A 57,671-nucleotide genomic window follows, 5' to 3' on the forward strand; every position below is an offset into this window, starting at 1 on the left:
TCTACTAGTTCCAAATCATACTGTTCTAAGAGCCAAGTCACTACTTCTTCATTTTCCTCTGGTGACCAAGTGCAAGTAGAATAAATCAATTGACCATCTGGAGCCAACATGTTCAAGGCCGATTCTAAAATTTCACGCTGTAAGCTTGCACATTGTGCTGGATAATGTTTGGACCAATATTGAATCGCATCGGGGTCTTTTCGAAACATCCCTTCACCTGAACAGGGAGCATCTAGGACAATCATATCGAAATATCCTGGAAAGACCTTGGCCAAACAATCGGCAGATTCATTGGTCACGACTACATTTCTCGCCCCAAATCGTTCGATATTTTCAGCCAATATCCTTGCTCGTTTGTAGGAAATTTCATTACTAACCAAGAGCCCCGTATTTTCTAAGTATGAAAGCAAGTGAGTAGACTTTCCTCCTGGCGCTGCTGCCAAGTCCAATACTTTCATCCCTTTTTCCGGGGCTGCAATCTGACCGACAACCTGTGCAGCTGGCTCTTGTGAGTAGACTAAGCCAGTTACATGTTCTGGAGACTTTCCTGAGACCTTACCATAGTATGACCAAGTCATATTAGGGATTGATTGCTCAAAGTCCAATTGGCTTTCTTTAAGAGGATTTGTGCGAAATCCTGAGATTGGGTCTTGTTCAAAACTCTCAAAAAATGCTTGGGCCTCACTACCAAGCAAATGATTATATTTATCTATAAAATCCTGTGGTAATTGCATTAGAATATATACCCCTTCACTTCCTCAAGATGGGATTCTGATACTAGCATGACAAACTCTCGCTTATCATAGGCCAGACTCGGACCATCAAAACTTAACATGACTAAGCCTAAAGAGGAACCAATAATACTGGCTGCTGCGTAGTCCCATGGACACAGATAAGAAGCATAGGCAAATAATCTTCCTTCCAGAACGTGGGCGAAACCAATTCCAGCGCTTCCTACAGATCTTGTACCTAAACTTTGATTTGCTAATTCTGCCACTCCATGTGCATTGCCTGCGTACAACTTTGCATTTACACCTATCAAACTCTGACGAAGAGGGCGTAGCGCTGGTTTCTTTAAGCGTTCTTGATTACAATAAACAGGGAATGAATCTCCTCCATGGAAAAGTTTGTCTCGCATGACATCATAAATAATACCAAACTTTCCTACTCCATTTTCAAAATAGGCAATCATAATGGCAAAATCAGTTTTTTGAGCAATAAAATTTGTGGTGCCATCAATTGGATCAATAACCCAAACATTTCCCTCATGAATAGAAGAAACGTCTCCACCTTCCTCACCTAAAATCCCATCACCTTGATAGCGAGATTGAATCTGTTGAGTCAGCATTTCTTGCACTTGTTTATCAAGGTGCGTTACCAAGTCTGTAAAGTCACCTTTTTCTTCAATCTGAAGATCATCATGTAAATGCTGTCGGAGAAAATTTCCAGCCTCCAGGACAATCGTTTGGGCAAAGTGATACTTAGTTTCCAAGACGAATAACTCCTTTCCCCCTATCTCGAGCAGCCTTAACAACTCGATAGGTTGAATAACCAGAAACTGCTTCAAAGTCACGATCAATTTGACGTTCCTGTCCCTTACTTTTAACAACATCTTTGAAGCTTTTATAACTAGCTAATATAGCTACCGCATCTGCTCCTTTTTCATAAGCTGCCTCCACCTGATTCAAAAAAGAAAGCACGGAGGAAATCTCCTCTGTGCTCCACGAAAAATCAAGTGGATATGAATAATTTTTGTTCATATCTTTTATCCTATTTCTGCTCGTAATGTGGCATTTCTCAATTCTTGTTTGCGATACTTCCGCGGAAGAAATGCACGAATTTCATCTTCGTTAAAACCAATCTGCATCCGCTTCTCATCCAAAATAATCGGACGCCGTAAGAGACTCGGATAGGTTTCGATTAACCCAATAAGCTGCTTCACAGAAAGCTCATCAACATCAATATCTAGTTTCTGAAAAACTTTTGAACGGGTAGAAATCAAGTCATCTGTTCCATTTTCTGTCAATGCTAAAATGTTCTTTAATTCCTCAGCAGTTAGAGGGCTAGTCATAATATTGTGCTCAATAAAAGGGACTTCGTGACTTGTCAGCCAAGCACGAGCTTTACGACAACTGGTACAACTCGGTGACAAAAATAAAGTAATCATGTCTTCCATCCCCTCTAAAAACATTTTTCTTCTTATTATTATACTCTAACTTAAAAGAGTTTTCAATAGTAAATCTAATCTCTTCCCTGTAATTCACCTAATTTTTCTAAAGATTCTATTTTTTTCTCTAAGCGTAATAATGTTTCGTTTTGTTCATCAATTTTTGCCATCAAGATATCCAACTTCGTTTCTCGCTCTGTTTCAGAGAAAAAACGAGTTATTGTGGAGGTAACCATACCAAAAGTACAGATACCAACCAACATCAAGAGGATGGCTATAATTTTAGAAATCGTATCTTGGGGGACAATATCTCCATACCCTACAGTTGTCATCGTTACAATGGACCACCAAAGTGCATCGAAGAATGATTTTCCTTCAATTACTGATAATAAGACACTTGAAACTAGCACTGCTGAGATATTTAACATCAACACTTTGGATAAACTGTTGGTATGCAAAAGCTTGTTGATTGTATCCCAGAATCGATTAGACAGGGCAAATATTCTCGTTACTTTGACCAATCTGAAGAGTCGTGCAAGTCTTCCCAAGCGAAGAAAACTGAAGAATGAATCAAATGGAATAATGGCAATTAATTCCAAGATATGTCCCTGTACATATTCAAGTATGTCATCCGCATAATAAAGCTGAGCAAAATAATCGCAAACAAAAATAAACCATAAGAGCAAGTCTAGTACCCGATAGCCACTAGAATTGGCAATACTAGCATCCATTAATTCAAGTACGATAAGAAATACATAGACTACAGCTATGTAGGTCATAGCCTTCTCATAAAAAGGATGACGAATCAATCGTTTAAGCATATTTCCCCCATTGCAAGGCAAATTTCTCATCAGATTTCATCTGCTCCATCAATCCTTCAATTCCATCAAATTTGACCATATCTCGAATTTTTTCAAGCCAAAAAATAGTTATTTTTTCTCCGTAGATAAAGCGGTGAAACCCAAAAATATGGGCTTCTATCCGCATCTCCGTTCCATCAAAGGTCACATTTTTCCCAACGCTTGTCATAGCTCGATAGCGTTTTCCATCTACTTCGACATCAGCGACGTATACTCCCTCAGATGGTAAATGGACACGGTCAAAAGGAGCCAGATTTGCAGTTGGATAACCAATAGTGCGCCCTCTGGCATCTCCATGAACAACAATTCCCTCCGTCATAAATGGATAACCTAAAAGTTGATTAGCTAGAGAGACATCCCCTGACTGGATAGCCTGACGAATGCGAGTTGAAGAAACTTTCTCTCCGTCCAGGCTCACTTCACTTACAATTTCTACCTGACCATCAAATAGCTCTGTCAAGTCTGTCACATCTGCTCTGCAATTTCCAAAATGATAGTCGAAACCTGCGACTAAGACTTGTGCGTTCAACCCCTGGATGTAGCGTTCTAAAAACTGCTGAGGAGTATTGCTTGCAAACTCACTGGTAAAATCTGTCAAAACCAGCTGGTCTACACCGTATTGCTCCAACAAGTGGTAACGCTGATCTTGACTGGTCAAATGGAGTAAAAGTTCTGGTGAAAAACGCGCAAAAGCCAGACGAGGTGTTTCTGGAAAAGTAAGTACAGTTACTGACAATCCTTTTTCATCTGCAACTTGTCTAGCACGGTCTAAGAGGGCCTTATGCCCCAAATGAATCCCATCAAAATAGCCTAATACCAAAACAGTCGACTCCTCTTGATTCAATTCACTATAATGTTTAATTGTTCTAATGTTCATGTTTTCTATTTTATCACAGTTATCGAGAAATTTCTTAGACCAAAACCTTGCTCGGTTTATACAGCTGGTCGCGTTTTTCAAAAATAGCAATCAACTGACCATCATGAAAGCCTGCTAAGCGCTCTGCTTCTGCATTCAATTCTACAAATCGACCAAATGTAGCATCTTGCACCTGCTCTTCTTTCAATTCTACAACAGGTAAATCCCCGATACCACGTTCAATAGGTTGAAGAAATGAAAAATCATTTTCAGCTACCCGCGAAGAAATTTCTTCCAAAGTTAAGGCGTCCGCTAGGTCCATTCCTGCTGAACCAGTTCGTTCCAACTTAGACATGTGACTGGCGTAGCCTAACTTAGCCCCTAAGTCAACAGAAAGAGTACGGACATAGGTGCCCTTTCCACAACGAACTCGGAAGGTAAATCGTGCACAATCATCTGCCAATTCAATAGGACTTGTACGTTCAAAACTATATATGTCAATTTGGCGTTGGGGACGTTCGACTTCTTCACCCGCTCGTGCGTACTCATAGAGCTTGCGGCCATTTACTTTGACGGCGGAATACATAGGCGGAATCTGGGTAATAGTACCGACAAAACTAGCCATAGCCTCATCAACTACCTGCTCTGCTATGTCCAAAACCGGTGTCCGCTCAACAAGGTCGCCAGATGCATCTTCTGTCGTGGTCGAGTAGCCAATGGTAATCTCCCCCTCGTAGATTTTCCCCTCGTCCTGCATAAACTCAATCATACGTGTAGCCTTGCCGACTGCAATTGGCAGAACCCCTGTCACATCTGGATCTAGCGTCCCACCGTGTCCAATCTTCTTCTCCTGCAGAATCTTTCGGAGTTTAAAAACTGCATCATGCGAGGTCATCCCCGCCTCTTTTTTTAAATTAATAATTCCTGAAATCATGTTCTCATTATAACACAAAGGACCGCTCTTGTGGGCGGTCCGGTATCAATCACTCATCGTAAAAAATCAAAATAGTCTGTTTTTTGGTTCTTATCCTCGCTCCTAAGAACACCCTAAAATTGGTTATTTTCATTGGTATACCCTAACATAATTTTAGGATGTCTGGCACCGATAAATTCAAATAAATTTTCTATATTAGGATCTGCAACTCTGGAAGTACCTAAAATTGGTAAGCTCAACAAGGTATGGCGATCATTCAAAACTGTACCGACCATTAAAGTCTGAGAATAAATTGAGGCAAAGCCGCCCCTTAATATATGGAGGTAAAGCCATACAACTTCAGCGAGATGGAAAACCTTAATACCATCTTTGAGGCTAACAATGAGATGCTTATAAACGACTATCCCTATTGCAGAATCATAATAATCTGCCTTGTCAACTAATAATTGCAAATTATTCTGTAATTCTGGGTACCTGTCATACATTTTATTGTACATCTTAATTGTTGTTTCCCTACGATACTTGACATAGAAAAATCCAAGACCAGCTACGATTAAAGGCAGTACAGATAAAATAATATTCAGTCCACCTGCTGTTCCTGCAAACAGTAATAACGACACTCCCATTAACAAACTAAAACTGGCTATTCCAAGCGGAATAACTGTTCCTTGATTCTTTTTTTCTTTCAAATTTTTCATAAAAAATCCTCTATTTTCCTCTATCATCCACTGGGGACCTTTAAATTTCCCGATGAAAATCGCTGTCAATTTCAAAAAATGGTTGGATATTTTGGACGTATTCCAAGACGCCTTGAAACTCTCCCTGGTCATCACGCACGGCCTTATAGACCACATAGACAAACTTGCCCATGCTCTCGGACTTGAACCACATGGTCACCTGGTCTTTTTGCCCTGTGCGGAGCAGTTCAAAAATCTTCTTGACCTTGTCTAAGATTTTGGGCGGATGGCAGAGCTCCACATGACGTCCAATCTGGCTCGGAGTACGTTTGAAAATCATGTCTTCAACAGGGTGGCTGTCATTATAATATTGGAAAATGCCATCATGTTCATTGCTATCTTCCTAGTAATCCATCCAACATTTCAATCAATTTTTCTTTTTCCTGACTCTCATTTGTTTTAAACCTGATTAGGGGGATGTTGCATTTTTTCAAAATGTTATCCTTCATAATATCACGTTCAAACTGCTTAGAATTACCTTTGTGGAATGCATATCCATCTACTTCTACAGCTAGTACAGGTGCTTTGGTTAGTCTATTGATTATCAAAAAATCAAGGTGCGTATTTCCATGCCTTGCATACTTCGCTTCCGCTTCTGTTAGTCGAGTAAAATCCTTCACAAGATTATGCAGTTTATAGTCATGTATAACATCTAGACTATTATATTTTTCATCGCTCATAAATACTTCCTTAATCCGATGATACATTAAATTCTCAGAATCATATCGCGATATCCGTTTTCGTTTTCTAAAATATTCCTCCTTTTCTTGCTCATACTGTTTGTATAGGTAATCGAAGATGGAATATACAGGGCTCTCTCTTACTTCAAAATTATTATATTGTATATATCCCAATAAATCACTAATATTTTTATCTAACGATTGCTCATTCCCAGTCATGACAAGAAATAATTTATTTTTAGCTCTTGATATCGCTACATTTAGTAAGTACGGATCATCCGTAAAACGTGTTATGCTGTTATCAACCGTGGAGATGATTATCGTATCTTTTTCTTTTCCCTGAAACTTATGGACTGTATCGCTTTCCAAATCATCAAGTTGCTCTTGCAACTTCTCTTTCTGCTTTCGATAAGGCGTGACAACTCCTGTCCGCTCCCGATAGATTTCATAATTTGGAATAACATCTTTCAGAATTATATCAATCTCTCTCTGACTATAGTGATCACGAGCGTGATTTCCCTTAGGTGTTCTAATAGCCTGAAGAACATCTTTTTCCCCATTATCACCTGTCATAATCACTAAGTCACCATTATAAAACTTTTGATTGCAGAAATTGATAATTTTGGGATGACATCTATAATGCTCTCGTAATAGCGTTTCTGGAATATTCGGAATCACTTTTAGTACCGATTGAAGAAAACTGTTTGTGTATTCATAACCACTATGAACACCGTATTTATGGAAAAGCTGAGCACTACTTTCTTTGACATCTTTTGTGACAATATGCGGTAGCTGTTTACTATCTCCAACAACTACAACATTTTTAGCACAGGATAATGCTAGTGCCCCAGTTGTAATATCCACTTGTGAGGCTTCATCTATGATTAAATAATCATAGGTAATATTCTTTCCTAAACTTGTTGTTGATGAAAATGTTGTACTAAGAACAATGGGATATTCTAGAAGAACTCGTCTCGATTGTTTCCGTAAATCTTCCTTTGTAAACTGTACTCTTTTTCTTCCATTCCCATACTTACTAACTAGAAAATTTTTGAAAATCTTTAATGAATCACTGGTCAAATTGTTTAAAACTTCCGTACCATTTAAGTGAACCAATTCTTCTTGAAGAGTTTCTAATTTATTCCTTATTTCTGTTTGTTTATGCTGATAAAATAGGTTCTGAAATTGTATTGTCAAATCAGATAATTCTTGTTTATAAAGTTCCCAGTTTTTAACACCATATAATAAAAAGTTTTTTATCTTAAAAATTAAACCTAACCTTCTATTCTTTTTATAGAATTCCTCAAATTCATTCCAAAGCTTAAATAACTTCTTAGAAGAATAAAGTTTTAATTCTATAGGCGATATATCTATGTGCTCAAAAAAATCTTTGAAATGGCGAAATTCCGTTTCTAATTCTGAAAGTTCTTGTCTCAGATTAGCCACTTCTTCCTGAATTTCAAAAATACGAGGAAGCCTACGAATCTTTTTATTTAATTCCTTATCAAGGCTTTCCATACCATTATCTTTTAATCTCCAAGAAGAAAAATCAGGGTACATACTATACTGATTGAGAATAAAATTATTTTTATTTTTTTCACTTCCAAGATAAGCCACGGGAAAGTCAAGACCATAGTTCTTCAGTTTTTCGTAAATATTATCAATGGCTGCATTATTATTAGAAACAATTAGAACCGTCTTATTCTGTATCACTATATTAGCTATAATATTCAGAATCGTTTGTGTCTTACCAGTTCCAGGAGGTCCTTGAATGACACTAAATTGATTTATTAAGGCATTTTTTGTTGCTTTATATTGACTATTATTGCAACCAAAAGGAAAAATCAGTTCCCCATGAAACAGCAAGTTATTCTTCTTACTGGGACTTAGATAGCTCGCTAAAGCAACTGTTTTGTCTACATAATCCAATTCCTCATACCTTTTTAACAAGAGCAATTGATCGGTCTCAGAGTTTCTCAGAGGATTCAGCTTGGATAGTTCCGTCAAATAACTAAAAACATGACGACTATTCGAATGTGTCAACTCATTTTGCCGTATTTCTAGGTCTCTCCCCATATATAATTTTCCAGTGCCATTTTTGTAGCGGATGATATAAGCCCGTGAGTGCGTTCCATTGAATTCAACAATTGACTCAATATTATTTAATAAAACCCCATCTTGCCTTCTATAAACTCCTATCTCTGAAGGATTCAACTGTTTGGAAAACTTCAACACCTCAACTCTCTGCATATTGTAGCGATAAGGTTGGACATTATTTTTAAAATAAATCTCAAAGTAGAGTTTCCCTTTGTAACGAATCAATTGAAGCGATTCGATATTTTCTGACTTGTCCTCTCCATCAATCAAAATTATTTTTCTATCTTTCACCGATTTCCACTCTCACTTTCAATCTTAATCTTCCTCCTCCCTCAACGCCTCAAACTTGGCTTTCATGGTTGGGTTATTGCGGGTTAGTTTTTTGACGGAGACATCGTCTAGTTTATTATTAGCTAGGCGAAGCTGGTTTTCGCTGGTGGTCAGGGCTGCCTTGACAGCTTCCATTCGCTTGATTGCCTTGTCGATTTCATCAATAGCCTTTTGGAAATTGTTGCTGGCCGATTGATAGTTTTTTGCAAAAGCATTCTTGAAAATTTCCAAATCTTCTTCAAAATGAGTAATATCGATATTCTGCTCCTTAACCAAGGCTAACTCCTGCTTGTATTGCAGACTATTAAGCGCAGCATTTCGTAAAATTCCGATTAATTGGATAAAGAACTGTGGTCGGATAACATACATCTTCTCATATTCATGACTAACATCCACAATCCCTGTATTGTAATAGTCATTGTCCGCCTCTAGCATGCTAACTAATACAGCATATTCGCATTTTTTCTCCCGACGGTCCTTATCCAACTCCTTAAAGAAATCAGCATTTTTATGCTTGGTCTTGGTCGTATCTGCCTCGTTTTTCATTTCGAACATGATGGAAATAAATTCCAAGCCCGACTCGTCAAAATCACGGAAGATGAAGTCTCCTTTTGAACCGGAAGCTGATACTTCGTTGTCCTTCGCAAATTTGGCACGTGGAAAAGCATAGGAGCGAACCTTGTTAAACTCCGCCTCAGCAAATTGCTCCAAGCTCTCACCAATTGCCTTAGTAGACTGCTGGGCCTTAAAGTTCTTGTAAAATTCCACCTGCTCATCCGCCGCCTTGAGCCGTACTTCGTACTCCTGACGAGTGGTCGCCAACGCCAACTCCTGCTTCTGCTCCTGCAAAACCAAAGCATTTTGTGCCGCATCCCGCTCTTTTTCCACCTGAGCTACCGCCTGCTGCAACTCCAAATCCTTGGCAAGACCGATCTGCCCCAACTGAGCCTTAAGCTCTTGGATTTCTTGGTCTTTTTGGGAAATAGCAGAGCTGATTTCCAGTTCCGTCTGACTAGCAAATTTATCAAGTTTTGCGGTCAGTTCCAGAATCTCCTTATCCTTATCACTCAATCTAGCCTGCAAATCATTTTCAGCCTTCTGGCTTAATAATTCTCGTTCCCGCTCCAATCGTTCATGGATTTCCTTGTCAAACTCCGCACCACGCACCTGGGCTAAAAGCTGACTATATTCTGTTTCATTGACCTGAAAGGCCGTCCCACAATGGGGGCAAGTAATTTGATGCATATGCTCTCACTTTCTTCTTTTAAAATAAGATATTAATTTATGTAAAACCGTAGCTACTCCCAATGCCAATAAAAAATAAAAGAAACGAACCGCATTTCTAGCATCTGGAAGTGATAGAGCCCAAAGGACAAAAATCGTTATAGCAGTCGGCCATCTCCAGTCCCAGGTCATCTTCCGTTTGATAAACCATTCCATCCAATCTTCATTAGAATCAAATCGTGTTTCATAATATTCTTCTTTCAGTTGTTCCCACCACTTTTTCATAACAGCCTCCTTTCAGATCACAGACCTTCTAATTTAAGCTCCAGAAAAGTCTTCCACTTTTCCTGCAAGGGTTGATATACAGGTGGCTCCTGACCTTCTAAGACTTTTTTGATACATTCATTTTGCACCAACCATCCTGTCATGTCTTTTTGAGCATTCGCAAATTCATTACCAAAATCTTCTGGAATTCGTTCTTCAAAAGTAATCAAGGTCTGATTTTCTAGCTGAGACAGTGTAAATGAAACTGTTGCTGAATCCCACCTGTAGGCAATTTTCTCATTTTTTCGGTATTCCAGTAAATCCATAACTTCACGGAATCCTTCCATTTCAAATATCAACTTGTCACCTTCAACCCTCAACTGTGGAAACCAGCGAGCAAAACCACTATCTGTCGCCAACAAATCCCAGGACTCCGCCAAACTAGCCGACACAGAATAGCAAATGCTGAGCAGGTAGTGCCCCGCCTCTTTCTTCACACTAATCTTCATATCATGCTCCTATTCTATCCTTCTATTAATTATACCAAAAAACACCGGTCTATAACCGATATTTCCATTGTCTCTATTCTTTAAGCATAATCAAGCATGAGTGCTATTCGCTCCATTAGACACACTGTTTATCTGGCTCATACTCCATGTTTTGTATCCCCTAGCAATGTTAGACTTTCCTGCCACATAATGAACATTGTCATTTTTGAAACACTTCTATTTTTTACACTTTCATTTCATCTATCCGCCACCCAATTTATTTTACAATATAGAACAGAGTTTAGTATTTCAATCATTCCTTTCTCATTTTATGCTATACTAGATGTATTGAAAACAAGGAGGTTTATATGGTTAAACTAATCGCTCTTGATATGGACGGAACCCTTTTAAACGAGAAAAAAGAGCTGATGCAGCCACAGATTGATGCCATTCATCAGGCTGTTGAAGCGGGCGTCAAGATTGTTCTTTGTACCGGTCGGCCCTTGGCTGGTGTTAAACCTTTCGTAGAGCAGCTCGGCTTTGACACCGAGGAAGAATTTATCATTGTCAATAACGGCTGTTCAACGCATTCGACAAAGGATTGGAGCCTGATTGACTGGGAAGAACTATCTATCTCTGATATTGATTATCTTTCCACTTTTATTGAAAATGATGATGTGCAAATCTCTCTTTTTGATGAAGAAGACTACTTCGTTCTTGCAGAAAAAGCCAATGCACGCGTTAATTTAGACGCAGGTTTAGTAGGAATGACTCCTCAACCAATTGATTTAAAAGAAGCCAAGTCAGGTCAGCATCGCTTCTTTGAAGCCATGTTCGTCGGTGAAAAAGAGCATATTGATGCCTTTGAAAATCAACACAATCCTGTACTCAGCCGAGGCTATTCCACTGTTCGTTCACAGGACTATCTGTTGGAAATTTTACCAAACGGTGCAAGCAAGGCCACTGGTTTGAAAAAACTGGCAGACCGCCTCGGTATCCTTCCAGAAGAAATCATGGCTATGGGAGATGCCAACAACGACCTGGAAATGATTGAATTTGCTGGACTTGGTATTGCCATGGGAAACGCCAACGAGCAGGTCAAGGCTATCGCCCAGGACATCACAGACACCAATGAAAACAACGGCGTTGCCAAGGCCATTGAAAAACACATTTTGAACAAATAAGGAGATACTATGAAATACCCAACTCTCTTAGACCGCTTTTTAGTCTATGTCAAAGAAAACACTCGCTCAGATGAAAACTCGACCACCACACCTTCTACCCAAAACCAAGTCGAATTTGCACAGAATATCCTTCTGCCTGAAATGAAACGCATCGGCTTACAGAATGTCCACTACCTGCCAAACGGCTTTGCTGTGGGAACGCTGCCTGCCAACGACCCAAGTTTGACCCGTAAGATTGGCTTCATCGCCCACATGGATACGGCTGATTTCAACGCAGAAGGTGTGAATCCGCAAATCATCGAAAACTACGACGGCAACCCAATTGCCTTGGGAACTTCTGACTATGAATTGCATCCAAAAGACTTCCCACAACTTGCCAACTACCACGGTCAAACCCTGATTACCACAGACGGTACTACCTTGCTAGGCTCTGATGATAAGTCAGGAATTGCAGAAATCATGACAGCTATTGAATTCCTAGTCCAAAATCCTGACATCAAGCACTGCGAAATCCGTGTCGGCTTTGGTCCTGACGAAGAAATAGGTGTCGGAGCAGACAAGTTTGATGTGAAAGACTTCGATGTGGACTTTGCCTACACTATGGACGGTGGACCGCTGGGCGAACTCCAGTACGAAACCTTCTCAGCAGCAGGTGCCAAGATTGATTTCCTAGGACGCAATGTCCACCCAGGATCTGCTAAGGACCAGATGATCAATGCCTTCCAAATGGCTATTGATTTCCACAATGCTCTTCCTGAGGCAGACCGCCCTGAGAAAACAGAAGGCTATGAAGGCTTCTTCCACTTGATGAACATGGAAGGCAGTGTTGATACTGCTTCTACCACCTACATCATCCGTGACTTCGAGGAAGCAGATTTCCAAGCCCGCAAGCAACTCATGCTGGACATCGCTGAAAAGATGAATGCCAACTTTGACACTCCACGCGTCATTGTCAACCTGCACGACCAATACTACAACATGAAAAAAATCATCGAGAAAGATATGACTCCAATCAACATTGCTAAGGACGTCATGGAAAATCTAGGCATCAAGCCACTGATTGAGCCTGTTCGCGGAGGAACAGACGGCTCTAAGATTTCCTTCATGGGCATTCCAACACCAAATATCTTCGCAGGTGGCGAAAACATGCACGGTCGCTTCGAGTTCGTCAGCTTAGAAACCATGGAAAAAGCCGTCGATGTCATCCTTGGAATCGTCGCTTACAAATAAAATTTCAAACGGCTTTCAATAGAAAGTCGTTTTTTCTGAAAAAATTTCAAAAAAATGCAATTTTATATTGTGTTATTGAACTAATACTGATATAATAGAACTATAAAAAAGAAACGGAGTTTTATTATGACAGAAGAAACATTAGCACAGGGAATTCTCATTGGCATTTGGGGTACAACACTACTATTTTCATTTATTTGGTATATTCTTGTTGCTATTTCCAACTACATCCTCTTCAAAAAAGCAGGCTACGCTGGTTGGAAATCATTGATTCCAATCTACAATCTCTATATCCAACAATGCATCGCCTTTGGCTATGAAAAAAGATGGTTCATTCTATTCTTACTGATTCCACTAGCAGGACCATTATATGGCATCTATCTCGTTTACAATTTTGGTCGTAGCTTCGGTTTATCAGCTATACAAGCTATCTTCTACGTTCTTCTTACACCTATCTTTAACCTCTACATCGCTTTTAATGATGGAAGTCGTTACCAAGGTCCACAAGAATTTTTTATTGACTAGTATACAATCAAGCCCCCGCACACGCGGAGGCTTTTTTAAACGAATAGAAAAATAAGAAAAACCATCATGACTAGGCTGACCAAAATAGATAAGGAGTTAACATTGGCAGGTTCAGCTGAGCGACTACCTAACTTTAATGCATATATTGGGGACATGACCGAAATCGGAGAGACTAGACAGACCAGCAACATGATTTTCATCGTTTTATCAATAGGTAGAAGAAAATAAATGACTCCTGCTATTAGAATATTCGCACCCAGCCTCAAAGAGAGAAGATAGGCCAATCGACTAATTTCTTTCCAATTCAATTTTAAATCAAGCAAGATTCCCAACATGAGCATGGCTAAAAAAGGATTAGCGTTACTGGCTATCGTCAGCGCAGAGATAAGTTCGCGTGGAAGTTTGATAGAGCAGATTGCTAACGATAGGCTAACTAGATAGACTACTAGTGGAACTGAGCGTGAAAGACTCTTTATAAAAGTTGCAGCGGTCATTCTTTCCTGCTCTTCATCCACACCAGCTGCGATACTGTAATTCCCACCTAGAACCATGATTGCATTCCCCGCATCAAATACGATGACGCTTAGTAGACTAGAGAGCGGAAAAAAAGCTTGCACAAATGGGAGTGTAAAGGTTCCGATATTATAGCCTGATAACTGCATAAGACCGATGGAAGTCTGTTGACCAGACTTCTTTGCCTCCCAGTATCCCACCATATCCAAAAAAAGATTACAAAGAATCCCTAATATGAAGGGAACGTATAAATCTATAGATACTTGGGCTGTCGCTGAAGCTACAAGGAGAGAAGCTGGTAGCGTAATATTCATCACTAAGCTAGAAAAGATTGTCGCATCCTCCCTTCGAACAATCCCTTTAACTTTTAATGTATAACCTAAACCGATAACAAAGATAAAACCAAGAGCACGAGCTATTATAGTCATTTAGTTTGCTTTTAGTACAAGGCAACGAGCTGCAGGCTGTACTGAAGTACGGCAAAGCGAGTTAACGAAGTAATCAAAGATAAACTAGTGACTATAATTCAAGTTCATTCATGAAACTAGTACAGCACATAGAAAAGAATTTTGATGATATATAAAAATTTTATATAATCGCTTGATTTTGCTAAACAATAGGTATATAATTTATATATAAAATAATTATACATAGTCTTTCAGTTTGCTTTTAATACGAGGCAACTAGCTGTAGGCTGTACTAGCATACGGCAAAGCAAGTTGACGAAGTAGTAAAAGATAAACTGGATGGCTATAAAGATAAAGAGGTGAGTTTATGTACTACCCCGTATCCTCTATCTTGATAGAGTTTCTGGTCTTAGCCATCGTGGAAAAGCAGGATTCCTACGGCTACGAAATCAGTCAGACCATCAAGATAGTTGCTGATATAAAGGAATCCACGCTCTACCCTATCTTGAAAAAACTGGAAAAGGCTGGCTATGTCACCACCTACACCCAAGAATTTCAAGGGAGAAAGCGGAAATACTATACCATCACACTTGCTGGACGTGAGCATATACCCTTCCTGCAGGGTGAATGGAATAGCTACAAAGACCATATTGACGGAATCATAGAAGGGAGCCTAAGAAAATGACACGCGCAGAATATCTGAACCAACTAGAACAAGCACTAACTCAACTCCATCCAAGTGCCAGACAGGAAGCTTTAGACTACTTCAATGAATATTTTGACGAAAAGGATAACGACGAGGAAGCTATTATAGAGCTAGGAACACCTGATGAAGCTGCAAAAGAAATCATTGCCAATCTACCTGAAGATGCCCTAATCGCCCAGGTAGACCAAGGCACTTCACAATCAACTAAAGCATTTGATTTCGATTTTGACTTTGATTTTCAATTTGACTGGGATAGTTTTTTCAAACATTTCAAACATTCAGCTTTTCAAGCGAAGGAAAGGATTGAATTGACGGCAAAGATTGAAGAATTACCTGATTTTGCAAGTTTACAGATTATTCTCGAAGATCAGGCACTTAGCGTGCAAAGCTATGAAGGTGACAAGGTAGTATTGCACAATCCATTTTCTGAAGAAATGTCCTATCAGGCTTTTGACTATCACCTAGTCCAAGATAGTTTGTACCTATCTAGCAAGCCACTCCCAGACCACCCCTACTTTTCCAACCAGCAAACCAGCTCTGCTATTCTCAAAATCCCTAAAAAACTACTGCCCCTTACCAATCTCAATCTGAAAACGACAGATAGTAGTCTGACGATGGCGGCTGTGCAGGCGAGCGAACAGCTAGTCATCAATGCAGATGATAGCAGCATCAGCATGACGAAAGTGAGCTGTCCAAGCTCTGCTCTACAGTTAGAAGACTCTACACTAACTATCTCAGATGGACAGCTGAGCGAGTTAAAATTGGAAGCCAGCGATGCTGTTATCACTCTCTCAAGCATGAGCCTTTCAGATGCAAGGATAACATTAGAAGACTGTGTCTGGAAGTTGAAGGAATTTGTCCTAGAAAAGAGCCTTAACTGCCAGGCTGAAGATTCTGTCCTAACCTTTAAACCAAATACGGACATCAGTTTGGACATCTGGGAGGAAGATTCTAGCCTTAAACTTCCAAAAGATAAGGCGTTTACAATGATGAAAGAGGGGGACATCACTCATCTCAGCTACAAGCAAGAAAATAGCCCTGATCAGCTAGCTATTCATTGTCAAGACTGCCAACTTACTGTAGGATAAAGGAGGTTTCTATGAATCGCAAGGAATATTTACAGAAACTTGAAAAACATCTCAAACACTTGCCAAAAGAAGATTTTCAAGATACCTTGGACTATTTCAATGAATTTTTCGATGAGAAAGAAAACGACGAAGAAGCTATTCAAGAATTAGGCAGTCCAAAAGAAGCCGCCCGTGAAATTCTAGCGACCCTCTATGAAAAAGAGCGGACGGAAGATAAGCCAAATACAAGCAATATGGTCTGGTTGACCATCCTCGCTATCCTTGCCGCACCAATCGGCGTCCCCCTAGCAATCACTTTGGTCGCCCTCTTCATCACCCTTCTCCTAATCATCTTTAGCCTCTTTCTGCTCCTTATCTCACTCTGGATTGTCCTCCTCAGCCTCGCAATCACCCAGATGCTCCTCGCCTTCGACCTCTTCACACTCTCATGGTCCTCCTCTCTCCTCTTCACAGGCCTCGCCTTTATCTGTTTGGCACTCACCCTCTTGGGTAGTAAATTCACTCTAGACCTTGGAAGCAAAACCTTCTTGCTTGTTTTACATTGGATGCAAAGAAAAATCCGCAAAGGAGGCTACTATGAAACAGCTTAAACCATTTACGAAAATCAGTCTGAGCCTGCTAGGTCTTGGAGCCATTCTAAGCCTCATTGGCTACCTGGCTGGCGGTTGGACAAATATGAAAACTGTTGTAGAAAACTATTTTCAGCCCCAAACGGCAAGCTTTACGGATATTCGTTCTATAGAGGTCAATGAAAAACTGTCCATTATGCCCTCGCCTGACAACCAATTCCACCTCCACTACTATCGAAATCAGCATAAAGACATCGACCTCCTCAGTCACCAAGTCCAAGATGGAAAATTAACCATTTCTAGTGCCTATCAAGGCATCGTTACTTATGATGGTTTACTCGAACCTATCTTAAATCTTGTCAATGACCAGAATGTTGCCTACTACCAACCTGTCTTACAGGTCCCTAAAAATAGCACAATCGAAACACTCTCAGGCAACCTTCAAGGAGACCTTTATCTGGATAAAGTAACTATTCAAAATCTTGAACTCACTGCAGAAGATGGGGATATGTTGATTGAAAACAGTCAACTCAGCTTTGCTCATTTGTCACACCTCAATGGAGAAGTAGCAATCAATCATTCCACATTAATAAGTCCGAAAGACATTTCCGATACTGTTGGCAGTAGCTTAACGATTGAGGATGGGGATTTTAAAGCTGAAAACCTAAAACTAGAAGGAAGACATAGCATCAGTAATTACGATGGTTCAATCGACATTTTTCTTCATTCCAAAACAAAAACTGACATCCATATAGATGCCAGTCAAAATAATCTGCGAATTGAGCTTCCAAACTATATTAATCCCAAAGCTACAAATTACCTCGATATCTCTACACTAGATGGGGAACTGAACATTCGGTAATTGCAAAAAGCCCTCCTCACGGAAGGCTTTTTAACCTATTTAAACAACAAAATAGAAATTAATGCCAAGATAGCTGGTCCACCTTGGGTCAAGATAATTTTTGGACTTGCTGTAATAGCACCATAAGCTGCTGCAGCAATAACATATAGAACAAAAATGCTTGTAATTTCTAGATTACCAGTAAAAATACCGTAGAACAAGAAAACCGCCAACAAGCCATTATAAATTCCTTGATTCTTGAACAAGGCAGTCACAGACTTACGTTGTAATTCTTCCTTCTCCATATTGAATACACGACTAGTAGAGTCTGAATGGGTCGCAAAGGTTTCCAAATACATGATATATAGGTGCTCAATAGCTACGATACTAGCTAGAATAGTGGTAAAAATAGACATAATGTCTCCTCTCAAAAAATTATATAGGTAGATTTTGCAAGCCAATCAACAGTTTATCAAGAGTGGCTAAGAATTGCTCTCTCTCCTCAACAGTTAGAATCTGATTCATCGAAGTTTTGATAGCTTGGTGGTGGGCAGAAGGACTCGTGATTAGCGCTTCTCTAGCCTGCTCAGTTGGCCAGACAAGTACTTCTCTCTGATTGTCAGGATTTCGCTTGCGAATGATATAGCCGCTCTCCTCCAACAATTTGAGATGACGCGTAACCGCTGCGCGGTCTATCTGAAGCCGCTCCTGCAAAGCCAACTGATGCAGGGGTGCATCTTTTAGTAATGTTTGCAATATTGAATAGCGTGTCAAACTGATTCCCAACTGCTTTTCAAAAAGATTGGAAATCATCTCATCTGCCACTTTCAATCTGTATAACAAATCTTCCATTTCTTGCATTATCTACCTCTTTTTGATTGATCGATCAATCATTGATAAGTCAATTATACTACAATCCGAACATTTTTCAACTATTTTGCCTATCTATTAAAAAAATATGTTGCCTACACCTATATTTTGTTATAATTAAGAAAATAACTAGCAGAGGGATGGGACTTACTTTATGGAAAACACTCCTAGACTAAACTTGGTCATAGACGTGCTCATGCTCGCTGGTGCCATTTTGGCACAAAGCGGTGCAGAAATTCACCGAGTTGAAGATACCATGATTCGGATTGCACATTCACAAGGAATTGAACAGGCCAATGTCCTTGCCATCCCTGCTGCTATCTTTTTCTCCATCGACCATACGAATATTTCGCGTATGAAACGCATCGTAAATTCAAATTACGATATGCAGAAAGTTTGTGACGTCAACCAAATCTCCCGTTCCCTAGCCAATGAAGAAATCAGCCTAGAAGAAGCTTGGAGCCAATTAAATGCAATCAAACAACAAAAGCCACCTTATAACAATATCCAAATAACCTTAGCTGCCGTAGTAGCCGCACCTTTTTTTACCATCATGTTCGGAGGTTCTCTTTTAGATGCAGCAGGTGCTGTCTTCGCAACAGCTTTAGCTTTCCCTATCTCACTAATTGTCGAGCGCTATATTGGAATTGATTTTGTCACCACCTTCGTTGGCGCCTTTGTCTTCTCACTCACCTCTTATTTATTAAGCGCAACCACTACTCTCCCCATTAATCCTAACCTGATTAATGCGGGGGCAGTCATGCCTTTTGTACCAGGGATTGCTTTTACAAATGCTGTAAGAGACCTCATGACCAATCATATCAATACAGGGATGACCAAATTTTTCCAAACTGCGCTTATTATCTTATCGCTCGGTGCAGGTACAACTGTGGCCTTTATGCTTGTGAGGTAATCTATGACACCAGTTCACTTCTTATTACAGGCACTCGCCTCTTATATCGCTATCGCAGCCTTCTTAATTGTTCTCAATGTTCAAAGAAAAATGCTGGTCCCTGGTTGACTCCTAGGCATGCTTGTTTGGCTTATTTATCTTTTACTATTGGAACCAACAAATGTCTTGATTGCTACCTTTTTCGCGGCAATTATCGGATCCTGTGTCAGTCAAATCATGAGTATTTGGTTAAAAACACCCTCCGTCATCTTTTCATTGGCTATACTTGCACCACTTGTTCCAGGCTATCGAGCCTACATGACCACGACTTATTTCGTTTCTGGGGACCACGCTCAAGCCCTAACCAATATCACTACCGTCTTAACTTTAGCCTTAGTCATTCCCATCGGTATGGCCAGCGGAACAATATTATTACGCCTTTATAAGGTTCTTCGAACCGGCAAAAAAACAGCCTAACCCCTTGAAAATAAGGGGCCTTTTTGTTAAAATGAAAACTTATCAAAGGAGATGCTATGAACCAAAACGTAACCAATCTAAAACTTGCTGAACGTGGTGCCTTGCTATCTATCGGTGCCTATATTGTCTTATCAGGTATCAAACTCGTTGCAGGACAGCTCTTTTATTCAGATGCCTTACGAGCAGATGCCTTCAATAATATTTCTGATATTATCGGTAATATCGCTGTACTTGTTGGACTAAAAATGGCACAGAAACCAGCTGATACCGATCATAAATTTGGACACTGGAAAATGGAAGACTTGGCAAGCTTGATTACATCCTTCATCATGTTTGTCGTTGGTTTCCAAGTACTCTATGATACCCTCCAAAAACTAATCAGCAATTCTTCTATCGAAGTAGACATTATGGGGGCCATTGTCGGAATTTTTTCCGCACTAGTTATGTTAGCTGTTTATTTATATAATAACCGCTTGGCAAAAAAAGTACGTTCCAAGGCCTTAGAAGCAGCTGCCAAGGATAATCTATCCGATGCAGTCACTTCCATAGGAACTTCTATCGCAATCTTTGCTGCGGCTTTCAACTTCCCTATTGTCGATAAAATTGCAGCCATCATCATTACCTTCTTTATCCTAAAAACAGCCTACGATATTTTTCTGGAAAGCTTCTTTACCCTATCTGATGGATTTGATGAAAACTTATTGAAAAAGTACGAGGAAGATATTCTCAAACTCCCAAAAATCGTTTCTGTCAAATCACAACGTGGTCGGACTTATGGAGCCAATATCTACCTTGATGTTGTTTTAGAAATGAATCCAGACTTATCCGTTTATGAAAGTCATGAAGTGACTGAGCAGGTTGAGCAACTCCTAACACTCAAACATGGAGTTTTTGATGTGGATATTCACGTAGAACCATCTGAAATTCCACACGATGAGATGTATGAGCATGTGTACGACAAACTCTTCCGTTTTGAAACAGAGATACAAGCACATGCTAATGGGTATGAAGAATTGATTGACGACCAGTATCTCTTAATTGATGCCAAAGGCCACTACCGAAATAAAACTCAGATACTTGCCGACCACCCCATCCAAACGACGTATTTATCAAATTACCAAATGACATCTATTAGCCATAAATCAAAATTAGTTACGTTTGAAATTGGCGAATATGTTCATACGTCACTTTGGCGCCGTCATGAAAATTGGACTGTTATTTTCCATCAAATTTCAAAGAAACAAGCCTCTCAGATCGAAGTTACTGAAAAAATCTCTGATTTGCATAATCCATAATTAAAAATAGGAATTTTCCCTGGATTATAGGGAGAATTCCTATTTTTTAACCTTCCCTTTGAGCTATTATCAGTCTTTTATACTCAATTTGTAGTTATTTAGTTTTTGTTTAGTATATGATAAAAGCTAAATAACTATAGAAGATTAGAGCTTACTGTTTTGGGATTTCATTGATTATTATATTATAAAGAAAAAGCCTCTACCCGAATAAATATTTGAGTAGAGGTTTTAACTGAATGATATTGCCCATTGGCAGGGATTTTATTTGTTTGTTAATCAATCCTAATATAGCAAAGGCGCCAACAGTAAAATCACAAGTAAGGCTAACAAATGCCCAACTGTCACTAGGATAAATGAATACTTGAGTCCACGTTTCATACTTAATTTTGAAAGATTGTGGAAGGTAATCATCACGCCAGACTGAGGCACAACTGTCAAGATAGCTGATGCAACAACTACTACACGATGCAGCAACTCTGGATTAATCCCCATTTCTAAATAGGCAGGAAGGAAATTACTTGAAGCAATACCTACTGCACCAGAAGATGAACCGATAATGCCACTAATCAATGCTGTCGAAACAGATAAACTGATTAGCGGTGATCCTGGTATTTGTTGAATCCATTCTTGAATGACTGCAAAACCTGCTGACAAGGTTAACACCGTCCCAAATGCTACGGTACTAGAAGTTGCAAAAGCAGGCACTATAGATGCTGTTGTCGCAGCATTCAAAATTTCTTTTTGATTTGGCAGATATGGATAAAAAATCAAGGCTGATAGAAGGATAGAGACCAACAATCCGATTGCCAGGACATTCGGAGTTTTACTCATTAGGAAAATCGTCCCAATAAGACTGAATAGAGGCAAGACTGATAAAAATAGATTTGGTGTCTTATCAGCTCCCACTACTGCAGTTTCATCCTCTTCTTCCGTATACGTCTCTCCATTTGCTAGACTTTTCTTGAGGCAGTAGGCCATGTAGAGCAAGCCAAATACTAATAGCGTCAAGCTGGCTGCCAAACTGATAACGGGTGCCGCGGTCAAGCTAGTTCCCAAAACTTTTGTCGGAATGACATTCTGGATGGAAGGTGCCCCAGGAAGAGTTGTCATCGTATAGGTACCTGCTCCCAAAAAGACAGGAATCGGAAAAAGTGCCCAGTTGATATTCAACTCTTTAAAGAGGGGGCGTGAAAGGGGAAGCAAGGTAAAAATGACTACAAAAATACTCACACCACCATAGGTCAGAATAGAAGCAATCAAAGTGATGGCTAACAAGCCCTTATAGGGACTATCTTTTCCCATTACTTTCAAAATGCTATTGGCAATCGTCTGCGTAGCTCCACTTGCCTCCATATAACGTGCCAAGATAGACCCCAACATAAAGATGGCAAAATTATTAATCAAAAAACCTGCTAAGCCCGCCATATAAGACTGCTCTTTGCCCAACATAACTTCCAAAACATTCATCTGATTGGTCAGAATGATGATTAAACTAGCTAGTGGTGCAGCAATGATAACATGTAAATTTTTTGATGTCCAATAAATAATGGCTACAATAGCCAATAAAACTCCTAAAGTTGCTAAAATTGTCATAAAACTCCTTTATCTATTCTATCCTCTAATAAACCTAGTATCAGAGGCAACTATTTGAAAATTTTTATATCTTTTTGTTCCCCTAGTTCTGCAAGCAAGTCCGATACCACTTTTTTCAAAATTGGGTGACGGTAATCAGAAGCAATCTCAGCAAGAGGTTTGAGAACAAATGCTCTTTCATGGGCGTAGGGATGGGGAACAATCAGATTCTCTTCTTGAATCTTCTCCTCATCCCAAAAAATAATATCCAAATCAATGGTCCGTTGTCCCCATTTTTCAATCCGTACTCTGTCCAACTCTTGTTCGATGTTCTGGCAAACGCTTAGAAAATCCTGAGCAGACAAATCAGTATACACTTGACAGGCTAGATTGAGGAAATCAGCCTGGTCGGTCTTGCCCCAAGCTGGAGTTTCATAAATGTTGGAAACTAAGCCAAGCTGGCAACCTGGATGACTGGCTAATTTGTCTAGGGCTGCCTGTAAATAGGCTTGCCGATCACCCATGTTTCCTCCGATACTGAGATAGGCTAGATGCTTCATGGTCGTTCACGCTCCAATTCAATTCCGACAGAATCATAGTGTCCAGCAATGGGCGGATTTTCCTTGTAAATGGCCAAGCGAATCTTCTCCACCTTTGGAAATTGTTCAAAAATCTCCTGACAAATAACACCTGCTACCTTTTCTATAAGGATGTAGGGCTTGCCTTCCACAACTGCTTTAATGGTTTCAAAGACCATACCATAGTGAACTGTGTCTTCTAAATTGTCAGTTTGTGAAGCTGCTGTCAGGTCAACAAACAAATCACAGTCAACTGTGAAAATTTGACCAAGAACCTGTTCTTCTTTGAAAGCTCCATGGTAACCGTAGAAACGGCATTTATTAAGGGAAATCTTATCCATGTTGACCTCCAGAAGTCAATTGGTCCCAAACTTTAACGATATCACGGTTAGCAGCGACATTGTGGACACGGACCATTTTACAGCCTTTTTGGACTGCCCAGGCAGACAGGGCTGCCGTTGCTTGATCGCGGTCAGTCGGCAGGCTATTACCTCCAAGCAAATAATCCACCACGCGCTTACGGGAAATTCCAAAAAGAACAGGATACCCAAGACCAGTAATCTGTTCCAAACCTTGTAAGAGATCTAGGTTATGTTGGACATTCTTTGAAAAGCCAAAACCTGGATCCAGCCAAATCTGATCTGCAGCTATACCTGCATCCAAAGCAGCCTGAGCCCGCTCTGTTAGAAAGTTTCTGACCTCTCCAACAACATCCACATAGCTTTCGTCTTTCTGGTTGTGCATGAGAATGATTGGTACCTTGTACTCCGCAGCCAGGGCTAACATATCTCCATCATAAAGTCCTGCCCAGACATCATTTAATATATCTGCGCCTGCTTCCAAGGCTGCACGTGCAGTTCCTGTCTTATAGGTATCGACGCTGACTAGACAGTCATAGTTTTCTTTGATAGCACGGATAATCGGAACCACGCGAGCAATCTCGTCTTCTTCCGACACAAAGCTTGCACCTAGACGAGTGGACTCACCACCAACATCAATGACGGTAGCACCGTCTGCTAATAATTTTTCAACCTGAACCAGGGCTGCTTCTACTTCATTATAGTTACCACCATCAGAAAAGGAATCTGGGGTCACATTGAGAATCCCCATGATGGTTACTTGATTCGCTAACTGTTCGATTGACATAGAACCTCCTATTTATTGTGAATCATGGACAAGAGTTCACGGCGCAAGATGGCATCTTCCTTGTATTTACCAAGGGCAACAGTCGTCACCGTCTTGCTACCTGGCTTGCGAATACCACGCATGCTCATGCACATGTGCTCTGCTTCTACCATGACAAAAACACCTTCCGGTTCAAGGGCATCTTGAAGGGCATGGGCAACCTGATGGGTCAAGCGCTCCTGCAATTGAGGGCGACGGCTTGCCACCTCTACTGCACGCGCCAATTTGCTAAGACCTGTCACACGCCCCTTACTCGGAATATAGGCTACATGGGCAATGCCATAAAAGGGTACCAAATGGTGTTCGCACATAGAGTGGAAGGGAATGTCCTTGACTAAAACAACTTCTTCATGTCCCTCTGAAAAAACAGCTGTAAATTGGTCTTTGGGATCCTCTTCTAAGCCGTTAAACATTTCTAAATACATTTTAGCGACCCGCTTAGGCGTATCTAAGAGCCCTTCACGATTCGGATCTTCACCTAGTAATTCCAATAATTGATAAATGGTTTGTTCGATTTGTTCTTGTTTTGACATAATACACCTTAAATAGTTTGATGTTCTTATTATACCCTAAATTCCCTTTTCAGAAAAGGGCTTTCAGTATTCTCATACAAAAACTGTCCCCTGTCAGATAAAAGACTGAGATACTCATACAAGGAGCTTTATGGTATAATGAAGGAAAATATTTTCAAGGAGCCACCATGACTAAAAAACCTGTTCAACTCGCTACCATTTGCTACATTGATAATGGCAAGGAATTTCTCCTCCTTCATCGAAATAAAAAGGAAAACGATGTCCATCAAGGTAAATGGATTGGAGTGGGTGGCAAATTGGAACCTGGAGAAACACCGCAAGCCTGTGCTATTCGAGAAGTCTTTGAAGAAACAGGTCTAACGGTCACCAAGCACGCCCTAAAAGGTGTCATCACCTTCCCAGACTTTACTCCAAACACAGACTGGTACACCTACGTCTTCAAAATTACTGGCTTTGAAGGTAGTCTGATAGACTGCAACGAGGGCGATCTGGAATGGGTTCCTTATGACCAAGTCCTGTCCAAGCCCACCTGGGAGGGTGACCGTCATTTTCAGGAATGGCTCTTGGAAAACCGCCCCTTTTTCTCAGCCTGCTTCCGCTACGATGGGGACAAATTGCTGGATTACAGTGTTGATTTTTATGAAGAATAGTTTCTATGAAATGGAAAAAAAGCCTTGGAAATCCAGGGCTTCTTTGATTTTATAAATATTTTTTCTTAGGCATTTGCTTGTTCAGAATAACATCTAGGGGTCCAGCGGTTAAGATGGTATCAACCAGTTTTTTGTCCGTCACTGATTTTTCCAGAAGAACTTGGTATTCTAAAACAAGGGCATCTTTTTTCTGCTTGTATTTGAGGGAAATGAGGTCTGCTTGTTTACAAGAACTACCAAATTGATTTTCAAAAAATTGATCATAGTCAAACTCAATCGGTACAGTCACTAGGAGATGGCGGCGGTTCTGATTAACCTGGGCAAAACCGATGTTTTCAAAAATCAAGATACAGGCTGACAAGACTAAGGTCATAAAAATGGCTAGACCAAGGAAACCCATACCCGTAGCCAGACCGATGGCCATTGCTAATAGAATGGCTAGCATTTCCTTAGATGAACCTGCGGCAGAACGAAACTTAATCAAACTGAAGGTCCCAGCCACCGCCACACCTGCTCCCAAATTTCCATTGACCAAGGCGATGATAACAGCAATCAGGGCAGGCATCAGGCTGAGGCTAATAACAAATTCCTTAGTATAATTAGATTTGTATTTATAAACAGCCGCATGGAGCACACCCATAGCAAGACTGACACCAAAAATCAGGGACATCTGCATCAAGGTGATGTTATTATTTGATGTTGAAAAGATACTATTAAACAGTTGCATATCGAGTTACTTCCTCTCCGCTCATTTGATGAGCCAGCTTGTAGGCATTGCCATATTTTGAAAATGATTGCTTTTCGATTTGGTATTTTTCGAGCAGGGCTACCAACCAGTCTGGTCGTTCTTCTGGAACTTTTACTTCCATGATTACTTTGGTTGGGTCTAATAGGTTCTTACCAAATTTACCTTCCATTGCATCCACATCGTAGTCTCGATAAAGTAAGTTCTTATCGATTGTGAGACGAACTTTTTTGTCTTCGATTCCTTTATAGGATACGCGATCGTAGTAGATATACATCTTCGGCTTAATAGTACCGTAGCGTTCTCTCAACATTTCGAGTTCTGAGGTTACCTTATCATCCTTAATTGTGGAATCAATCACTCCATTTTCGACATAATTTGTTACAGAAACAGGGTTTGAAGTTAAGCGGTATTTATAGCCAATTTTATTTTCTTTTTTCTTGATTTCAAGAAAAGCTTGACTCGATTCAGATGGTGTCACATCATAGACACGCATCCGAATTTTCTCACGTCCATTCTTTTTGGCAAGTGAATCTTGAACCATATCAAAATCTTCATTATCAAAGTAGATATTGGTAATCGTTGATGTCGCAAACTCATCTGCCATCATGTACTGACGAAGTTCCTTTTCTAAAAGTTCAAAAGTTTTTTTATCAACGATATATTTAGTCTCTTTACGCTTAAACTGCTTTTGTACGATTCTTGTTTTCATTATTGTGCCTCTTCTATCCTAAATTTTGACAGGTCCCTGTCTTGTTTACAAGATATAGTTTACCGACCTAGCTTTAAATGAAACTGAAAATAAAATTAAACAAAACTTAAACTACAATAAAGTTGAAATTCTTTTGTCACATTCTAATCTATGCTACAATAGTCCTATCAATAGTAAGGCAAGGAGAAACCCATGTACGAATTTGTCCTAGAATACGGCTCTTTCCCCGTAAAACTCATCGACGGTTTTGTCAACAATCGCTCAGAAATCCCTGATTTTCTCAAAGAAGACGAAGAAATGATTGCCCGCTTGAATGAGATTAACGAACTCTTCCACCAACTTTTCTTAACCATCGAACGCAAGTTTGACTATATCGGCAAACAATTTCCTGACAAGATCGAACAACTACGAGAACTCTATCATCCCCTGGCAGACGATTTACTAGCCAAGTATGGCAACCAGATAGAGTTGAAGATTGAACCTTTTATTTTGTAATACTCAATGAAAATCAAAAGTAGCCTAGGAAACGAAGGCGAAGATAGAACTAGAGTTCATCAAGGCAAGTTGACAACGGATAATTTTGATTTTCGAAGAGTATAAGACAAAAGAGATGACCGCAATCATCTCTTTTTTTCTATTCTGTATTCCAAACCATACTGGTCACGCGACAAGTAGCCGTAGTCCACCAAGTAGCGTCTCAATATAGCATAATCATCATAGACTTCAGCTAGAAAGGCATTGACTTCTTTTTCTGTGAATGCCGAGCCTTTCTTAGCCAACTCTTCTTGTAAATAGGCAAACAAGACCTGCTTACTTTTTAATTTTTTAGGAATAACGATAAGCTTGCCTTCTCGAAAAAATTTTTCTTGAATATCTTGAATGTTCATACTTCCCTCCAAAAAATCCTAGCCCGCTGACTAGGATTTCACAAGATTTACATGTTAACGAATTTCAGCACCAAGCTCTACCAAAGCCTTACTAATTTTCTCCATGTACTTAGCCACTTCCTCATCCGTCAGGCTATCCGCAGGATTTTGGAAGGTCAGGTTATAAGCCATCGATTTCTTACCAGCCTCAATATTGCTACCCGCGTAAACGTCAAAGAGGGTCACTTTAGTCAAGCGTTTGACGCCAGCACCGGCAATAGCATTCAGGACATCCTGATGCTTGACATCACTGCTCAAAAGCAGGGCAATATCACGGCTAACCGCTGGGAATTTGGAGATTTCGGTAAATGGCTGAGCAGGCTGGAGAGCTTCTTCAATCGCATCCAGATTGATTTCAGCCACATAAGTCTCAGGAATACCGTAGTCCTTGGCCGTTTGAGGATGTACCTGACCGACAAAGCCGATAACCGCCCCATTCAAATGGATTTCAGCTGTCCGACCTGGGTGCAAGGCTGCAATCTCACTTGTGGCTACAAAATCAACCGCCAACTTATAGTGACCAAAGATTGCTTCCAAAATCCCTTTGGCATGGAAGAAATCAACTGGCACAGCTGGTGTTTGGAAGTCTTTCTCAGCTACCAAACCAGTCAAGACAAGGGCAAACTTGTTGATTTCTTGTGGCAGGTCCTCTTTTGGATTGCCAGACTGTTCAAAGATCTTACCGATTTCGTAAAGAGCCAAGTTCTTGTTCTTACGAGCCACGTTGTAGGCAACTGTGTCAAGCATACCAGACACCATGTTCTGACGGAGGGCAGAGCGGTCAACCGTCATTGGCCACATGAGTTCGGTGACTGTGGTTGGACGAGCAGCAAACTCCACAGCCTTTTCAGGCGTTGTCAAGGCATAGGAAATGATTTCTGTCAGTCCTGCACCTTCTGCCATGCTACGAACTTGGCGACGGATGTTCTGGGTCAGGGTCAACTCACCTGCTGTTCCATCCTCTTTCGGAAGAGTAGTCGGCAGATTATTGTAGCCATAAATACGAGCGATTTCCTCCACCAAGTCTGCTGGAATGCGAATGTCCCAACGGCGACGCGGTACTGCGACTGTAAACTGACTTGCATCGCCAGTTGTTTCCACACCTAAACGACGGAAAATGTCTGCGATTTGGGCATAGTCCAGATTGGTCCCGAGCGAGCGGTTAACGTAATCAATGGTCGCTGTGACTGGGACATCCGATGTGTCCACGCTACCCGCAGAAACGATGCCAGACAAGACCTGACCGCCAGCCAATTCCGCAATCATAGCAGCCGCTGTGTCCATAGCCTCCGTCAAAGTTGCTACGTTGATGCCTTTTTCAAAGCGAGAAGAGGACTCAGACCGAAGGTTGAGGCGACCTGAGGTCTTGCGGATAGACTTGCCGTCAAAGAGGGCTGCTTCCAGCACGACGGTCTTAGAGCTATTGTCAATCTCTGTATTAGCACCACCCATGACACCACCGAGGGCAACTGCCTTGTCCGCAACGGAAATGACGATGTCATCGGCAATCAAGTCACGTTCTTCGCCGTCAAGAGTTACCAAGTTCTCACCCTCTTTTGCCTGACGAGCCACGATTTTCTTGCCGTCAAACTTGTCAAAGTCAAAGGCGTGCATTGGCTGACCGAAGTAGAGCAAGATGTAGTTGGTGATGTCCACCACATTGTTGAGCGGGCGAATACCTGCGTTCATGAGCAGGTTTTGCAACCACTGCGGGCTCGGTGCGATAGTCACATTTTCAATAACACGGGCCGTGTAGGCAGTCACCTTGTCTGACTCAATGGCCACTTCAATCACATCGCTGGCTTTCTTGTCGCTTTCCTCCAAGACCACTGGCTTGAAGTTGACCTTGCTGTCATAGATAGCTGCCACTTCGTGAGCCACACCACGCATAGAGAGGGCGTCGGCACGGTTTGGTGTGATGGACAACTCAATAATCTCGTCGTCGAGGTCAAGATATGAAAAGACTGGCTCACCCACGACTGCATCTTCTGGCAGGTGGTAGATACCGTCCGCATAGACCTTTGGCACAACTGAGTCGGACACGCCGATTTCGCTCAATGAGCAGAGCATGCCCAAGGATTCAACTCCGCGGATTTTGCCTTTCTTAATCTTGTAGTTGCCAGCGATACGAGCTCCTGGCAGAGCAACGATCACCTTGATACCTGGCTTGACATTTGGAGCACCGCAAACAATTTGCGTGATTGCTTCGCCCACATTTACCTGACAAATATTGAGGTGAGTATCTGGAATTGGCTCAGCAGACACAACCTGACCGACAACCAACTTAGAAAGGCCAGCACTCTTTTGCTCAACCCCTTCTACTTCAATTCCTGTTGTTGACATTTTTTCAGACAAGTCATGGCTTGTCGCATCAAAGTCAACGAGTTCTTTTAACCACTTGTAACTTACTAACATAACTTTTCTTTCTTTATTTTTTTAGAAAACACTACTTTTTCAGCTGTAAACCTAGTGAGAGGAGTAGGTAGACCACTATAGCAGCTACCGCTTCTCTCAATCAACAATCTAATAACTTTATCGGATTACGACGTTCTAAGGTTGACATTTTTTCAACCTTAGAACTAGTGAGGGGAGTAGGTAGACCGCTATAGCGGCTACCGTCCTGTTTCTAGATACTTTCAGTATCAGAAACAGGGCTCACATCAAAATTGCTCCGAGAATCGTACATCGCCTTGATAGAATCCACGAATATCGTTGATACCGTAGCGGAGCATGGCAATGCGTTCCTGACCAAGACCGAAGGCAAAGCCAGAGTACTTGGTTGAGTCAATGCCGCTCATTTCCAATACTTGTGGGTGGACCATGCCGGCACCGAGGATTTCAATCCAACCTGTTTTCTTACATACGTTACAGCCGTCACCACCACACTTGAAGCAGGAAACATCCACCTCAACTGAAGGCTCAGTGAATGGGAAGTATGATGGACGGAGACGAATTTGACGCTCTTCACCAAACATTTTCTTGATAATCATTTCAAGCGTACCTTTGAGATCGCCCATGGATACATTTTCACCGACAACCAAGCCTTCAATCTGGTGGAACTGGTGGCTGTGGGTCGCATCGTCCGTATCACGACGGAAAACACGGCCTGGCGAAATCATCTTCAAGGCACCTTTTGAGAAATCATGCTGGTCCATGGTCCGTGCCTGAACAGGCGACGTATGGGTCCGCATAAGGATTTCTTCTGTGATGTAGAAGGTATCCTGCATATCACGTGCTGGGTGGTCTTTTGGCAAATTCATGCGCTCAAAGTTGTAGTAATCTTTTTCCACTTCAAATCCGTCAACGATTTGGAAGCCCATGCCCAAGAAAATATCTTCGATTTCTTCAGAAGTCTGGGTCAAGACATGACGTTTTCCGACCTTGATCTGACGACCTGGCAGGGTCACATCAATGGTTTCTAATGCTAATTGTTGTTGGATTTTTGCTGCTGCAACCTTCTGAGCTGTTTCTTCAAAAGCAGCCGTCAGCACATCACGCACTTCATTGACCTGTTTACCAACGATTGGTTTCATTTCGTTAGATAGGTCTTTCAAACCTTTCAACAAGTCCGTCAAGGACCCTTTTTTACCCAAAACCGCAACACGCAGGTCTTGTAGTTCTTTTTCTCCTTGGTGCTGGATTTCTTTTAACTTTTCAAGTGTGGATTGGCTTAATTCAGCCAACTGTTGTTCAATGTTTGACATAATTCCTCCAATAAAAAAACGCATGACACCACTCGTATCGGAGCGTTGTCACGCGGTACCATCCGTTTTCATCTGCTGGGCAGACCTTAGTTCCATGAACCTGTATTCACAAGTGAAGTGCTTGCACATAAGAGATGGTTTTCCGCTAATCGAGGCAGTTTTTTGAGGGAATACTGACTGTATTTTGAAAAAAACTAACGATGAGTAGCTAAAAAACTAGCCTTAGATGGAAGTGCTGAACTGTGAATACAGGTTCTAAGTCCTTGTGTGAGTGAATTCGACCAACTTTCACTGATTGAGCTTGCAGTCACGGCTCAACTCCCTGGACAGTTTCCATAGGTGTACTAGTCTCACAGACTCCTATTCAATTAAGAATATTCTATCAAAAATAAGAAAGTTTGGCAAGAATTCTTCCTAGAAAACTCCCTCTATCTAGGATAGAAAGGAGTTTAGTTTTATAGTTTTGCCTGCCATTTATTGGCCCAAACATTCTCATTTGGCACACCATAGAATGCATCTTTTCCTTCTAATTTATCAAGGAGGGATTCGATAGTATTTTTATTGTGATGGTAGGCATTGATAGCAGTTTTAACCATGGTAACATCGTGAAGGTGAGTTGTATAGTTTAGTGAAACGAAAATGGTTGGAACTTCATGTACATACCAAGGGACCTCATTTGACATAGCAGTTTTCCACTGGATGCGGTAATTATTCTGCGCTCCATATCCAATGACATTGGCAACAGTCAAGGCTAAATCAACTTCTTCTCGGTATTGCAGCGTTTTACCTTTGATTCGAGTCGTACCATCATTGACAGTCACTTCATAACCACGCGCTTCCAAGGCAGCTTTAAGGTTATCAACCACTTCTGTACTTGCCGCCATAATCCCTTCTTTTTCACCTTCTAGGTAATACAAACGGATTCTGCGATGGGTTTCTGGACTGATTGGAAGATTTTTCTGGGTATCCTTCAACAACGTAATTGCTTTATCTGCTGCTTCACGTTGCCAAGCCAAGTGTTCTTCACAGCCAATAATAGCCAATTCATCAGCTGATTTTAGTAAGGTTCCTTCCGCTTGCTTGATATGCAGATTGAGTTTGGCTTTCAGACCTAAAATGCGACGGAGAGCATCATGAAGGCGTTCTTCAGTAATCACTCCCTTGCGGTAGCCATTGAGCATAAATTCAAAATCTTCTTCTAAGTTATTGAAGAATAAGAACATATCGCAACCCGCAGCAATGGCTGCAGGTACGTAGTCTTCACGACGCATGGCTGCTGTCATCCCCAACATGTGGCTGGCATCTGTTATGACTAAGCCATTGAATTCCAGTTTTTCTTTCAATAAATCTTGAATCAATTCAGGAGCAAGTGTTGCAGGCAAAATGTCTTCGTCCTTCAAAGTTGGATTGAGTTCTTTCTGGTAATATGGCAAGGCTATATGACCCGCCATAATCATCTCAACACCAGCTTCAATATGATGACGATAGACACGACCAAAACTCTTGTCCCATTCTTCTGGAGAGAGTTCATTGACACCGAGGACTAGGTGCTGATCACGTTCTTCTGTACCATCTCCTGGGAAATGCTTGATACATTGAATAACATCTCTTTCAGCAGTCAATCCTTCTAGATAGGCACTGGTATAAGCAATAACATCATCCGCATTTGTGCCGTAGGCTCTGGTATTGACGATCGTATTGCGCCAGTTCTGAACAATGTCCACGCACGGATCAAAGTTGACATTTACACCTAATGCAGTCTCCTCTCTCGCAGATACGAGACCTGCTAGGTAGGGAATACGAGGATCCCTACTGGCTTCCGATTGAGCACCTGAGGAAATATAGGTTCCTCCTTTCACAGCTCCATCTCCACCTGAGTCGCAGTTCGCTGCAACCAAGAGAGGTACTTTTGAATAGCTTTGCAACTCGTTAATCAGTCCTTGCACCTGTTCTGGACTGCCATTCATATAACGAGCACCACCTATATGGTATCGGTTCATCAATTCCTGATTACTCAGATTATTTCCACTAAAGGCATCCCCTCCGAAGAAGAATAGATTGACAAACAATTGACCGATTTTTTCTTCATCAGTCAGATGAGCCAAGGTATCTTCTACCCAGGTAATCTGCTCATCATTCAAACAATAGGGTTTCTTCCGCAAATCAACCAATCTAGGCATTCTTTCCTCCTTATTTTCCGCGCCAAATACATGTATCTAGTAAACCACAGTAGGCATCTACAGGCGATACTCCTGTAAAGTCTGACTCTCCTGCTAGTTTAGCAACCAAGGCTTCTAATGTGACAGGCAAGCCATCGTAGGCATTGATATAGGTTGCAACCTGTGGCATATCTGCAAGTGCAAATGGGTGTTGAACAGAAATAACGATGGTTGGAATTTCGTGAACATAGAAAGGCTGGTCTGGTGTTCCCTTGGCAGCTGGCCAAATAATTCGCTGAGTTGTTCCTCCTGAGTTGACATCGACCAAATTGATAATCAAATCATAGTTATCTGTGATTTCGGCAATTGGACGCTTGGAAGCATAGACATTCGCAATCGCTGCAGGGCGCTCTTCTTCTGGTAATTTGGCAATCCGTGCTTCTGTATTTTCCCAGATAGATACTTGGTGACCTCGTGCTTCTAATAGTTCTTTCAGCGTATCGGCTGCTCTCTTCTTGCCAGCATTGATCATGGCGCCAAAACCACCCTTATAGCCATCCACTTCGACCAACAAAATACGTTTGTAGCGTTCTGGATTGACTGGGAAAATTCCTTCTTGTTTGGCTTTTACCAAGGTAATCGCCTTGTCAGCTACTTCTTTTGCAAGCTGTTTCGCCTCATCTCTACCAATCAAAGCCAGCGCTTCTTCTTTTGGCAACATGATTTCCTGACGACGACCTTCAAACAAGTGAAGACCGAGTTTAGCTTTCAAGCCCAAGGTACGACGAAGAGCATCATGGAGGCGTTCCTCAGAAAGCAGACCATTTTCCAATCCTTCTTTCATCCATTGCAAATCTTCTTCTGGATCGTTGAAGAAAAGGAAAAGATCACATCCTGCCTCAATAGCTGTAGGCAATAGCTCACGACGGGACATAGAAGCAGTCATACCAATCATGTGACTGGCATCCGTGACGATGGCTCCATTGTAACCTAACTCTCCACGAAGCAATTCATCCAAGAGGGTTTTATTCAGCGAAGCTGGCAACATGTCATCCAATTCACGTTCTGGATGCATTTCTTTCTCAACATTTGGCAAATGAATGTGCCCCGCCATAATACCTGGGAGACCTGCGTCAGCCATCTCACCATAAATCCGTCCAAATGTTTCCATCCATTCAGACTTGGTCATGGGATTCGAAGCGAAAGACAAATGATGATCTCGTTCGTCAATACCATCACCAGGAAAATGCTTAGCAAACGGCACAATGCCGTGCTCCATAATGCCACGCATGTATTCTTTGGACAATTCAATGACTTGGTCTACATCAGCTCCCCAAGTTCGGTTTGCAATGATTGGATTTCGCCAATTACGGCTGAGGTCCATAATCGGTGCAAAGGAGGCATTGCAACCTACCGCAGCTGCTTCAAGTCCTGCAACTTTCCCCATTTCATAAGCATAGCGAGGTTCGGCTGTCGCAGCAATCTTGATTTCATCCCCAATTTTCGTTCCGTCCGTAACAGCGCCATTCCCACCAGATTCGGTATTGGCTGCAATCAAGAGAGGAATTTTAGACTTGGTCTGCAAAATATAGTTTTGCTCCCAAATATCTGCAGCAGGTCCAGGATTGTAACGAACAGCAGCAATCTTATAATCATTTAATACTCCAGTCAGATAGTCTTCTGTCCGCTGGCTCCCCATGTTGACAAAGAGGTGACCGATTTTTTCATCCAAGGTCATCTGAGCAATGGTTTCTTCAATCCAAGAAATAGCCTCTTCATCAAGGCTGTAAGGTTTCTTCCGTAAATCTACTAAATGTGTCATGTTTGCCTCCAAAAAAGCTAGAGGGCATAGCGCCTCTAGCCCTTCTCTCTAGTCGTCTAAATTATTCCAAAATGCCTGTATCAATTCTGTTTCTTTCTCACCTGTGAATGCTTGATGAACAAAGTCATCTGCAATCGTTTCTGTCAAATCTGCCCAAGATTGCATCTCTCGTCCTACTAAAATAGGATAGAAATGGACACCGTTCAATTCCGCCGCCTTCAAATCACCAGGCGAGTCACCAATCATCATAATCTTATCAGGGCAATACCCTTCCTCTATTAACAGTTTGATGACATCTTCTTTCTTGCCACAGTCTTGACAGTACAATTCTGTAACAAAGTCCAGCAAACCTTGGTCTGTCCACTCTTCTTCTACCGCTTCCTTATTAGCAGAAGAAACTACGTAGACTTTTCCTAACTGGCTCAGTTTTTCCAAACCCTTGTGAACGCCGATGAAGGCTAAAACAGGACCACTATAATGCTTAATGGCTTGATTGACTTGAGTGGACCATTTTAAGGCTAATTCCAAGTCTTTTGACGGCTGCTCCTCTATCAATCTTTCCAGAGAAGCATTTGACAAAGAATCTGTGGTCGCGACCCAATTTTTCAAGTTGTCTATACCAGTCACACCTGCAAATTCTAGGCCTTTAACTAAGCCAAAAAAACGGTTAATGCCACGTTCTCGTGAGTAGAGATTAACTCGATTCCATTCAGCTAAAAACGGTTCTTTATCTTTAACACCAAAAACTTCCGCAGCTAAGGGGCCAAAAAAAAGTTTATGTTTGTAGGTCATGGTGTCCATGGCGCAGCCATCAGAATCCACACAAAATACGTATTCCATCTTCATCATCAGACTCCTGAATAGGCTGAGAAGCCACCGTCAATCGGTAAAACAACACCGTTGACAAAACTTGCCAAATTCTCATCTGCCAAGAAGAAGACCCCTCCGACTAGCTCTTCCGCTTCACCAAACCGCCCCATTGGTGTATTGGTCAAAATCTTGTTAGCACGTGCGGTCGGTTGACCCGACTCGTCAAACAGCAAGCCACGGTTTTGGTTGGTAACCAAGAATCCAGGCGCAATCGCATTACAACGGATGCCAACTTTTGAAAAATGGACTGCTAACCATTGGGTAAAATTACTAATAGCAGCCTTGGCACCTGAATAGGCTGGAATTTTTGTCAAAGGAGTAAAGGCATTCATGCTGGAAATATTGATAATATTTGCTCCCGAGCGACCAATCATATCCTGTGCAAAGACCTGTGTTGGCAATAAGGTTCCAAGATAATTCAAATTGAAAACAAAGTTGATACCGGCCTCATCCAAGTCGAAGAAAGTTTTGGTCTCAGCTGGTAGTCCAATCTCATGGAATTCATTGTCCGTTGTCGCTTTGGGATTATTGCCTCCTGCACCATTGATTAATATATCTACAGGACCAAAATCTGCTAGGACTTGCTGGCGAACTTCTTCCAAATTTTCCTTAGAAAGAACGTTAGATTTATAGGCTTTCGCAACGCCTCCTGCTGCTGCAATCTCATCAACGAAGACCTGAGCCGCAGCTTCATTTAAGTCCAAAAGCGCAACCTTTGCGCCTGCCTTAGCAAATTCTTTTGCCAAATAGCCACAAAGAACACCACCTGCTCCTGTAATAACAACAACCTTGTCCTTAAACTCAATAACACGTGTCATACTAGCTCTCCTTATTTCCGACTGTTTTTACTTTAATTCCAAAATCTGGTGTCTTACCCGCTGCTCGCATATTGGCTTCATAGAGACCGTTAAAGTAGGTTGCCCCAAGTGCACGGTCATACAGACCATAACCAGGTGTCTTGGTCTGGTCTCCCCAGATACGACGACCGTGGTCTGGACGTAAGGCGCCAGTCCAGTCATAGTCCACCAATAATTTAACAACAGCGTTCATGTCAATGTCACCAGCCTGTGACAGATGTGCTGTTTCTTGGAAGCCCCAAGCACCTGCCGTCACATTGCGCGTATGCATAAAATTGATACGATTGCGTTTGAGAGCATATTCCGTCATGGCAAGGACATCATTTTTCGGATCAGAAGCATAGGATCCGACACACATGGTAATTCCATTGTGTTCTGAATCATAGAGATTCAAAAATCGTTCAACGGCTTCTTGACCAGTAATAATACGTGGCAATCCGAAAATTCCATACGGAGGGTCATCAGGGTGAATAGCCATTTTGACGCCAGCCTCCTCAGCCGTTGGCAGAATTGCTTTGATAAAATACTCCAAATTCGCCCATAAATCTTCTTCGGAAATATTCTGACGATAATTTTCAATAATAGCCTTCATTTCTTCCTTGGAATAGGACGAATCCCAACCAGGTAAGTTCAAATCATCCGCCACAGGATCAACACCTGCTAAATCAGATTTAAGGAAAGCTAAAGAGGTTGAACCATCTGGAAGTGGGTGGTGCAAGTCTGAACGTGTCCAGTCAAACACAGGCATGAAATTGTAGCATACAACTGGAATACCTGCAGCCCCGACATTACGGATGGAAGTTTTATAGTTTTCGATTAAGGCATCACGATTTGGCTTCCCTTGTTTGATGTCTTCATGAACAGGAATGGATTCAATAACAGTAATTTCAAGTCCTGCCTCTTCTACCATTTTTTTCAGCTCTAGAATGTTTTCAAGGGGCCAAGCTTGACCAACTGGCACATCATAGACAGCTGTCACAATTCCCTGCATACCAGGAATCGCCTTAATCTCCTCAAGTGTCACAGGATCCTTTTTCCCATACCATCGAAATGACATTTTCATGATTTACTCTCCTTTATTGTTCAAAAAATTCTTTGGCATTGTAATAGGATATGGCTTCTACAAACTGCCCTAAACGATTGTAATCTTCAGGCACTTCTTCATCAACAATCCATTGGCCGACATAAGTCGCTAAAATCCGTCTAAAATAATCATGCCGTTGATAAGATAAAAAGCTACGCGAATCTGTCAACATACCAACAAAATTAGCAAGCATACCCTGTTCTGCATAGGCATTCATCTGGTCAATCATGCCCAACTTGGTGTCATTGAACCACCAACCAGCACCAAATTGTAGCTGACTACGAAGCCCTGCCTCATTGGACTGGAAATTCGCCAAAGTATTGGCCAGAGCAATGTTGTAACTTGGATTGAGATTGTACCAAATCATTTTTGGAAGGGCATTTTCCTTGACCAAGTTATCTAACAAACGATTCAAATTCACAGTCAGACATGTCTGGTCTCCAATCGAATCCACACCTACATCTGCTCCAAGTTTTTCAAATAGTCCTGTATGGTTGTTCCGTAAGGCACCAAAGTGAACTTGTGTCACAAAGCCATGTTTCTTGTACAATCGGCACAATTCTCTAAAGATAGCAGTCTGCCATTTATTGATACTGGATTGGCCAGCCTCTTTACCTGCAAGTCGTGCTAGTAAAATTTCATCCAACTCTTCAAGGCTTGCTTCTTCATATGAAATAGCCGTAAAACTGATGTCACTTGCTCGGCAACCGTGTTGAGCAAAATAGGAAACACGCTGACCTAGTGCCTCTACAAAACTTGCAAAGTCTCTTACTGCTACCCCTGTTACCTCCTCCAAGCGTTTAAAAAATGAATTGAAATTTCGATGTTCTATAAAGGCTTCATCCGGGCGGAAAGTCGGTGCCACTACAGTATCTATCGTTGAGTCCTCAGCCAAGCGCTTATGCCATTCCAAACTATCAAGAGGATAGTCAGTTGTCCCAATAAAGGTCACCCTAGCATCCGCAATCAGCTTACGTGGACTAACTTGATGTTCTTGCAAATAGCCATTGAGCTGATGATAGAGTCGCTCTGCATTTTCTTCGGTCAACAATTCCTCAACACCGAAAACCTGTCGCAATTCCAAATGACTCCAATGATAGAGAGGATTTCCGAAAGCTCGTTCCAAGGTTCTTGCCCAGGCTTTAAACTTATCTAGTTTACTTGCTGAACCTGTGATTTCTTCTTCTGAGATACCATTAGCCCGCATCAAGCGCCACTTATAATGGTCACCCCCTAGCCACAGATCAACAATATCTTCATAAACCTTATCTTCAAAAATTTCCTTCGGATCCAAGTGGCAATGGAAATCATAGATCGGAAGCTCTGCTATTTTCCCGTAAAGCTCCCTAGCCGGCTCGTTTTTTAGCATAAAGTTTTTGTCATTAAAACTCATTTCATCCCTCCAAAGCTGCAACAAAACTGCGAGCAATCGTCGTTACACTTTCATAGCCTTCAGCCTGCACTCGACTTGCCAGAGCCGAACCGACTCCAACAGCACAAGCGCCGGCTTTTTTCCAATCTGCAACATTATCAACTGATACGCCACCTGAAGGCATCAAATCCACTTGGGGCACTGGTCCGTGAATATCCTTGATAAATCCAGGACCCAAAACACCACCAGGGAAAAGCTTGATAATAGGACATCCCGCCTGACTAGCTGTGACAATCTCTGTTGCAGTTGCACAGCCTGGGAAGTAGAGTACTCCAACCTTTTTCGCTAAGTCTTGAATTTCCCTATCAAAATGGGGACTAACCAGGAAACTAGCACCAGCGTCAATTGCCTCTTGTGCCAACTTAAGATTCATTACTGTTCCCGCCCCGATGACTACAGAAGAATCGTCTGAGAACTCCTCTTGTAATTCTTTAATAACTGTCGCTGCATTTGGAGTCGAAAATGTAATTTCAATATTTCGAATACCTCCCAAAATCGCATGGCGAGCGATTTCTTTTGCATCTTCTTCATCTTTTCCGCGAATTACTGCGAAAAAGTAATTTTCTTTTAATTGCTTTAACATCTTGACCTCCAATTAGAAAGCGTTGTCATTTATAGATATAGTATATAATTCATCAGATGATTTGTCAAGGAAAATACAAAAAAATACCCAGAAAATTATTCTGGGCAGTCTATTTTGTATTTCTATTTATGATCATTGAGACCATGCATGGTCATATCTTTATCGAACCATTCGCTTAAAACAACCTGTCTTACTGATATAATATGTGCTAACATGCTGTCATAAGCCGCAACAGGGTGGCGTTGCTTGATAGCCATTAAGATATTCCTGTGGGCCTGTAAACTATCCGATTTCATCTGACGATTTGAATAATTTTCATTGATCAGATGAATAGATTGATTAATGACAGGCATCAGACTAGTCATTGCCAGATTCCCACTCATCTCAGCCAGCATACAGTGGAATTTCACATCCAACTCCAGATGCTTCGTGTCTCCAGCAGCAACGGCCTCTTCAATAGCAAGGACAATTTCTTCTAGTCGAGCAATATCTTCGTCCGAGGCAAACTGAGCGACACGCTCCGCAATTCTCGGTTCAAGCAAATACCGCACTTCAAACAAATCTGTCGTCAACTTCACACGGTCTCTTACCAAAGAAAAACCTAAGGGATCCTCTGATACTCCTTTTTTAGAGCTGATATAGGTTCCCGACCCTTGGCGCACCTCCAGAATATTTCGAGTAGCCAAACTTCGAACAGCTTCACGAACAGTCGAACGTCCAACTTCTAAATCTTGGGCCAATTCATACTCATTTGGAAGCTTGTCACCAACTTCATATCCTCTTTCCAAAATCAATTCCAATAAGCGTTCCGATGCTTTTTCTACCAAGGGTTTCGCCATGTGCTTGGTCCTCCAATACAACTTTCTATTTGCTACTATTATAGCTCATTTCCTCTTATAATGGTAGTTTGGAATGGCAGTCCAACGTTTCTTTATTTCTCTAACAATTTGCTTCGGTTGACGATTCCGTGAGAATAACCCCTTATGATTTCCTTGAATTCGAATGATACCAACCGTGGTTTCAAAATCAGCAAAATTCCAGACCTGCTCACCAACTAAATTAGGAATAGAATCAAAGACTCGATGGTTCATCTCATAGTAATCCACCTGAAATTCCTCTGTATAAGGAATATCCCACAGCGAATGCAAACCTGGAAGAGTATCTGCACCATATTCCGTAATCAAAATCGGCTTGTCAGGATAAAGTTTTTGCCAAGTCTCCAACTCTTGACGGAGCCCTTTCTCTGCCGCCTTCAAGTCACCATGAGCAACATACCAACCATAGTAACGATTGAGACAGACAACATCGACCAAATCCATAACCTCATCCTTATCAGGCGTTGCTGTCATAATATTGACCAAGGTCACAGGACGCCCAGAAGGATCTCTGTCCCTCATGCGCTGAATCAGAGGTTCAAAGTAAGCACGTGCTCCCTTTTCATGCCCTGCCGGTTCATTGGCAACAACCCACATCACTACAGAAGGATGATTCTTATCACGCGCTATCAATTCATCAATCACCAGCTCATGAGCCTCCTTGGTTTGCATAACTTCCCAAGTATTTTTTACTTCTTCAGAATCACCTGTCAAATTCAAGGCTGCATTGAAAAGCTGGAACAGGCCAACTGCTGGCACTTCATCAAGGACAACGATTCCCAAACGATCTGCCAGCCGCATCATTTCCTCAGAATAGGGATAATGAGATGTCCTAAAAGAATTTGCTCCAATATCCTTCAGTAAATTCAAATCCATCAGATTGGCTGCTTCATTGAATCCACGACCATTAATAAAGGTATCTTCATGTTTACCAAATCCCTTGAAATAGAAAGGTTTTCCATTGATGAAAAACTGCCCATTTTCAACCGCAACACTACGAATACCGAATTGTTCTGAGTAGGTATCTAGCAAGTTTTCTCCGTCAAATAATTCAACTTTAGCAGTATAGAGATAGGCATCCAAGACCTCCCAAAGGCGTGGATGGTCAATGACCATTTGTCCATTTTCAAGAAGACCTACTTCCTGTCCCTCTTGATCTAAAATAGATATACGGATGGAATCGTACTGCCCAACTGTCATCACATCAACATTTACTACCGCCTGAGTCAAATCTTGATTTAGCTCCGTCCGAATAACAATATCCTCAATTCTATTTTTGGGACGTTTATAGAGATGGACTGTCCGCTGGATACCAGCATAGTTGAAAAAGTCAAAATTCTCCTTGACGGTCTTCACAATTTGACCATTCTCATCCACTTCTTCGCTATAATTCCCTACTGGAAGGGTTGTGTAATTCAACTCATTATTGGCACAGACTGTCAAACGGAATTGGTCAGCGTCGTATAAGTTTGATGGAATCAAGCATTCAAAAGGTGTGAAACCACCCTTGTGCTCCCCGATTAGCTGACCATTCGCATAGACTTTGGCCTGATGCGTCACCGAACCAAAACGCACAACCAACTCCTCATCAGCTGATACGACAGGGAGAGCCACCATGAGTTCATACCAATTATCTCCGACAAAACGACGCTTTGCTTTATCGACAACAACATCATTAAAGGAACTCGGTACAACCATTACTTCATCTGTATCTAACAGACTATGAACATCATTGCTCCCTTGCTTAAAAGCCCATATTCCATTTAAAGAATAAACTGAGCGTGTTTTTGTTTGTATAGGATACAACATACTTTTTCCTTCTTTCTATCGTTTTATTTCACGTGACCCTTTTTTCAATAGCAAATCAATATCTGATTGACTGATGACATTAATGTCCCCTTCAATGGTATGTTTGAATTGAAAACTAGCCATCCCCAAGTCGACTATTTCCTGTGGCATTTTTTCCTGCAAATAACCCAAAATAATTCCTGCTGTAAAGGCATCTCCTGTCCCAACTCGGTCCAAAACTTGAATGGATTCTTTTTCCGTTTCATAAAGAATACCATCTTGATACAAGTATGCTTTCAGCAAATATTCATTATTGTAGGTCATTTCCCTCTGGGTAAAAGCAAGACTTTGCAAAGAATATGTCTCCGCCAAACCCTTAACTACCGCCAACAAGACTTCTTTATTTTCATAAGGGCGCTTCAACCCCAATTCATCCTTCACATCTTTTCCAAATTCATTGAAAAGTTGAATAGGCTCTAGACCAAAGCAAATATCTGCTAAACCTACAAAAGGAGATAATTTCTCCCTCGCTTCTTCAAAAGAAGACCACAAACTTTCTCGATAATTCAAGTCAAAGGAAACCTTAACACCCTGCCCCTTTGCCATTTCCATCAAACGAAAAGCCAGTCGATAAATATCTGGATTCAAAGCGACCGTTATACCACTCACATGAAACCAATCAACACCGTCAAACATGCCTTCCAAATCATAGTCTTCTCCCTTGGATAGGCTGAAAGCAGAATAATCACGGTCGTAGGTCACCTGGCTAGGTCTCAGAGAGAAACCCTTTTGATAATAATAAAGCCCCAGCCTTCCCTCTTGTCGAATCACATATTTCTGTCCAATCTGCCGTGCAAAAAGAAAGTGTTCTGCCATTTTTCCCACTTCATTCTTAGGCAGTGCCGTCACCAACTCGACTGAGTGACCAAGCTGAGCCAAGCTGGCTAAAACATTCAACTCCGAACCACCAAACTGACAATCTAAACTCGTGGCCTGTGTTAAGGTCTGATAATGAGGAGGAGATAGCCGCAATAAAACTTCTCCAAATGCTAAGATTTTTTTCATACCGCCTCCTAGATGAAAGACCCAGCTGGAAGCCTCCAACTAGGTCGTTAATGTATTATTTATCGTCGTATTGATCAACCTTATATTGAGTTACATCAACATAATCCATATCAGATAATGGAACATTTTTCGCAATCGCACGCACACGTTCTTCGTCTTTTGCCGCTTTCATAACATGGATTTTCTCTTGAATACGAGCCATTTCTTCACGGTCTAGTTTGTAGAATTTCATCAAGAACAAGGATACGCTCAATACCGCTGCTGGAATCACTGTCAACAGGACAATCAGTGCCATTCTCAAATCTGTTGAGAATACTGTTTCAACAGTTGGGTACTCTTTACCAAAACCGATACCTGCTAATACAAATCCAACAACCATTGGGGCAAATGAAGAAGCAATTGAGTCTGTCAATGAGAAGATAGTCCCAATCATACCTGACAAGTAACGACCAGATACTGAAGTTTCATAGTCTGTAATATCCGCACCCATGGTCAATACCAAACCAGATGGAGCACTAGATGCGTAGCGAGCAATGATATAAACAACAAAGAAGCCGATTGTGTAGAGATTCCAATTTGTCAAATCCAACATACCTGGTTTAGCTGAAAAGAGCATTGCTGCCAAGGTCACAAGACCAGCAATCCCAAGTTGAAGCGCTGTAATATAGGCAAAGCGTAAACCTTTACGACGAGCCAATTGCGCAGCACCAACTGTTACAAGAATACCTGGCAAAATCAACAGCATAGACATTTTTCCAGAAAGAGCATAGTCACCGAAGATAATACCATACAGCATAACCCCGATAACGGAATCTCCAAACAGTTGAGCAACAAATTTTACAAAAGCTGCAGAGATTGAAAGAACCTGCAAAGGTTTGTTTCCTTTGATAACTTTCCAGTAGTCTTTCAACTTAGTTTCTTGTGTCTTCTCACCAAGACCAAAGTATTTCTTATTGTCTTTCTCCCAAATACCGATAATAGCAAAAATACCCAGAACAGCTGAAATTACTACTACACCGAGGAACAATTCTTGGAAGAAACTTGGAGTGAAACCACCATGTTTTGGAACCAATGTCCCTGACACAACAACCTGACTACCAGTCATCAACACAGTTGTCGCAATACCATCAACAATATTAAAGATTGGACGTTGCTTTGGATCATTGGTAAGCGCAACTTGTCCTGCTTTTGTAATCGTCTGTTGAAGTGAATATCCAATTTTATGGATAATCAAAACAAGGATGAATAGAGGAAGACGGAGACTCTCATTAACTCCACTTAAACCTAACATCATAAAAAGAGAAGCTGCTGTAATGATATTCCCCAAAACCAAGATAGGACGATATTTACCAAACTTAGTATCCGTTTTATCAATGATAACTCCGATTGTAGGATCAATGAAACCATCAAAGATACGAATATAGCCCATGAGTTGACTAACAAACAGGGCTGCAAGACCAAGCACACCTGTCGATAAATAAGTCACGAAAGTAAAAGCAACCAAGTAAATATTCGTCGATGAATTGTTCATCGCAAATAATATGATTTGCCATAACTTGGCTTTGTTATAAGTAACGTCTTCGACACGTTGCTCAACATGTTTTTCCATTGGAAATTCCTCCTAAATGTTTTCTACGACAAAGTCGTAAGCGTTTTCTTTAACTATATTCTAATATTCGTCAGATGATTTGTCAACTATTTTTGTAAATATTTTTAATTATAAGCAAAAAAAGACGATTTTACGTGAAAATCGTCTGATATATTTGATTTAACGAGGGAGAATTCGTCTGACTATTTATTGATTTACTGCAATTTCCCCACTATGATAGTTGATACTGAGACCACTCTGCACATTTGGAACGAACACATTGAACTCTAAGCTACCATCTGCTGCTTTTGCCTCTAGATGGCTTCCGACAGGAACAAGGTCTTCACTCTCAGCATACACCAAGGTCACACGATAGCGGACACGCTTATTTTTATCCAAGGCCCGCCGAATCTGACTTTCAAAATAATTCTGCCCAGTTGAAGTTTGGTCGTTAGCTTGGTTGGACCAAGCTGTTTGAACTGCAATATTCTTAGGATTGCTGGTTGAAGCATCAAAACCAGACAATCCACCAATCAAAGCATAACCTAGGAGGTGACCACGGTCCACTGCATGGTCATATTCTCCAGTTAAATCATGGACCTGATGCCAACCCGCAGGTGTCCAAGAAGTTCGACCATTTCCTGTTTCTTCACGGTCCTTATACTGACGTGTAGATTTGGCTAAAAGCGCATTGGCTACCGTTGGAACCGTTTCTCCCTGGACTGTTTTTGTCTTATTATCACCATAAGGAACACTGGCAACCGATGCATCTAAATCCGTTTGATCACCGTTAATAATAAATGCTCCAGCGCCATTCCATTCAATCGAATTCCCCAGTTGCTTTTTTACATCTTCTGTCAATACCGAACTAGCCAGTTCCTGACTAGGTGTGCCTTCACTCGCCTTAGACTGATTGACATAATAGGAATAATCAGCAACGTTGCTGCTCTTGTTATCACTTAAAAGATAGCCACCCGCTACTACAACAATCGTAGCCAATAAGCTGAGCAGACTCATCGCTTGTTTTTTTACATTTTTCTTCGCCATTTTCTCTCCATCAAAAAAGCAGGTCCAGCCTACTTTCCTGTAAATTTACCGATTAGTTCTTGCCACTTAGCTGGTGACAACACCGCAAATACATTGTCTCCATCTCCTATGACACCGTAACCAACCATTAATCCTAAAATAAACACCAAAATAGCAATCAACAAAACAACTGCTACTAAGATTAAATTTTTACCAACATAGCTAAGATTATCCTTATCCATTTTCATCTTCTCCACTCACACGTTCAATCGTTGCACCTAAAGCAGCTAATTTCTCATGAAAACGATAGTAACCTCGATCTAAGTGCGTTAATTTACCTACAATCGTTTCACCTTCAGCGACCAAACCAGCCAGAATCAAAGCGGCACTTGCTCGTAAATCAGTAGACATAACCTGAGCACCTTGCAAGGTCTGACCACCTGTAATGATAGCTGTATCTCGTAAAATTTCCGAATGCAAATCCATCCGACGCATTTCTTCCAAATGCTGGAAACGATTCTCAAATACCGTTTCAATCATGGTAGATTCACCCTTTGCAACTGCCATTAGAGCTGTAAATTGAGCCTGCATATCCGTTGGGAAGCCTGGGTGTGGCAAAGTTTTTACTGTTACAGGTTTAAGCTTATCCACTTGCGAACGAACTCGAATCCCTTCAGCTTCTTCCGTCACCTCAACTCCCATTTCCAACATCTTAGAAATGAGTGGACGGTTGTGCTCCCAGACAGCATCCTTGACCAAGACATCGCCACCAGTCATTGCCGCTGCCACCATAAAGGTACCCGCTTCGATACGATCTTGCACCACTTGATGTTCTGCGCCAGTCAATTCTTCTACACCAGTAATCGTAATCGTCTCTGTACCTGCTCCCTTAACTTTGGCCCCCATTTTGTTTAGGAAAATAGCCAAGTCAACAATTTCAGGTTCTCGCGCTGCATTTTCTAATACCGTTGTACCCTGCGCCAGAGTTGCAGCCATCATCAAATTTTGCGTTGCCCCAACACTTGGGAAATCAAGATAGATATGAGCTCCCTGCAAGTTCTCTGCACTCGCTTCAATATAACCAGCTCGTTGTTTAATTTTAGCCCCCATAGCTTGCAAACCTTTTAAGTGCAAATCAATTGGACGGCTACCAATTGTACAACCTCCTGGCATAGAAACCTTAGCATAACCATTGCGTGCCAAAATCGGACCAAGAATAACAATAGAGGCGCGCATTTGACTCACATACTTATAAGGAGTTTCGCTACCAAGTTTACCTGTTGCGTCAATATCGATAGTCTTTGTTTCCTCGTCAAATTTCACACGAACTCCCAGACCACGTACAACATTATTCATTGTATAGACATCAGACAAAATAGGAACCTGAGTCAATTTGGTTTGCCCTTGACTTGCTAGAACTGTTGCTGCCAATAAAGGCAGAACGGCATTCTTCGCCCCCTCAATCTCAACCTGTCCCTTCAAACCGTTTTTACTACCTGTAACAATAATTGTATCCATTTCTTATCCTTTTCTTATCTTAAATCACATATTTGCAAAAGAGCGTCCCACCATCAACAATTCTAAAAAGAAAGTCGAGACTAAGTACCCCAGTGCTATTGCCAGAAAGAGAATCAGCAAATTGATTTTACGCTGATTGTCCCCAGTCACCTTCAACCACCGTGACCAATCAACTGTTGTAACCAAGAGATGATGAGCCAGATAGATAAACAATATATGACTAAAAAACTGTAAAATTGAAATTACCATGTTTCCATTATACCATGAAATTAAAAAATGGAACTGAACCAAGTTCAATCCCATATAGATTAATGTTTCCCAACACGAATACGATTTATCGCACGTTGGAGGGCGACTGTTGCACGCATCTCCATATCAATATTACGAGCAGTCTGTGCTTCTTCCAATTCACGTTCCGCGCGCAATTTGGCACGTTCTGCACGACTAATATCAATATCCCGTTCCCGCTCAGCGGAATCAGAAATGACCGTAATAATATCCTTGTTGACTTCAATGATTCCACCATTGACCGCAATCCAGTCTACATGGTTTTCATCATCAACACGACGCACTTTCATTTCACCGATTTCCAAAACTGCAATCAATTCTTCATGTCCAGAATAGACACCCATCTCACCATCAACCGTTTTGACCAAAACAAATGCTGCATGATGGTCATATTTGATACCGTCTGGTGTTACGATTTGTACAGTCATTTGTCCCATAAGCCACCTCTAGAATTTCATTTTAGCAGCTTTAGCGACCACATCCTCAATTGAACCAACATTTCGGAAGGCATCTTCTGGTAGATGGTCGTGTTTGCCGTCCAAGATTTCCTTAAAGCCTTTCACCGTTTCAGCTACTGGCACATAAGAACCTGGCATACCTGTAAATTGCTCCGCAACGTTGAAGTTTTGAGAGAGGAAGAATTGGATACGACGAGCGCGACCAACCAAGGTCTTCTCTTCATCTGACAATTCATCCATACCGAGAATGGCAATAATATCTTGCAATTCTTGGTAACGTTGAAGGACACGTTTTACTTCCATAGCTACTGCATAGTGCTCTTCACCAACGATTTGTGGAGCAAGTGCACGTGATGACGAAGCCAATGGATCCACCGCAGGGTAGATACCAAGCTGAGTCAACTTACGTTCCAAGTTAGTTGTTGAATCCAAATGAGCGAAAGCTGTCGCTGGAGCTGGGTCTGTATAGTCATCCGCAGGTACGTAAATAGCCTGAATAGATGTAACAGAACCCTTCTTGGTTGAGGTAATACGCTCCTGCAATTGTCCCATCTCAGTTGCCAGTGTTGGCTGGTAACCAACGGCTGACGGCATACGACCCAAGAGGGCAGATACTTCTGAACCAGCCTGCGTGAAACGGAAGATATTATCGATGAATAGAAGAACATCCTGCCCTTCCACATCACGGAAGTATTCCGCAATGGTCAAACCAGTAAGAGCAACACGCATACGAGCTCCTGGTGGCTCATTCATCTGACCAAATACCATGGCCGTTTTTTCAATAACACCTGATTCCTTCATTTCCCAGTAAAGATCGTTCCCTTCACGGGTACGCTCGCCAACTCCGGTAAATACAGAGATACCACCGTGTTCTTGGGCAATATTGTGAATCAATTCTTGGATAAGGACGGTTTTACCAACACCGGCACCACCGAAGAGACCAACCTTACCACCTTTTAGATAAGGTGCTAGGAGGTCGATAACCTTAATCCCTGTTTCCAAAATTTCGCTTGAAGTAGATAATTCGTCAAAAGCCGGCGCTTTCTTATGGATAGGCTCACGTTCAAAATCTGCCGGAAAAGACTCTTCAAGGTCAATGGTATCTCCCAACACATTGAAGACACGACCCAGCGTTTCTTTACCGACTGGAACAGAGATGGGACGACCTGTATCGAGAACTTCCATCCCACGTGTCAATCCATCCGTTGATTCCATGGCAATGGTCCGTACAACGCCATCACCAAGTTCCAAAGCCACTTCAAGCACGACTTTTTGTTTGGAATCATCATTTTTATATACAACGAGTGCGTTGTTAATCTCAGGAAGTTTATCTTCTGCTGCAAACGCAACGTCTACAACTGGTCCGACAACCTGAGTAATTTTGCCTGAACTCATTCTATTTCCTCTATTTCTATTACTCAAGGGCTGAGGCACCAGCTACAATCTCAGTAATTTCCTGAGTAATCGCTGCCTGACGAGCCCTATTGTATTGGATTGTCAAATCGTTAATGACATTCTTAGCATTATCCGTCGCTGTCTGCATGGCTGTCATACCTGCTGCATTTTCAGCAGTTTTGGCATCCAAAATCGCTCCATAAATAGTTGATTCTGCATATTGAGTCAAGAGTTGTTCCAAAATAACCTCACGGTTTGGTTCCAACTCAAAGGTAGCTGTATAACCATCTGCTTCATTGTGGTCCAAATCTTCTACAGGAAGCATCTGTTGTACACGCACCTGACTGGTCAAACTATTGACATGGTGGTTATAACAAACATACAACTCATCAAAGAGTTCATTCTTGTACATCTCAACAGACTTAGAAATGATTTTTTGAACCTCTTCAAAACTTGGATTGTCTGCTAAACCACGCAATTCAAAGACAGGATTGATACCACGGGCACGGAAGAAATCTGCTCCCATACTACCAATGGCAATAATCTCATACTCGTCTTTTGAGTCATGATCCTGTTCAATCATCCCCATCACAGCCTTCAAAATACTGGAATTATAAGAACCTTTTAGTCCACTGTCAGAGGTAATGACAATATAACCAGATTTTTGAACTGGACGACGAATCAGCATTGGATTGCTTGTATCTGAAGCCATCAATTCTCCACGCAAGAGATCCGTTGTAATCTGACGAACCTTACTAGCGTAAATCTGAAAGGATTGCGCTAATTGCTCTGATTTGGCTAATTTAGAAGCCGAAACCATCTGCATGGCACCGGTGATTTGACTGGTTTTCTTAGTAGATGCAATTTTTGACTTGATTTCATTGAGAGAACCTGCCATTATTCACTCCTTTACTTAAAGACAGACTGGTCTTTGAAAGCTTGGATAGCAGCATTCAATTCATCTGTATCAGGAAGATCTTTTGTTGTACGAATAACATCCAAAAGACCATCGTAGTGCAAATCAAAATATGCGTACAGTTCTTCTTCAAATGCCAAAATATCATCAATTGGCACTGAATCCAAGAAGCCATTTGTCAAAGCATACAAAATCAAAACCTGTTTTTCAACTGGAAGTGGCTTATGCAATGGTTGTTTCAACACTTCCACAGTCCGACGACCACGGTTGAGTTTGGCCTGAGTTGCTGCATCCAAATCCGAACCAAATTGCGTAAAGGCTTCTAATTCACGATAAGAAGCTAAGTCGATACGAAGGGTACCTGCCACCTTTTTCATGGCCTTAATCTGTGCAGAGCCACCTACACGTGATACAGAAGAACCCGCATCAATGGCTGGACGGATACCAGAGTTGAATAAATCGTCCTTCAAGAAGATTTGTCCATCCGTGATTGAAATCACGTTGGTCGCGATGTAAGCTGAGATATCTCCCGCTTGTGTTTCGATAAATGGTAGAGCTGTAATGGAGCCGCCGCCCAATTCATCTGAAACCTTTGCTGAACGCTCTAGCAAACGACTGTGCAAGTAGAATACATCCCCTGGATAGGCTTCACGACCCGGAGGACGACGAAGCAAGAGAGATAATTCACGGTAAGCTACCGCTTGTTTTGACAAATCATCATAAACAATCAAGACGTGTTTGCCTTCATACATGAACTCTTCTGCCATCGCAACACCAGCATAAGGAGCCAAGAAAAGCAATGGAGACGGTTGTGAAGCAGATGCCGTTACTACGATTGTGTAATCCAAAGCACCATATTGACGAAGGGTTTCAACCTGAGTACGAACAGTTGACTCTTTCTGACCGATAGCCACATAGATACAAATCATGTCTTGGCCTTTTTGGTTGAGAATAGCATCAATAGCTACAGATGTCTTCCCTGTCTGACGGTCACCGATAATCAATTCACGCTGACCACGACCAATCGGAACCAAAGCGTCAATCGCTTTAAGACCAGTTTGAAGCGGTTCATTAACCGACTTACGTTGCATAACACCTGGTGCTGGATATTCAATCGGACGAGTCTTACTAGTACGAATCTCACCAAGACCATCCACAGGTTGACCAAGTGGGTTGATGACACGACCAATCAAAGCCGAACCAACTGGTACTTCCATAATTTTACCAGTACGACGAACAACTGACCCTTCACGAATATCGGTAAATTGTCCGAGAATGATAATACCAACATCGTTGGTTTCTAAGTTTTGTGCCATACCAATGGTGCCATTTTCAAATACCAAAAGCTCTCCACTCATGGCATTGTCAAGACCTTGCGCACGGGCGATACCGTCACCGATATAGGTTACGACACCAGTCTCTGTGTAGTCAAAGTCAGGCTGAAAGCCTTCAATTTGTTGTTTTAGTAAAGCGCTAATTTCTTGTGCATTAATCAAAAGAACACCACTTTCTATTTTCTAAAGTTTTTTTCTAACGTCCTTCAACTGTGTCCGAACGCTTGCATCGATTACCTTATGGTTAACCGTTACAATAAAACCACCGAGGAGACTTTGATCAAGTTCTTCCGTGATATTGCGTACACGCAAGGAAAATCGTTGTTCTACCAAGTGACGGAGACGCTCTTTTTGAGCTTCTGTCAACGGATAGACTGAAACCACACGGGCTTCAAATTCATTTTTAAATTTACTGATTTGTAATTGGACACGCTCAAGGGTTTCAAGAAGCAAGTCTGCATGACCATCACGAATAACATCTTCAATCAAGTCATTGATTTGCCAGAAACTAGATTGACGTACCGTCCTTACAAAGTCAGCCTTTTCTTCTCTCGATACTGTCGCTGACAGCAAGAGTCGATTCAGCTTACTATCATGAATGATGGAAATCAAGTCAGAAATCTGGTCATACATATCCCAAATATCTGCATGATCACTGACTTTTTCAACAAATGATAGAGCATATTTTTGCACGATGGCATTTTCTCTAGCGTTCATCTACTTGTCTCCTAGTTTGTCCAAATAACGGTCAATCAAGTTACTATGAGCTTGTTGGTCCAAATCTTCCAAAATAATTTTGCTTGCAAGATCAACTGCCAATTCAGCAACTTGAACACGCAAGTTTTCTTGTGCTTCACGTTTTTCAGCTTCAATTTCCAATTGAGCTTTTTGCTTCAATCCTTGAATTTCAATGTCTGCTTGCTCAAGAATACGTTTTTTCTCTAGTTTTGCGCGTTCAACCGCGTCTTGAATAATCTTTTGACTTTCAATACGTCCCTGTACCAACTCATCTTCACGTTGTTGAACAAGGTTCGCTGCTGCTGTTAGTTTTTCTTCTGCAGCATCAATATCGTTCGCAATCTTATTGGCACGTTCTTCAAAAATACCTGTAATTTTATCCCATGTAAAAACACGAATAAGAATAATAAGTATTGCAAATGAGGCTGTTACCAAGATAAAGTTTCCAAGAATGGTACTAGATTGCATTGTAATAGTTGTTGCCATAGTTGTCTTTCCCTTTCCTATTCACTCTCACTACTGATTTTTTTATTTAAGTACATAGATACCAACATGATAAATACATATCCCTGCAAGCATGAAATGAATACAGAAAATGCTGTCCAAACAACGTTCAGAGCAAAAGCAATTGGATATGCAAGTGCACTTTGTTGAGATAATTGTAGAAGAAGAGAGACAAGCACTTCACCAGCATAAATGTTACCGTACAGACGAAGAGCAAGCGACACAAGGTTGGTCACTTCTTCCAAAATGTTCATTGGAGCCATAGCCCAGGGTGTCACAAAAGATTTGAGGTATGCCTTGAAACCGCGACGACGAATACCCTCAACATGACAAAATACTGTTGCAATTGTTGCCAAACCGAAATCGTAAGCCATATTGGCCGTTGGAGAAGTCCACAAATTATGTCCTTCTGCTGTTTCCAATTTGGTCATCAAACCTAGATTATTGGCAACCAAAAGAAAAGTAAAGACTGTAAAGAAGAACAAGGAATACCGCTTTGCTTCCGCATCGCCAAGATTCCCTTTTGTAAAATTGATGGTCAATTCGTAAACGTACTCCAAAACATTCTGTTTTCCTTTAGGCTTGAGCTCCATCCGACGACTAGCCCAAAAAACAAGTAAGAAAATAATGGAAATGGTAATGACAGAAACCAATACCATGGTCAGGTCAAAGGTTACGGGACCAAGGGTAAGGGTTGGACTTAAATGTTCTTCCAATGGAGGTTCCCCCCTTTTCTATTTCTCTATTTTCTACTATTTCAAGACAAATGTCATAGCCAAGGTTACGAAGAAAGTTCCCTCGATAAAGGCAACACCCAAAAATACACCAGCCATCAATTTACTTTGCATTTCTGGTTGACGTGCAGTCGAACTAAGGTATGAAGCCACCAACAGTCCCTCACCGATACTTACACCAAGACAGGCCAATCCAAGGGCCAATGCGCCTAAACTCATAACGAATTCTCCTTTTAAAATTTAATACCATGTAAGGATACTCCTAAAACATCTATTTGTCAAGAAAATACCGCCATTGTAAGCGTTTAATTCATTTTTACAAAATAAAAAGAAAAGACGGTTTCATCTTTTCTTCCTATTTAATAGTTTCATTAATATGGTCTGTTTCTTCAATGAAGCGTTTGGCCATATCTTCTCGATTCATCTGATCAGTATCAAGAGTGATTGCATGGTTAGAAACCAGATCTGTATCTGCGAAAAACTCTATATGGTTTGATAGGTTGTACAGACGTACAGGGGCTTCCCCACCAAACTCTCCATCTAGATTGAGCAGTAGACGGTTATCTGGGTTCAGATTTTCGATGGATAGGCTCTTGGTTTTTATGTATTCAACTAGATCACTATCAATGTGTTTGCCACCGTCTAAGACTTGACGAATCAGATGCAGAATTTCAAATAAATTCCCTGTTTTAACCATCAATAAGGTAAAATTACCATCATCTAACTTAGCATCTGGAACGATCTGTTCAAACCCTCCAATTGAATTGGTTAAGGCAACAAAAATCATTGAAACCGAGCCTTCAAACACGCCCTCGTCATGCTCTACACGAACAGGTGTAAATTGTACTTGTGGCAGGAGTTCTGCTCCTTTTACCACATAGGCCAAATAGCCAAACATGGTCTTAAGTTGACTTGGAACACTGTAGGTCAATTCCGTAAGTGTACCTGCCGCAGCAATGTTGATAAAATAATGTTCTTGATGAAAACCATTTTTTTGATTTTTGGCTAAACCAATATCCATTAAAATGGTCTGCTGCTTACCAATAACCTTAGCTGCTTCTACAGGATTTCCCCTGGGCACTTTTAAGGCACGCGCATAGTCATTGGTGGTGCCAGTCGGTATGATGGCCATCTGCGGACGTTTTTCAAGCGGAGCAATTCCATTGACGACTTCATTGATCGTTCCATCTCCACCAGCCGCAATAATCAAGTCAAAGCCTGCAAGTGCCGCACGTGTAGCCTCATTTTTTGCAGAGTCTTTCTCAGCAGTTGTTTGGAAAGCTGAAGTTTCATAACCGTAACCTTCCAAAATTTCCAATACTTCGGCTACATTTTTCTTCATGATTTCTTGACCTGAGGTCGGATTATATATTAGTCTAGCACGTTTTCTTTCTTCCATCGTTTTACCTTTACAAGCTCTCCAACCAAGCCTCATCTTTTATTTCGATACCTAGTTCCTGTGCTTTGGTCAATTTACTACCAGCATCTGTTCCAGCAACCACAAGATTAGTTTTTTTAGAAACTGATCCTGCTACATTTGCCCCTAAAGCTTCTAATTTGGCTTTGGCTTCGTTTCGTTTCATTCGCTCCAATTTACCAGTCAGTACAACTGTCATACCCGATAGCGCAGCATTTTCATCTACTACTTGTCCGAGATAGGTCAAGTTTACCTTAGCTTCCTTAAGTTCAGCTAAAAGTTGCTGCGCACCTTCACTAGCAAAAAAAGTTGTCAAGGACTTAGCAATAACCTGACCAAGACCTTCTAGCGAAGCAATTGCTTCTTGTTCAGCAAATGCTAAGGTTTCTAAATCGCCAAATTTTTCTACTAAAATCTTACTTGCCTTACTGCCGACATGGCGAATTCCTAGTCCAAACAGGAGGCGTTCTGCTGAGTTGCTCTTAGAAGTTTGAATGGCTTGATAGAGCTTGTCAGCCGATTTTTCTTTGAAACCTTCCAAGGTCAATAGGTCATCAACAGTTAATTTATAAATATCGGCAACATCGTGTACCAAGCCTGCTCCAAAGAGTTTTTCAACGATTGAAGACCCTAGCCCTGCGATGTTCATGGCATCCCGACTTGCAAAATGTTCCAACTTACTCATCAGCTGGCTAGGACAAATAGGGTTGATACAGCGGAGGGCAACTTCGTCCTCATAGTGTTGTAGGTCGCTCTGACAAGACGGACAACGACTAGGAACGGGCATGATTTCTTGCTCTTTTCGATACTTGTCCACCACTTTCAGAACTGCTGGAATAATATCTCCCGCCTTATAAACAATGACCGTATCGCCAATACGAATATCTTTTTCGGCGATATAGTCTACGTTGTGCAAGGTCGCTCGACTGACAGTCGTTCCTGCCAGTTGAACAGGACTAAGGTTGGCAGTTGGTGTCACAACACCTGTCCGGCCAACAGTCCAATCAACCGACAAGATTTCTGCTTCTTTTTCCTCAGCTGGAAACTTGTAAGCTACTGCCCATCGTGGCGCTTTTACTGTAAATCCTAGTTCTTCTTGTATAGCTAAATCATTTACCTTGATGACAACACCATCTATCTCATAGGGTAAATCATCTCTACGCTCTGCTATTTTTTCAATAAAATCCCACGTGTCATCAATCGACTCCGCCAAGCAATATTCGTGGTTGGTCACAAATCCCAGAGTATCTAACTTGCGAAGCACATCGGACTGACTAGTCGCTTCAGATGGACTAGCCTCTTGGTAAAGGAATGTTGCAAGTCCACGCTGGGCCACGACACCTGTGTCTAATTGGCGAAGAGTTCCTGCCGCTGCGTTACG

At 41.4% G+C, this 57,671-nt stretch carries 61 protein-coding genes and 2 pseudogenes (2 of these 63 running past the window's edge); 12 read left to right on the forward strand and 51 right to left on the reverse strand.

Annotated elements, in window-relative coordinates:
- The 13 genes and pseudogenes from ODU37_RS00550 to ODU37_RS00610 all read right to left on the reverse strand — a co-directional run.
- On the reverse strand, positions 1-734 hold the 5' portion of the coding sequence (locus ODU37_RS00550) for an RsmF rRNA methyltransferase first C-terminal domain-containing protein (RefSeq protein WP_249562113.1). The gene continues 568 nt to the left of window position 1, outside the view; only the first 734 of its 1,302 coding nucleotides appear in the window; its start codon is at positions 732-734; its stop codon lies beyond the left edge, outside the window.
- On the reverse strand, positions 734-1,492 hold the full coding sequence (locus ODU37_RS00555; protein ID WP_249562114.1) for an inositol monophosphatase family protein: 759 nt from the start codon (positions 1,490-1,492) through the stop codon (positions 734-736). The genes ODU37_RS00550 and ODU37_RS00555 overlap by 1 nt, the downstream gene beginning before the upstream one ends.
- Positions 1,482-1,760: a UPF0223 family protein gene (locus ODU37_RS00560; protein WP_024401464.1), complete on the reverse strand. Its 279-nt coding sequence runs from the start codon at positions 1,758-1,760 to the stop codon at positions 1,482-1,484. The genes ODU37_RS00555 and ODU37_RS00560 overlap by 11 nt, the downstream gene beginning before the upstream one ends.
- A 5-nt stretch (positions 1,761-1,765) precedes the next feature.
- Positions 1,766-2,167: a Spx/MgsR family RNA polymerase-binding regulatory protein gene (locus ODU37_RS00565; RefSeq protein ID WP_024381367.1), complete on the reverse strand. Its 402-nt coding sequence runs from the start codon at positions 2,165-2,167 to the stop codon at positions 1,766-1,768.
- Between the two features lie 74 nt (positions 2,168-2,241).
- Positions 2,242-2,988, reverse strand: coding sequence for a potassium channel family protein (locus ODU37_RS00570; RefSeq protein WP_002937637.1), 747 nt, complete (start codon positions 2,986-2,988; stop codon positions 2,242-2,244).
- Positions 2,981-3,904, reverse strand: a complete 924-nt coding sequence (locus ODU37_RS00575; protein ID WP_105158954.1) for a bifunctional riboflavin kinase/FAD synthetase — start codon at positions 3,902-3,904, stop codon at positions 2,981-2,983. The genes ODU37_RS00570 and ODU37_RS00575 overlap by 8 nt, the downstream gene beginning before the upstream one ends.
- 34 nt (positions 3,905-3,938) lie before the next feature.
- A complete protein-coding gene (truB, locus tag ODU37_RS00580) occupies positions 3,939-4,814 on the reverse strand; it encodes a tRNA pseudouridine(55) synthase TruB (protein ID WP_169050559.1) in 876 nt (291 codons plus the stop codon).
- Between the two features lie 116 nt (positions 4,815-4,930).
- Positions 4,931-5,515, reverse strand: coding sequence for a hypothetical protein (locus ODU37_RS00585; protein ID WP_105158956.1), 585 nt, complete (start codon positions 5,513-5,515; stop codon positions 4,931-4,933).
- 40 nt (positions 5,516-5,555) lie between these two features.
- A pseudogene (locus ODU37_RS00590) lies at positions 5,556-5,879 on the reverse strand (PAS domain-containing protein); the annotation flags it as partial.
- Positions 5,880-5,889: 10 nt separating this feature from the next.
- The gene (locus ODU37_RS00595) at positions 5,890-8,622 is read right to left on the reverse strand and encodes an AAA domain-containing protein (protein ID WP_105158957.1); all 2,733 of its coding nucleotides are present in this window, start codon (positions 8,620-8,622) and stop codon (positions 5,890-5,892) included.
- Between the two features lie 24 nt (positions 8,623-8,646).
- Positions 8,647-9,906, reverse strand: coding sequence for a DUF2130 domain-containing protein (locus ODU37_RS00600; protein ID WP_172033356.1), 1,260 nt, complete (start codon positions 9,904-9,906; stop codon positions 8,647-8,649).
- Positions 9,907-9,912: 6 nt separating this feature from the next.
- Entirely contained in the window at positions 9,913-10,170 is a 258-nt protein-coding gene (locus ODU37_RS00605) for a hypothetical protein (protein ID WP_201343648.1), read from the reverse strand.
- A gap of 17 nt (positions 10,171-10,187) precedes the next feature.
- Entirely contained in the window at positions 10,188-10,658 is a 471-nt protein-coding gene (locus tag ODU37_RS00610) for an ATPase (RefSeq protein ID WP_024400708.1), read from the reverse strand.
- A gap of 347 nt (positions 10,659-11,005) precedes the next feature.
- Here ODU37_RS00610 and ODU37_RS00615 point away from each other — a divergent pair, with 347 nt between their 5' ends.
- The 3 genes from ODU37_RS00615 (at position 11,006) to ODU37_RS00625 (ending at position 13,576) form a co-directional block, all read left to right on the forward strand.
- Complete coding sequence (locus ODU37_RS00615; protein WP_044671162.1) at positions 11,006-11,821, forward strand: Cof-type HAD-IIB family hydrolase; 816 nt, start codon at positions 11,006-11,008, stop codon at positions 11,819-11,821.
- Positions 11,822-11,830: 9 nt separating this feature from the next.
- A complete protein-coding gene (gene pepT, locus ODU37_RS00620; protein ID WP_172027000.1) occupies positions 11,831-13,051 on the forward strand; it encodes a peptidase T in 1,221 nt (406 codons plus the stop codon).
- Between the two features lie 126 nt (positions 13,052-13,177).
- Positions 13,178-13,576 (forward strand): DUF5684 domain-containing protein, encoded by a 399-nt coding sequence (locus ODU37_RS00625; protein ID WP_249562115.1) that lies wholly within the window; start codon positions 13,178-13,180, stop codon positions 13,574-13,576.
- A 35-nt stretch (positions 13,577-13,611) separates the two neighbouring features.
- Here ODU37_RS00625 and ODU37_RS00630 read toward each other — a convergent pair whose 3' ends face one another.
- Positions 13,612-14,517: an AEC family transporter gene (locus ODU37_RS00630; protein ID WP_249562116.1), complete on the reverse strand. Its 906-nt coding sequence runs from the start codon at positions 14,515-14,517 to the stop codon at positions 13,612-13,614.
- 346 nt (positions 14,518-14,863) lie between these two features.
- Between ODU37_RS00630 and ODU37_RS00635 the strand changes: the two genes are divergently transcribed.
- From ODU37_RS00635 to ODU37_RS00650, 4 genes are read left to right on the forward strand one after another with little or no spacing between them, the layout of a single operon-like run.
- The gene (locus ODU37_RS00635) at positions 14,864-15,181 is read left to right on the forward strand and encodes a PadR family transcriptional regulator (protein WP_105120989.1); all 318 of its coding nucleotides are present in this window, start codon (positions 14,864-14,866) and stop codon (positions 15,179-15,181) included.
- Complete coding sequence (locus ODU37_RS00640; protein ID WP_249562117.1) at positions 15,178-16,290, forward strand: DUF4097 family beta strand repeat-containing protein; 1,113 nt, start codon at positions 15,178-15,180, stop codon at positions 16,288-16,290. The genes ODU37_RS00635 and ODU37_RS00640 overlap by 4 nt, the downstream gene beginning before the upstream one ends.
- An 11-nt stretch (positions 16,291-16,301) precedes the next feature.
- Positions 16,302-16,880, forward strand: a complete 579-nt coding sequence (locus ODU37_RS00645) for a DUF1700 domain-containing protein (RefSeq protein ID WP_249562118.1) — start codon at positions 16,302-16,304, stop codon at positions 16,878-16,880.
- Positions 16,867-17,721: a DUF4097 family beta strand repeat-containing protein gene (locus ODU37_RS00650; protein ID WP_249562119.1), complete on the forward strand. Its 855-nt coding sequence runs from the start codon at positions 16,867-16,869 to the stop codon at positions 17,719-17,721. The genes ODU37_RS00645 and ODU37_RS00650 overlap by 14 nt, the downstream gene beginning before the upstream one ends.
- A gap of 35 nt (positions 17,722-17,756) precedes the next feature.
- Here ODU37_RS00650 and ODU37_RS00655 read toward each other — a convergent pair whose 3' ends face one another.
- Together ODU37_RS00655 and ODU37_RS00660 are read right to left on the reverse strand one after the other, a co-directional pair.
- Positions 17,757-18,116, reverse strand: coding sequence for a DUF1304 domain-containing protein (locus tag ODU37_RS00655; protein ID WP_014637833.1), 360 nt, complete (start codon positions 18,114-18,116; stop codon positions 17,757-17,759).
- Positions 18,117-18,135: 19 nt separating this feature from the next.
- Complete coding sequence (locus ODU37_RS00660) at positions 18,136-18,561, reverse strand: MarR family winged helix-turn-helix transcriptional regulator (protein WP_249562120.1); 426 nt, start codon at positions 18,559-18,561, stop codon at positions 18,136-18,138.
- 163 nt (positions 18,562-18,724) lie between these two features.
- On the opposite strand from ODU37_RS00660, the gene ODU37_RS00665 reads away from it, so the two are divergent.
- The 3 genes and pseudogenes from ODU37_RS00665 (at position 18,725) to ODU37_RS00675 (ending at position 21,234) form a co-directional block, all read left to right on the forward strand.
- Complete coding sequence (locus tag ODU37_RS00665) at positions 18,725-19,483, forward strand: threonine/serine exporter family protein (protein WP_249562121.1); 759 nt, start codon at positions 18,725-18,727, stop codon at positions 19,481-19,483.
- 3 nt (positions 19,484-19,486) lie between these two features.
- Positions 19,487-19,939 (forward strand): annotated as a pseudogene (locus tag ODU37_RS00670) (threonine/serine exporter family protein).
- A gap of 56 nt (positions 19,940-19,995) precedes the next feature.
- The gene (locus tag ODU37_RS00675; protein WP_249562122.1) at positions 19,996-21,234 is read left to right on the forward strand and encodes a cation diffusion facilitator family transporter; all 1,239 of its coding nucleotides are present in this window, start codon (positions 19,996-19,998) and stop codon (positions 21,232-21,234) included.
- 282 nt (positions 21,235-21,516) lie between these two features.
- Here the strand turns inward: ODU37_RS00675 and ODU37_RS00680 are convergent, their stop codons facing one another.
- From ODU37_RS00680 to folE, 5 genes are read right to left on the reverse strand one after another with little or no spacing between them, the layout of a single operon-like run.
- A complete protein-coding gene (locus ODU37_RS00680) occupies positions 21,517-22,827 on the reverse strand; it encodes a GntP family permease (RefSeq protein ID WP_249562123.1) in 1,311 nt (436 codons plus the stop codon).
- Between the two features lie 50 nt (positions 22,828-22,877).
- Positions 22,878-23,366, reverse strand: a complete 489-nt coding sequence (gene folK / locus ODU37_RS00685) for a 2-amino-4-hydroxy-6-hydroxymethyldihydropteridine diphosphokinase (RefSeq protein WP_249562124.1) — start codon at positions 23,364-23,366, stop codon at positions 22,878-22,880.
- Positions 23,363-23,725, reverse strand: a complete 363-nt coding sequence (folB, locus tag ODU37_RS00690; RefSeq protein WP_105106228.1) for a dihydroneopterin aldolase — start codon at positions 23,723-23,725, stop codon at positions 23,363-23,365. The genes folK and folB overlap by 4 nt, the downstream gene beginning before the upstream one ends.
- Entirely contained in the window at positions 23,718-24,530 is an 813-nt protein-coding gene (gene folP / locus ODU37_RS00695; protein ID WP_249562125.1) for a dihydropteroate synthase, read from the reverse strand. Before folP ends, folB begins: the two co-directional genes overlap by 8 nt.
- Before the next feature lie 8 nt (positions 24,531-24,538).
- A complete protein-coding gene (gene folE / locus ODU37_RS00700; RefSeq protein WP_002938082.1) occupies positions 24,539-25,102 on the reverse strand; it encodes a GTP cyclohydrolase I FolE in 564 nt (187 codons plus the stop codon).
- Between the two features lie 167 nt (positions 25,103-25,269).
- On the opposite strand from folE, the gene ODU37_RS00705 reads away from it, so the two are divergent.
- Positions 25,270-25,752: an 8-oxo-dGTP diphosphatase gene (locus tag ODU37_RS00705; RefSeq protein ID WP_074391859.1), complete on the forward strand. Its 483-nt coding sequence runs from the start codon at positions 25,270-25,272 to the stop codon at positions 25,750-25,752.
- Between the two features lie 49 nt (positions 25,753-25,801).
- Here ODU37_RS00705 and ODU37_RS00710 read toward each other — a convergent pair whose 3' ends face one another.
- Complete coding sequence (locus ODU37_RS00710; RefSeq protein ID WP_249562126.1) at positions 25,802-26,479, reverse strand: DUF4956 domain-containing protein; 678 nt, start codon at positions 26,477-26,479, stop codon at positions 25,802-25,804.
- Entirely contained in the window at positions 26,466-27,209 is a 744-nt protein-coding gene (locus ODU37_RS00715; RefSeq protein ID WP_249562127.1) for a polyphosphate polymerase domain-containing protein, read from the reverse strand. The genes ODU37_RS00710 and ODU37_RS00715 overlap by 14 nt, the downstream gene beginning before the upstream one ends.
- Before the next feature lie 192 nt (positions 27,210-27,401).
- Between ODU37_RS00715 and ODU37_RS00720 the strand changes: the two genes are divergently transcribed.
- Positions 27,402-27,704 (forward strand): hypothetical protein, encoded by a 303-nt coding sequence (locus tag ODU37_RS00720; RefSeq protein ID WP_105153152.1) that lies wholly within the window; start codon positions 27,402-27,404, stop codon positions 27,702-27,704.
- A gap of 125 nt (positions 27,705-27,829) precedes the next feature.
- On the opposite strand, the gene ODU37_RS00725 is transcribed toward ODU37_RS00720, so the two are convergent.
- The 28 genes from ODU37_RS00725 to ligA form a co-directional block, all read right to left on the reverse strand.
- Positions 27,830-28,096: a DUF2087 domain-containing protein gene (locus tag ODU37_RS00725; protein WP_105153153.1), complete on the reverse strand. Its 267-nt coding sequence runs from the start codon at positions 28,094-28,096 to the stop codon at positions 27,830-27,832.
- Positions 28,097-28,150: 54 nt separating this feature from the next.
- On the reverse strand, positions 28,151-30,550 hold the full coding sequence (gene pheT / locus ODU37_RS00730) for a phenylalanine--tRNA ligase subunit beta (RefSeq protein ID WP_249562128.1): 2,400 nt from the start codon (positions 30,548-30,550) through the stop codon (positions 28,151-28,153).
- Positions 30,551-30,795: 245 nt separating this feature from the next.
- Complete coding sequence (gene pheS, locus ODU37_RS00735; protein WP_044678126.1) at positions 30,796-31,839, reverse strand: phenylalanine--tRNA ligase subunit alpha; 1,044 nt, start codon at positions 31,837-31,839, stop codon at positions 30,796-30,798.
- 455 nt (positions 31,840-32,294) lie between these two features.
- Positions 32,295-34,019, reverse strand: a complete 1,725-nt coding sequence (locus ODU37_RS00740; protein ID WP_172041539.1) for a glycoside hydrolase family 3 protein — start codon at positions 34,017-34,019, stop codon at positions 32,295-32,297.
- A 10-nt stretch (positions 34,020-34,029) separates the two neighbouring features.
- Positions 34,030-35,820: a glycoside hydrolase family 3 protein gene (locus ODU37_RS00745; RefSeq protein WP_249562129.1), complete on the reverse strand. Its 1,791-nt coding sequence runs from the start codon at positions 35,818-35,820 to the stop codon at positions 34,030-34,032.
- A gap of 48 nt (positions 35,821-35,868) precedes the next feature.
- Entirely contained in the window at positions 35,869-36,669 is an 801-nt protein-coding gene (locus tag ODU37_RS00750) for an HAD family hydrolase (protein ID WP_105142670.1), read from the reverse strand.
- Entirely contained in the window at positions 36,669-37,508 is an 840-nt protein-coding gene (locus ODU37_RS00755) for an SDR family oxidoreductase (RefSeq protein ID WP_023369921.1), read from the reverse strand. The genes ODU37_RS00750 and ODU37_RS00755 overlap by 1 nt, the downstream gene beginning before the upstream one ends.
- A gap of 1 nt (position 37,509) precedes the next feature.
- Positions 37,510-38,610 (reverse strand): mannonate dehydratase, encoded by a 1,101-nt coding sequence (locus tag ODU37_RS00760; RefSeq protein WP_044751981.1) that lies wholly within the window; start codon positions 38,608-38,610, stop codon positions 37,510-37,512.
- A gap of 13 nt (positions 38,611-38,623) precedes the next feature.
- The gene (uxaC, locus tag ODU37_RS00765; RefSeq protein ID WP_249562130.1) at positions 38,624-40,024 is read right to left on the reverse strand and encodes a glucuronate isomerase; all 1,401 of its coding nucleotides are present in this window, start codon (positions 40,022-40,024) and stop codon (positions 38,624-38,626) included.
- A gap of 1 nt (position 40,025) precedes the next feature.
- Positions 40,026-40,646 (reverse strand): bifunctional 4-hydroxy-2-oxoglutarate aldolase/2-dehydro-3-deoxy-phosphogluconate aldolase, encoded by a 621-nt coding sequence (locus tag ODU37_RS00770; protein WP_249562131.1) that lies wholly within the window; start codon positions 40,644-40,646, stop codon positions 40,026-40,028.
- Positions 40,647-40,768: 122 nt separating this feature from the next.
- Positions 40,769-41,485: a FadR/GntR family transcriptional regulator gene (locus ODU37_RS00775; protein ID WP_249562132.1), complete on the reverse strand. Its 717-nt coding sequence runs from the start codon at positions 41,483-41,485 to the stop codon at positions 40,769-40,771.
- A 45-nt stretch (positions 41,486-41,530) separates the two neighbouring features.
- Positions 41,531-43,330, reverse strand: coding sequence for a beta-glucuronidase (uidA, locus tag ODU37_RS00780; protein ID WP_249562133.1), 1,800 nt, complete (start codon positions 43,328-43,330; stop codon positions 41,531-41,533).
- 15 nt (positions 43,331-43,345) lie between these two features.
- Positions 43,346-44,374: a sugar kinase gene (locus ODU37_RS00785; protein WP_249562134.1), complete on the reverse strand. Its 1,029-nt coding sequence runs from the start codon at positions 44,372-44,374 to the stop codon at positions 43,346-43,348.
- Between the two features lie 55 nt (positions 44,375-44,429).
- Positions 44,430-45,983, reverse strand: a complete 1,554-nt coding sequence (locus ODU37_RS00790) for an MFS transporter (RefSeq protein WP_249562135.1) — start codon at positions 45,981-45,983, stop codon at positions 44,430-44,432.
- A 186-nt stretch (positions 45,984-46,169) separates the two neighbouring features.
- A complete protein-coding gene (locus ODU37_RS00795; RefSeq protein WP_105135033.1) occupies positions 46,170-47,009 on the reverse strand; it encodes a DNA/RNA non-specific endonuclease in 840 nt (279 codons plus the stop codon).
- Between the two features lie 29 nt (positions 47,010-47,038).
- On the reverse strand, positions 47,039-47,230 hold the full coding sequence (locus ODU37_RS00800; RefSeq protein ID WP_012775177.1) for a DNA-directed RNA polymerase subunit beta: 192 nt from the start codon (positions 47,228-47,230) through the stop codon (positions 47,039-47,041).
- Positions 47,223-48,506, reverse strand: coding sequence for a UDP-N-acetylglucosamine 1-carboxyvinyltransferase (gene murA, locus ODU37_RS00805; protein WP_024400741.1), 1,284 nt, complete (start codon positions 48,504-48,506; stop codon positions 47,223-47,225). Before murA ends, ODU37_RS00800 begins: the two co-directional genes overlap by 8 nt.
- A gap of 24 nt (positions 48,507-48,530) precedes the next feature.
- On the reverse strand, positions 48,531-48,755 hold the full coding sequence (locus ODU37_RS00810; protein WP_024387485.1) for a DUF1146 family protein: 225 nt from the start codon (positions 48,753-48,755) through the stop codon (positions 48,531-48,533).
- A gap of 59 nt (positions 48,756-48,814) precedes the next feature.
- A complete protein-coding gene (locus tag ODU37_RS00815; protein ID WP_002936007.1) occupies positions 48,815-49,231 on the reverse strand; it encodes a F0F1 ATP synthase subunit epsilon in 417 nt (138 codons plus the stop codon).
- Positions 49,232-49,240: 9 nt separating this feature from the next.
- The gene (gene atpD / locus ODU37_RS00820; protein WP_002936008.1) at positions 49,241-50,647 is read right to left on the reverse strand and encodes a F0F1 ATP synthase subunit beta; all 1,407 of its coding nucleotides are present in this window, start codon (positions 50,645-50,647) and stop codon (positions 49,241-49,243) included.
- A 19-nt stretch (positions 50,648-50,666) separates the two neighbouring features.
- Complete coding sequence (locus ODU37_RS00825) at positions 50,667-51,545, reverse strand: F0F1 ATP synthase subunit gamma (protein WP_002936012.1); 879 nt, start codon at positions 51,543-51,545, stop codon at positions 50,667-50,669.
- An 11-nt stretch (positions 51,546-51,556) separates the two neighbouring features.
- Positions 51,557-53,077 (reverse strand): F0F1 ATP synthase subunit alpha, encoded by a 1,521-nt coding sequence (gene atpA, locus ODU37_RS00830; RefSeq protein WP_032497571.1) that lies wholly within the window; start codon positions 53,075-53,077, stop codon positions 51,557-51,559.
- A gap of 3 nt (positions 53,078-53,080) precedes the next feature.
- The gene (locus tag ODU37_RS00835; RefSeq protein ID WP_024400742.1) at positions 53,081-53,614 is read right to left on the reverse strand and encodes a F0F1 ATP synthase subunit delta; all 534 of its coding nucleotides are present in this window, start codon (positions 53,612-53,614) and stop codon (positions 53,081-53,083) included.
- The gene (gene atpF, locus ODU37_RS00840) at positions 53,615-54,121 is read right to left on the reverse strand and encodes a F0F1 ATP synthase subunit B (RefSeq protein ID WP_249562136.1); all 507 of its coding nucleotides are present in this window, start codon (positions 54,119-54,121) and stop codon (positions 53,615-53,617) included. It abuts the gene before it with no gap.
- Between the two features lie 17 nt (positions 54,122-54,138).
- Positions 54,139-54,855 carry a F0F1 ATP synthase subunit A gene (gene atpB / locus ODU37_RS00845; protein ID WP_002936020.1) on the reverse strand — a complete coding sequence of 239 codons (717 nt, stop codon included), beginning with the start codon at positions 54,853-54,855 and terminating at the stop codon, positions 54,139-54,141.
- 36 nt (positions 54,856-54,891) lie between these two features.
- Positions 54,892-55,092, reverse strand: a complete 201-nt coding sequence (locus ODU37_RS00850) for a F0F1 ATP synthase subunit C (RefSeq protein WP_002936021.1) — start codon at positions 55,090-55,092, stop codon at positions 54,892-54,894.
- A gap of 136 nt (positions 55,093-55,228) precedes the next feature.
- Complete coding sequence (locus ODU37_RS00855; RefSeq protein WP_105158811.1) at positions 55,229-56,272, reverse strand: diacylglycerol kinase family lipid kinase; 1,044 nt, start codon at positions 56,270-56,272, stop codon at positions 55,229-55,231.
- A 10-nt stretch (positions 56,273-56,282) separates the two neighbouring features.
- Positions 56,283-57,671: the 3' portion of an NAD-dependent DNA ligase LigA gene (gene ligA / locus ODU37_RS00860; RefSeq protein WP_105106248.1), read on the reverse strand. It continues 570 nt past the right edge of the window; 1,389 of the gene's 1,959 nt are visible here — the last part of the coding sequence; its start codon lies beyond the right edge, outside the window; the stop codon is at positions 56,283-56,285.

It is taken from the genome of Streptococcus sp. 2021WUSS109 (assembly GCF_044427305.1).
Lineage (GTDB): Bacteria > Bacillota > Bacilli > Lactobacillales > Streptococcaceae > Streptococcus > Streptococcus suis.

Excerpts from the sequence above, each read along its gene's own strand:
- ODU37_RS00710 (WP_249562126.1), bottom strand. The coding sequence starts at position 26,479 with ATGCAACTGTTTAATAGTATCTTTTCAACATCAAATAATAACATCACC.
- ODU37_RS00680 (WP_249562123.1), bottom strand. The coding sequence starts at position 22,827 with ATGACAATTTTAGCAACTTTAGGAGTTTTATTGGCTATTGTAGCCATT.
- ODU37_RS00785 (WP_249562134.1), bottom strand. The coding sequence starts at position 44,374 with ATGAAAAAAATCTTAGCATTTGGAGAAGTTTTATTGCGGCTATCTCCT.
- ODU37_RS00855 (WP_105158811.1), bottom strand. The coding sequence starts at position 56,272 with ATGGAAGAAAGAAAACGTGCTAGACTAATATATAATCCGACCTCAGGT.
- ODU37_RS00660 (WP_249562120.1), bottom strand. The coding sequence starts at position 18,561 with ATGCAAGAAATGGAAGATTTGTTATACAGATTGAAAGTGGCAGATGAG.
- ODU37_RS00740 (WP_172041539.1), bottom strand. The coding sequence starts at position 34,019 with ATGCCTAGATTGGTTGATTTGCGGAAGAAACCCTATTGTTTGAATGAT.
- uidA (WP_249562133.1), bottom strand. The coding sequence starts at position 43,330 with ATGTTGTATCCTATACAAACAAAAACACGCTCAGTTTATTCTTTAAAT.
- pheS (WP_044678126.1), bottom strand. The coding sequence starts at position 31,839 with ATGTCAAACATTGAACAACAGTTGGCTGAATTAAGCCAATCCACACTT.
- pheT (WP_249562128.1), bottom strand. The coding sequence starts at position 30,550 with ATGTTAGTAAGTTACAAGTGGTTAAAAGAACTCGTTGACTTTGATGCG.
- ODU37_RS00675 (WP_249562122.1), top strand. The coding sequence starts at position 19,996 with ATGAACCAAAACGTAACCAATCTAAAACTTGCTGAACGTGGTGCCTTG.
- ODU37_RS00630 (WP_249562116.1), bottom strand. The coding sequence starts at position 14,517 with ATGACTATAATAGCTCGTGCTCTTGGTTTTATCTTTGTTATCGGTTTA.
- murA (WP_024400741.1), bottom strand. The coding sequence starts at position 48,506 with ATGGATACAATTATTGTTACAGGTAGTAAAAACGGTTTGAAGGGACAG.
- ODU37_RS00560 (WP_024401464.1), bottom strand. The coding sequence starts at position 1,760 with ATGAACAAAAATTATTCATATCCACTTGATTTTTCGTGGAGCACAGAG.
- ODU37_RS00570 (WP_002937637.1), bottom strand. The coding sequence starts at position 2,988 with ATGCTTAAACGATTGATTCGTCATCCTTTTTATGAGAAGGCTATGACC.
- ODU37_RS00800 (WP_012775177.1), bottom strand. The coding sequence starts at position 47,230 with ATGGATAAGGATAATCTTAGCTATGTTGGTAAAAATTTAATCTTAGTA.
- ODU37_RS00755 (WP_023369921.1), bottom strand. The coding sequence starts at position 37,508 with ATGACACGTGTTATTGAGTTTAAGGACAAGGTTGTTGTTATTACAGGA.
- ODU37_RS00605 (WP_201343648.1), bottom strand. The coding sequence starts at position 10,170 with ATGAAAAAGTGGTGGGAACAACTGAAAGAAGAATATTATGAAACACGA.
- ODU37_RS00715 (WP_249562127.1), bottom strand. The coding sequence starts at position 27,209 with ATGAAAACAAGAATCGTACAAAAGCAGTTTAAGCGTAAAGAGACTAAA.
- ODU37_RS00760 (WP_044751981.1), bottom strand. The coding sequence starts at position 38,610 with ATGAAAATGTCATTTCGATGGTATGGGAAAAAGGATCCTGTGACACTT.
- ODU37_RS00625 (WP_249562115.1), top strand. The coding sequence starts at position 13,178 with ATGACAGAAGAAACATTAGCACAGGGAATTCTCATTGGCATTTGGGGT.
- ODU37_RS00815 (WP_002936007.1), bottom strand. The coding sequence starts at position 49,231 with ATGGGACAAATGACTGTACAAATCGTAACACCAGACGGTATCAAATAT.
- ODU37_RS00615 (WP_044671162.1), top strand. The coding sequence starts at position 11,006 with ATGGTTAAACTAATCGCTCTTGATATGGACGGAACCCTTTTAAACGAG.
- atpF (WP_249562136.1), bottom strand. The coding sequence starts at position 54,121 with ATGGCAACAACTATTACAATGCAATCTAGTACCATTCTTGGAAACTTT.
- ODU37_RS00655 (WP_014637833.1), bottom strand. The coding sequence starts at position 18,116 with ATGTCTATTTTTACCACTATTCTAGCTAGTATCGTAGCTATTGAGCAC.
- ODU37_RS00775 (WP_249562132.1), bottom strand. The coding sequence starts at position 41,485 with ATGGCGAAACCCTTGGTAGAAAAAGCATCGGAACGCTTATTGGAATTG.
- ODU37_RS00770 (WP_249562131.1), bottom strand. The coding sequence starts at position 40,646 with ATGTTAAAGCAATTAAAAGAAAATTACTTTTTCGCAGTAATTCGCGGA.
- ODU37_RS00825 (WP_002936012.1), bottom strand. The coding sequence starts at position 51,545 with ATGGCAGGTTCTCTCAATGAAATCAAGTCAAAAATTGCATCTACTAAG.
- folP (WP_249562125.1), bottom strand. The coding sequence starts at position 24,530 with ATGTCAATCGAACAGTTAGCGAATCAAGTAACCATCATGGGGATTCTC.
- ODU37_RS00640 (WP_249562117.1), top strand. The coding sequence starts at position 15,178 with ATGACACGCGCAGAATATCTGAACCAACTAGAACAAGCACTAACTCAA.
- ODU37_RS00575 (WP_105158954.1), bottom strand. The coding sequence starts at position 3,904 with ATGAACATTAGAACAATTAAACATTATAGTGAATTGAATCAAGAGGAG.
- folE (WP_002938082.1), bottom strand. The coding sequence starts at position 25,102 with ATGTCAAAACAAGAACAAATCGAACAAACCATTTATCAATTATTGGAA.
- ODU37_RS00745 (WP_249562129.1), bottom strand. The coding sequence starts at position 35,820 with ATGACACATTTAGTAGATTTACGGAAGAAACCTTACAGCCTTGATGAA.
- ODU37_RS00585 (WP_105158956.1), bottom strand. The coding sequence starts at position 5,515 with ATGAAAAATTTGAAAGAAAAAAAGAATCAAGGAACAGTTATTCCGCTT.
- ODU37_RS00835 (WP_024400742.1), bottom strand. The coding sequence starts at position 53,614 with ATGAACGCTAGAGAAAATGCCATCGTGCAAAAATATGCTCTATCATTT.
- ODU37_RS00635 (WP_105120989.1), top strand. The coding sequence starts at position 14,864 with ATGTACTACCCCGTATCCTCTATCTTGATAGAGTTTCTGGTCTTAGCC.
- ODU37_RS00565 (WP_024381367.1), bottom strand. The coding sequence starts at position 2,167 with ATGATTACTTTATTTTTGTCACCGAGTTGTACCAGTTGTCGTAAAGCT.
- ODU37_RS00720 (WP_105153152.1), top strand. The coding sequence starts at position 27,402 with ATGTACGAATTTGTCCTAGAATACGGCTCTTTCCCCGTAAAACTCATC.
- ODU37_RS00665 (WP_249562121.1), top strand. The coding sequence starts at position 18,725 with ATGGAAAACACTCCTAGACTAAACTTGGTCATAGACGTGCTCATGCTC.
- folK (WP_249562124.1), bottom strand. The coding sequence starts at position 23,366 with ATGAAGCATCTAGCCTATCTCAGTATCGGAGGAAACATGGGTGATCGG.
- pepT (WP_172027000.1), top strand. The coding sequence starts at position 11,831 with ATGAAATACCCAACTCTCTTAGACCGCTTTTTAGTCTATGTCAAAGAA.
- ODU37_RS00725 (WP_105153153.1), bottom strand. The coding sequence starts at position 28,096 with ATGAACATTCAAGATATTCAAGAAAAATTTTTTCGAGAAGGCAAGCTT.
- ODU37_RS00645 (WP_249562118.1), top strand. The coding sequence starts at position 16,302 with ATGAATCGCAAGGAATATTTACAGAAACTTGAAAAACATCTCAAACAC.
- ODU37_RS00705 (WP_074391859.1), top strand. The coding sequence starts at position 25,270 with ATGACTAAAAAACCTGTTCAACTCGCTACCATTTGCTACATTGATAAT.
- ODU37_RS00850 (WP_002936021.1), bottom strand. The coding sequence starts at position 55,092 with ATGAGTTTAGGCGCATTGGCCCTTGGATTGGCCTGTCTTGGTGTAAGT.
- ODU37_RS00790 (WP_249562135.1), bottom strand. The coding sequence starts at position 45,983 with ATGGAAAAACATGTTGAGCAACGTGTCGAAGACGTTACTTATAACAAA.
- atpD (WP_002936008.1), bottom strand. The coding sequence starts at position 50,647 with ATGAGTTCAGGCAAAATTACTCAGGTTGTCGGACCAGTTGTAGACGTT.
- ODU37_RS00750 (WP_105142670.1), bottom strand. The coding sequence starts at position 36,669 with ATGATGAAGATGGAATACGTATTTTGTGTGGATTCTGATGGCTGCGCC.
- ODU37_RS00650 (WP_249562119.1), top strand. The coding sequence starts at position 16,867 with ATGAAACAGCTTAAACCATTTACGAAAATCAGTCTGAGCCTGCTAGGT.
- uxaC (WP_249562130.1), bottom strand. The coding sequence starts at position 40,024 with ATGAGTTTTAATGACAAAAACTTTATGCTAAAAAACGAGCCGGCTAGG.
- ODU37_RS00810 (WP_024387485.1), bottom strand. The coding sequence starts at position 48,755 with ATGGTAATTTCAATTTTACAGTTTTTTAGTCATATATTGTTTATCTAT.
- ODU37_RS00795 (WP_105135033.1), bottom strand. The coding sequence starts at position 47,009 with ATGGCGAAGAAAAATGTAAAAAAACAAGCGATGAGTCTGCTCAGCTTA.
- folB (WP_105106228.1), bottom strand. The coding sequence starts at position 23,725 with ATGGATAAGATTTCCCTTAATAAATGCCGTTTCTACGGTTACCATGGA.
- ODU37_RS00600 (WP_172033356.1), bottom strand. The coding sequence starts at position 9,906 with ATGCATCAAATTACTTGCCCCCATTGTGGGACGGCCTTTCAGGTCAAT.
- ODU37_RS00610 (WP_024400708.1), bottom strand. The coding sequence starts at position 10,658 with ATGAAGATTAGTGTGAAGAAAGAGGCGGGGCACTACCTGCTCAGCATT.